This is a genomic window from Roseobacter sp. OBYS 0001 (genome assembly GCF_019654895.1).
In the GTDB taxonomy this organism is placed as follows: domain Bacteria; phylum Pseudomonadota; class Alphaproteobacteria; order Rhodobacterales; family Rhodobacteraceae; genus Roseobacter; species Roseobacter litoralis.
In genome coordinates, this window is record NZ_BPES01000003.1 from 286,812 (window position 1) to 343,570 (window position 56,759).

Genomic DNA, 56,759 nt, shown 5'->3' on the forward strand with positions numbered 1-56,759 from the left:
ACACGGATGCCGGTGGCGCGCCCACCGGTGCGCCGCATATATGCCCCGATTGTATCTTGGTGTTCGGCGATCTTGCATCACCTGCCACACTGACCCCACAAACCGAGATCATCGGCACGCAGGCTAAAATGCTGCGGCCTGATGCTGCGCGCGCCTGCGACGTTGAGACCGGGTTTCTGAGCCGCGCACCGCCTGCCGTGCTCTGACCCACATAACCCAATCTAAACGTTAAAATTTTCGAGGAGACATCCATGTTCCTTTCTCATGTCTCGCGTGCTGTTCTGGCAGCCGCGTTGATCACACTGCCTACATTCGCCTTTGCCGATATCGTCATTGACGATCCCTATGCGCGTGCGTCGCGCCCCAATGCCCCAACCGGTGCTGCGTTCATGATGATCAAGAACACAGGGGAGACGGCGGATCGTCTGGTGTCGGCGACGTCAGATATCGCCAAACGGGTCGAGTTGCACACACACATCGACCAAGGCGATGGCGTCATGAAAATGGTGGAAATCGAAGAGGGTATCGAGATACCCGCTGGCGGCATGCACATGATGGCGCGCGGTGGCGATCACGTCATGTTCATGGGGCTGACCGAGAGTCTTGAGCAGGGCGGAGAAGTCTCCGTGACCCTGACGTTTGAGCAAGCGGGTGACGTCACTGTCATGATCCCGGTGGACAATGAACGCCAGCCAAAGCACGGCGCGATGAACCACGGTGATATGAACCACGACGCAACCAACTGATCGGGGCAGGAGTTATCCCCCCAGAACTTCTGCAACCCATTCGGGCACCGTCTGGGTTGCAGGTCCGATCCGGATATCATCGAACTGACTGCCAACCGCGGAGGGCTCAAGGTTGAACTCAAGCGTTTGCGCGCCGTGGCGGCGCGCTTCGGCCACGAAACCTGCTGCCGGGTAGACATTGCCTGACGTGCCGATGCCTGCGAAGAGGTCAGCCTGCGCGAGGTGATCATAGATTTCTTCCATGTCGTAGGGCATTTCCCCGAACCAAACGATATCCGGGCGTGCCGCAGGGGCCTTGCAGTGTGGGCATGCATCGCCGGGAGCCATAACCATCGGGGCGGGCCAGCGGAGATCACAAGCGCCGCACAAGGCCCCGTTGAGTGCGCCATGCATATGCATCACCCGTTTCATCCCGGCTTTTTCATGCAGGTCGTCGACATTCTGTGTGACCAAGACAACGTCGCCATCAAATGCAGCCTCCAGATTTGCGAGGGCCAGATGAGCGGCATTCGGTGCCGCCTCTGCGGCCTGGGCACGGCGGGCATTATAAAAATCGACCACAAGCTGCGGGTCACGCGCAAACCCTTCGGGCGTTGCCACATCTTCGATCCGGTGCTCGGCCCAGAGGCCGCCTTCAGCGCGAAACGTTCCAAGACCACTTTCCGCTGAAATTCCAGCACCCGTCAGTATTACAATTTTCTTCATATCGACTTTCCCATTGGTGGGCTCGTTGTGCCCAGTCTGCCGGTTCATGTCAAAGCCTGCGGGTTTTATCGTGCCTTGCTCTTGCGAAGGGGGCGGTTTTTCGAAACGGTGCGGCGCATACTCATTGAGGGTCGCGTGATGAAAATTGCTACTTCCGCCTATCCTTTGGATTTCCTGTCGTCTTGGGCGCAGTACGAAGATAAAATTTCCAGCTGGGTGGCGCAGGCTGCTCAACAAAACGCTGATCTTGCGGTATTCCCGGAATACGGCGCGATGGAACTTGCAACCCTCGCTGGTGCGTCTGCGGCTGCAGATCTGGAACAGTCGCTGATTGCGGTATCAGAGCGGTTGGCCGATGCAGATGCTTTGCACAAGAAACTGTCGATTGAATACGGTGTGCATATCCTCGCGGCTTCTGGCCCGGCGGTCACACCGACAAGGCCGGTCAACCGCGCCCGTCTGTTCACCCCGCAAGGCGGCGTCGGCGTGCAGGACAAGCAGATCATGACGCGGTTTGAACGTGACCCTTGGGACGTCATTGGTGGTGGCCCCTTGCAGGTTTTTGATACATCCATCGGCCGGATCGGCATTCTGATCTGTTATGATTGCGAATTTCCCTTGCTTGGCCGCGCACTTGCGGCCTGTGACATACTGCTGGTGCCATCCTGTACGGAAACGCTGGCCGGGTACTGGCGGGTGCGGATTGGGGCGATGGCCCGCGCGCTTGAAATGCAATGCGTGTCCGTCATGTCTTCGGTGGTCGGTACAGCGGATTGGTCCGAGGCGGTCGATGTCTCAGTCGGCGCAGGCGGTATTTTTGCCCCCCCAGACCGCGGCTTTCCAGAAACAGGCGTGTTGAGCCTTGGTGCGCTGAATGCAGCCGGTTGGACCATGGCCGAGGTTGATCTGCGCCACATCGCAAAGGTCCGTGCAGACGGGATTGTATTGGGCCAAAAGCACTGGTCAGAGCAGTCAGGCCGCGATGACACCGCGCCAATCGTCGATTTACGCTGAATCAGGCTTGAAAATACTTGCAAATGCGCTCATTTAGGCGGCGTCCACAAATGGTGGACGCGTTTGAAGGAGAAAACATGGCCAAGGAAGATACGCTCGAATTCCCCGGTGTCGTGAAGGAACTCCTGCCGAATGCGACATTCCGGGTCGAGCTTGAAAACGGCCATGAAATAATCGCACATACGGCAGGCAAGATGCGCAAAAACCGCATCCGGGTTCTGGCTGGCGATAAAGTTCAAGTCGAAATGACACCCTATGATCTGACAAAGGGTCGGATCAACTACCGCTTCAAATAGACTTTGTTTATTTTGGGGTCAGGATCGCCGCGCCGCAAGGAATTGCTGGCGCAAATCGGCGTTGTGCCTGACGATATTCGCCCGCCCGATATTGACGAAACACCGCACAAGGGTGAATTGCCACGTCCCTATTGTGCCAGGATGGCGCGCGAAAAAGTCTGTGCCGTTGATGCGCAGCCGACAGATATCGTGCTCTGTGCGGACACGACGGTCGCCTTGGGCCGCCGTATATTGGGCAAACCCGAAGATGCATCGGAAGCCGAAGCGTTTCTGAAATCGCTGTCCGGGCGGCGGCACCGGGTCATTACGGCGGTTGCGGTGCGGGTTGCTGATCGCGTGTGGGAAAAAGATGTGCTCAGCATTGTGCGTATGAAATCACTGTCGCAAGCGGACATCCAAAGCTATATCGACAGCGAAGACTGGCGTGGCAAGGCGGGCGGATATGGCATTCAGGGCCCGGCCGCTGCATTGATTCCGTGGATCAGCGGCTCTTACACGGGCATCGTTGGTTTGCCTCTGGCCGAAACAGCAGGCCTGTTGCAGGCGGCAGGATACAGGGGGGCCTCATGAAGGGTCAGACGATCATTCTCGACCATATCGAAAACCGTGAAGCGGCGGCACTTATGGTGGATGGCGCTTTGCAGGATATGCTGGTTGATGCGGATCAACCGCGCCCCGGTACGATTTACCGCGCGATTGCCGACCGGCCTGTGAAAGGGCAGGGGGGAATGTTCCTCAAGACGCCCGATGGGTCTGCTTTTCTGCGTCAGGTCAAGGGGATGGCCCCGGGGCAGGCGGTGCTGGTGCAGGTCAGCGGCTACGCCGAAGCGGGCAAAGCCATCCCTGTGGCGCAAAAGCTCTTGTTCAAGAGCCGATATGCCATCGTGACGCCGGATGCGCCCGGTCTCAACATCAGCCGGTCGATCAAGGATGAAGCGGAACGAGATCGCCTGCTTGAGATCGCCCACGAGGGCGCGGGTGGCTCGGGCTATGGTTTGATCCTGCGGTCTTCCTGCGAGAACGCAGCGGAAGAGGACATCGCGCAGGACATAGACACGATGATGGGACTGGCGACTGATGTGCTGGAAGACAGTGGCACGGACATGGCCGTGTTGGCCACGGGCGACGGTCCGCATCTGTTGGCGTGGCGCGACTGGGTGGCACCCGGTGACGTAGTGACGGAGGCCGGCTCGTTCGAGACGCATGGTGTGCTGGATGCGCTGGATCGCGACCGTGGTATCCTGCAACCGCTTGATGGGGGTGCGAGTTTCTACATTGAACCAACGCGTGCCCTGATCGCAATCGATGTGAATACCGGCCCTGATACGTCTTTGGCGGCGGGGCTGAACGCGAACTTGGGATGTGCGCGCATGTTGCCGCGTGCGTTACGTGTCAAAGGGCTGGGGGGGCAGATTGTCCTCGATCTGGCACCGATGCCGAAAAAGGACCGACGCCGGTTTGAAACGGCCATTCGGCAGGCGTTCAAAACCTGCACCGTGGAAACCGCTCTGGTCGGCTGGACCCCTTTGGGCCATTATGAGTTGCAACGTAAACGGGCGCGTGTGCCCTTGCACGAGGTTCTTAAATGACCTGCCCGATCTGCGGCAAACCACCGATCGAGACGGCGCGGCCGTTTTGCTCAAAGAGATGCGCAGACCTTGATCTGGCGCGGTGGTTTAATGGAAGCTATGCTGTTGCCTCTGAAAACCCCGATGATGCGGACGCCTTGCAAGAGGCACTTGATGCGGAGCGGGAAGACCAAAGTCGCCCCAAGCCGCATTGACGCAGCACGCGCCGTTTATTTGTCCGACAAAGGATCGACACCCGTGGTGCCGGAGGCGTGATGGGCAAGGCTGCGGCCTGCTTCACGCATTGTCAGATATGTCTGGTTCGCTCCGGCTTCTTTCATCAGATCAATGTGTTCCTCGTGCAGGGCGTGGGTCACGATCGGCCCCGTAAACCCCTTGGCGCGCAAGGTGCGTGTTGCGATCAGCTTTGCCTCCAGATCATCCATGGCAAGAACAGCCGCCTTTATCTTGCCAAGCTCCACGCTGCTCCAGAAATTGCTGTCTTCGGCATCGGCGAATACCACATTGCGCCCGGCTTTTGCGTGGGCTGCGGCCTTATAGGTATCTGCGTCCAGCCCGATGGGTTTCGACCCGTTCTGGATCAGAACCTCGTATGTGGCCGAGCCCGTCCGCCCCATACCGAATATCAGCACATCCGCATCCCCCAGATCTGCGGGTTGCTCGTCGGGGTGACGTGTGACGCGCTCAAACCGGTGCAGGCGTTGTTCAAATCGTTCGTAAAGCGGATGGGCCAGCCGGTTGATCGGCGCCGCGATCAGGAAGGATACCGACACGGCGATGGCCAGCGGCACCACGAAGGGTTCGGCTGCCGGTATGCCGGTGGCAACGATCAGGCCAAATTCGCTGTAAACCGTAAGCGAGAGCGCCGACAGAAAGGCGGTTCTGGCCCGCAAGCGGAAGGCCAAGAGCAGGAAAAAGAACAAGATACCCTTGAGCGGCAACATCAGCCCCAGCACGACGGCAAAGATGAGCGCGTCCCAGTCCGGCAAGCCTGACATGCCAATCGACAGAAAGAACCCGACGAGGAATATCTCTTTCAGCGACCAAAGCGCGTCTGACAATTCGCTTGCGCGCGGGTGATTGGATAACAGCAAGCCCATCACAAGCGCGCCAATCTCACCCTTGAGCCCGATGATCTCGAACCCGTAGCCACCGATGACAAGCGCGAGCGCCATGCCCGCAAGCACCAGCACCTCATCATGGCCCGCCCAGTCGAGCAGCTTGTGCAAAAACGGGCGCAACAAGGGCGTGGCAAAGATCAGCAGCGCCCAAGGTCCGGGCACCTTGCCCGAAAAGATCGCCAGCACGACAAGCGCGATGATATCCTGAACGATCAAAATGCCGATGGCTGTGCGGCCATGGAAGGTGCCCATCTCGCGTTTGGATTCCAGCATTTTGGCGGCCAGCACAGTCGAGGAAAACGCCAGCGCGATGCCGACCAGTAGCGCAACCGTCCAGTCATCCGTGAAAAATGCGCGCGCCAGCGGGGTAAAGAGCGCAACCGACAGGGCAAAGTGCAGCAGGGATACACCGACCACATGCGGCTCGCCGATCTGTTTGATTTTCAGCTTGAGGCCCACTGTGAAGAGCAGAATCAAGACGCCAAGGTTCGCGATATATTCGAGAATCGGCCCGGTCGTGTCCGGCATGCCGACATGCGGCCCCGCAGCATTGATCACGAAACCGGCCGCAAGAAAGCCGACCAACGGCGGCAGGCCCAATGGTCTGGCTGCAAGGCCAAAAACAAATGCAGCGCCAATTGCGAAAACTTCAAAAACCATACTGTTCTGTCGTTCTTTTCTGTTGTGTCTTCCGGGATACGTCTTGGAGTTGCAGAAAGCATGTAGAACGACCGCAGGTCATGCAAGCCGAATAAACCGGAAGGCGCAGCTGTTTCCGACGGTTTGAGGAAATGGCTCAAGGTTCGTTCAGGGCGTCCGGCTTTTGCAGCAACGGACACACCTCAATGCCAAAAACGCATGACATCTGCCCGCAAAAACGGCTAACCTTGTGTTTTTGCCAATTGCGAATTCAGCAATGCGCCAAGGCTGTGCCGCGACTGTGTCACATCAGCCAGCGTATAGTGATCCAGCGTTGCAAAGAAAGCCTCTTGCGCCTCTGCCAAGGGCTGGCGCAAGCCACAGGCCGGGAGGATCAGGCAGGATTTGTCCGTGCCAAAGCACTCTACCACATGCTCCTTGCGCGTCATCGTGCGCACGACCTCACCGACAAGAATGCGTTCCGGTGGGCGCGCAAGGGTCAGGCCCCCGTTCCGGCCTCTTTCGGACAGGACAAAACCTTCGCGCACAAGCTGTGTCGAAACCTTCGACAGATGATTTTCCGACAGCCCGAACAACGTCGCTATTTCTGACGTGGCCACGCGGGCAGGCGCACGCACAACCAAGGTTATCAGAATGCGAAGCGCATAGTCGGTAAATTTGTCCAGTTGCATGAATTGATATTTAGCATTTACAATGCGTATTTAAAAGCGTTAGTTAATACTCATCTGAAATACCTGTTAAAGGGGCGAATTGATGTCACTGTCTGAAGCTTTTCTGTGGCCGGGAACCAAGGTCTGCGAGCGTCTGGGCGTGGACCCTGAAGGTGAGGCGGGCCTGATCCGCTGGATGATAAATACACTCGTTTATCTCGTGCTGAGCTTGATCGTCGTATGGGTTATCATGGTGTAACGCTTGACGCTGAGCCTTCACATTTGATGACGTGTGGCGGAACAAATCCGGCGTTTTCCTGACGGATAATGCGCAGTACTCAAAAGGATAAGCCCATGACGCCCTGGCTTCCCACGCTGATAACCAGCACACCGCAAGAGGGATACGATCTGGCGGTCAAACTCAGCCGTGTCGCGATCAAGATGACACAGCCAGACGCAGATATCCGCGAGAAATTGCGGCCTGAGTATGCCGAGAATTTTGCGGCCCTGATTGGCTCAAGTCAGATCGTGGCGACGCATTTCGCAACCGTTGCGGCGGCTAATGGGTATTGGCGAGAGATTTCATGACACTGGTAGAAGTCAATGCGGACGGTTTTGTAGTTGATGCGTTGGTGCTGGCCGAAGCCTTCGCGCTTGAGCCGGGCGATGTGCAAAAACTGATGCGCATCGGAGAGATCACATCCCTGAGCGAAACAGGCATTGGCGAGGATGCGGGACGCTCACGTCTGACCTTTCACTATGGCGACCGCGCTGTCCGACTTGTCGTGGATCAGTCCGGCGTCATCCTGAAAAAAACCAGTTTTACGGCCAGATCCCGCACGTCGGCTCTGGCGAAAAACTCTCCTGAATTGCAACGAAAAAATCTCTAAGGGTCTGCCATGGCGCAAACAACGTCTCAACTAAGCCGGGAATGGCAGGGACCCGGTGTATTTTCCTACGGCTTTCGCCCGTTCTTTCTGTTTGGCGCGGTTTGGGCGGCTATGGCGATGGTGCTTTGGGTTTTGATGCTTTCAGGCTATTTTGCGTTACCGACCCGGCTTGACCCTCCCTCTTGGCATGCGCACGAACTGCTGTTTGGCTATCTTGGCGCGATCATCGCAGGCTTCTTGCTGACGGCTGTGCCGAACTGGACCGGGCGCTTGCCCATAGTCGGCGGGCCTCTGGCGGGATTGTTCGGTCTTTGGGCCATCGGGCGGGCTGTGATGGCGGCTTCGGCCCTGCTGCCGCTGGGCGTGGCAGAGTTCATTGATCTGTTGTTTCCCATTGCGCTCTGCGGCGTCATTCTGCGTGAGATTATCGCGGGCAAGAACTGGCGAAATCTGGTGGTGCTTGCAATGCTGGTGGTCTTCACATTGGCAAATCTGCTTTTCCATCTCGAAGCTGCGCGGGGTGATATCGCCGCTCAGGGGGTGGGCGCACGGATTGGTGTGTCGTCCGTGATCATGATGATTGCCGTCATCGGGGGGCGGGTTATCCCGTCTTTTACCCGCAATTGGCTTGTACGACAAAAAGCGGAGCGGTTGCCCACCCCGCCGATGCAAGGTTTTGACAAGGCGGTCCTTTTGATCACGGTCCTTGGGCTTTGTTGCTGGGTTGCGGCACCAGATCACAGGGTAACCGGGGGTGCACTGCTGCTCCTGGGCGCTTTGCATCTTGTCCGGCTTGTGCGTTGGCAGGGCGCGCAAACGTTTGGCGAACCGCTGCTTTTGGTTTTGCATTTAGGGTATGTTTTCGTCCCCGTTGGCGCGTTTATCGCTGGGGTCTCAATCCTGTTTTCTGACGGGATGCTGGCCGTTGCAGCACTGCACCTGTGGATGGCAGGGGGCTTCGGATTGATGACCTTGGCGATGATGACCCGCGCGACATTGGGGCATACCGGGCAAGAACTGACGGCAGGAGCGGGCACCGTTGCGATCTATCTCGCGCTGATTGGCTCGGTCTTCGCCCGGATTGCCGGAGCGTTCTGGGTCGGTTCAGCCACGACGCTTTACGCGTTATCCGGCGTGCTGTGGATCGGTGCGTTTCTTGGCTTCGCCTTTATCTACGGGCCTGCCCTAATGAAATCTAAACCTGCGCGCTCATGAGCGGCTGGCTGACATTTGCGGGTGTGTTTGTGCTTTTCTTCGCGACACATTCCATTCCGGTGCGCCCGCCGGTCAAGAAGCACCTCGTAAAACACCTCGGTGCAAAGGGATTTACCCGTGCCTATTCGGCGCTGTCGCTGTTGATCCTGGCGTTGTTAATTTGGGCCGCACAGCAGGCTCCCTTTGTGCTGCTTTGGGCTGAGGGACCGTGGCACCGGCCGGTTATATGGTTGGGAATGCTGGTTGCTTGCCTGATCCTCACCGTTTCGATCGGACAGCCCAATCCCTTTTCCTTTGGAGGTCGAAACAATGACGCGTTCGATCCGTTGGACGCCGGTTTTATCGGGTATTTGCGCCATCCACTGCTGAACGTTCTTGCCTTGTGGGCGCTTTTGCATGTGCTTGCGAATGGCGATCTTGCGCATGTCTTGTTGTTTGCCACCTTGGCACTCTTCGCGCTGGCCGGGCCGCGTGTCATTGATGCACGAAAAAAGCGTGATCTGGGCGCTGATGCATGGCTCGCGCTCGTATCTGAGACCCGCAGTCAGCGCCGTTTCCAAGTGCCGTCACGCGGCACAATGCTGCGTCTTTGTGCGGGCGTGACCGTCTATCTGATGCTCGTGTACTTACATCCAATCGTAATCGGTGCCCCTGTTTTCCTCTGAAAATCAAGAGTGTTGATGTTCCGCTGACCTGCTTTGTGGTTCGCTGGAGCCTGCGACCCGACTGACTTCAAATCAATCTGCATCGATGATCTGGATCAAAGACAGTCCTGACTGCTTTCAAGAGACTGAGTGAAACCGGGCTTTATCCAAAGCCCTAACGACCGGAGCGGTTTGGGCGGGGTTTTCGTGGGTACGATACCACCTTTTCCAAGCCTTCAGCCAAGGTGCTGAAAGAACAGAGTGGGACTACAATGACGAACACGCTTAAAACCTACATGACCCGCAATGTACCACGCTACACCAGCTATCCAACGGCGCCGCACTTTTCCGATGCCATCGGTTCAGAGGAATATGCACGCTGGTTGTCAACGCTTCCGCCTGAGAAACCTGTTTCACTCTATCTGCACGTCCCCTATTGCCGTGAGCTTTGCTGGTATTGCGGCTGCAATATGAAACTGGCCAAAAAGGATGCACCCGTCGCGCAGTATGCGCAGACTCTCAACCGTGAGATCAGCCTTTTGGCCCAGCATTTGCCAGAGCGTATGAAAATCTCTCATTTGCATTGGGGCGGCGGGACACCCACGGCACTTGTGCCTGACGATCTTGAGCGTGCAATGGACGCCGTGCACGCCAGTTTCGATTTCACCGCGGACGCCGAACTGGCGATTGAGAGTGACCCGCGGACCCTCACCGACGAGATGATCCTGCGGATTGGGCAATTGGGATTCACCCGTGCCAGTTTCGGAGTTCAGGAATTTGACCCAAAAGTGCAAAAAGCAATCAACCGGATTCAGCCGCCCGACATGGTGCGCCATTCGGTTGACGGGCTGCGTGCGGCGGGCGTCTCAGGTATCAACTTTGACTTGATTTACGGTCTGCCCCACCAGACCGTTGACACGCTGCTTGAAACGATACGTCTTTGCGTGGAGATGCAGCCTGATCGGATTGCGCTGTTTGGATATGCGCATGTGCCGTGGATGGCCAAGAAACAAAGGCTCATTGATGAGGCCGCCTTGCCCGACGGCGATGCACGGTTGCAGCAATCACAAGCAGCAGCTGTCGCATTGGTGGAGGCCGGATATGTGGCTATCGGGCTTGACCATTTCGCGCTCCCCTCAGACCCGATGGCCAAAGCTGCCAAAGAAGGAAGCCTGCGTCGTAATTTTCAGGGCTACACAACGGATCGCGCCGAAACCATGCTCGGGGTTGGATCGACATCTATCGGACGCACACCTTCCGGATACGTTCAGAACCTCACCGAAACCGGTGCCTGGGCGCGCGCCATAGAAGCTGGTGTTCTTCCGGTCGCCAAAGGTGTTGGCTTGAGCAAGGATGACAATTTGCGCGGGCATGTTATCGAACGGCTGATGTGCAATGGGGAAGTGGACCTCGATGCTGCGGCCCTGCAGGCTGGTGCGCCGGGGGGCTGGTACCACATGCACGACGCAGAGCTGGCGATACTGGAAGCAGACGGTTTGATCACGCGACAGGGCGGGAAAATTTCGGTCACCGACCATGGCGCACCGGTTGTGCGCGTGGTTGCAGCAGTTTTTGATGCCTATTTCGCAGCCCAGAGTGCGCGCCACGCTGTCGCCGTCTAAGGCTTCTTGCCCCACTTGCGCGATGTCTGTTTGCGCGGGGGCTATGCCTGTTATCAAAACACTGTCCGTTTTCCTGTAGATGCGTTCCTGATTTCGGGACGCAGACCCGCATACGTTTCCTGCTTCCCAGTGTTCAGCGTTGACGCTGGGATGCGGTTGTTCAGTGCCGGTGATTGGACTTTGATTTATGTCAAGGTGTATTGACACACTGACTGTCAATCTAGCGTTACACAGATTGAGGAATCATCATGAAAATTCTGTTTGTACATCCAAATTACCGTTCCGGTGGCGCTGAAATTGCCGGAACATGGCCCCCGGCCTGGGTCGCTTATCTGAGCGGCCACCTGCGCGGCGTGGGCTTTGATGACATCGAGTTTATTGATGCGATGACCGACAATCTGACGGATGCTGATCTGGCACAGAAGATGGAGGCGCTGCAACCCGATGTCGTGGCTGTCACGGCCATCACACCGTCGATCTATCGCGCTGAAGATGTTCTGAAAATTGCAAAGGAACTGGTCCCCAACGCCGTGCGGGTGATGGGCGGTGTCCATGCGACATTCATGTACAAACAGGTTCTCTCCGAAGCCCCGTGGATCGATGTGATCGTGCGCGGTGAGGGCGAAGAGATCTGCTCTGAACTGATGCTGGCCATTCAGGATGGCAGTTTTCCCGGAAACCGGCACGACATCAAAGGTCTCGCCTTTTTGGACGGCGATAAGATCATTGCCACGCCTGCAGCTTCCACGGTCAAGGATCTGAGCAAGATCAAACCGGACTGGACGGTCCTTGATTGGTCAAAATACATCTACATCCCGCTTGGCACACGGGTGGCCATCCCGAACCTTGCGCGCGGGTGCCCTTTCACCTGTTCGTTCTGTAGCCAATGGAAATTCTGGCGCGATTACCGGGTGCGTGACCCCAAGGATGTGGTCGATGAGATCGAAGATCTGGTGGATAATCACGGTGTTGGCTTCTTTATTCTCGCGGATGAAGAACCGTCGATCAACAAGAAGAAATTCATCGCCTTTTGTCAGGAACTGATTGATCGGGGCCTGCCGGATCGCGTCAAATGGGGCATCAATACCCGCGTGACAGATATCTACCGCGACCGCGATTTGCTGAAATTCTACCGTGAGGCCGGATTGGTGCACGTCAGTCTTGGGACTGAGGCTGCGGCTCAGATGAAGCTCGACATCTTCAACAAAGAAACCAAGGTTGACGAAAACAAAGAAGCGATCCGCCTGCTGCGCGAAGCTGACATTCTGGTCGAAGCTCAGTTCATCGTGGGCCTTGATAATGAAACGCCCGAAACCCTCGAAGAGACGTTCCAGATGGCTTGGGACTGGCAGCCGGATTTGGCAAATTGGTCGATGTATACGCCCTGGCCCTTTACCCCGCTGTTTCAGGAGCTGAAGGACAAGGTCGAGGTTTTCGACTACAGCCGCTATAACTTCGTGACCCCGATCATGAAGCCCAAAGAGATGACGCGGGGCGAATTGCTGGACGGTGTGATGAAAAACTACCGCCGGTTCTATTCGCGCAAGGCGCTTTTCCATTATCCATGGCGCGGCAACGGCTTCCGCCGCCGATATCTGCTTGGCTGTCTTTATGCCTTCCTAAAGGCAGGTGTGGGGCGCACGTTCTATGACTTGGGCAAGGTGGGCTATACCGGCCCTCAATCGAAACACAAACTCGACTTCCATTTTGATGAAACCCGCACCATTGCCGAAGCGCAAATGGACGATTGGGAAGCCTCTGCCGACAAGGCGGCCAGAGCCGCCGAACGTCGCGAGGCGCTGCGCGAGCAAGGTAAAGAGCGCGCAGAAGAGAGAAGCCGGGCGTTCAAGATGCCCAATGGCGCAGAGGTCAAGGCCTGCGGTGGCGGCACTCAGCAAATGGAGGATGTGTAAGCGCATCCAGCCTTATACGGGGGTGATCAGGCGCTAAACGCCATCCTGCCACGCGGGCCTTGATCGGTCAGTTTGGCGAGCCGGCACAGATCAGTGAGTAATTTTCCACATCGCTTGGGGCCCATGCAGGGCCCCTTGTAGCGTGGAGCGTCGTTAGTCCTTAACAATTCTGTGCGCGCAGCGTGTCAATCCGCTCTCGTGCCAACCAAGGCGCTGTGACCGCGGCGTTATTGGATATCGACGTGGGCTTGTTTTGTGATCAGCTTGGCACCGTGCTTGCAAACCCCTCGCACACGCGTTTTGGGATTTTTGGCCGGGGAAGTGGCAGACGACCACAATACCTATAGTTTTGATGGCGTTTTTCTCATTTTTTCGATCAATGACCGGGTGTGTGCTTTTGTGACGGGCAGATACGATAACTCTCGATGAGATCGGTCTCCATTCGTCACGTGCGCAGGTGAATTTTGGTCGCGCCGCCCAATTTTTTGTGGAAAAGACTGTTCTACGCGCGACGAGGCCTGTGATGTTCAGGACAAGCACCCAAAAGCCGCAGCCTGATATGGCATCAATACTGTTGCTTGGTCTGGAGCGTAGCTGAACGAAAAAAGTCACCCCCTCCGATTTCATGATGACGCTCGAATATCGGACGCATCATCAGCTGTGCGATAACTGGGACTTGTCAAAGCAGGGGATGCGACAGATCATGCTCTCACTCGATATAAGTATCGCCATCTTGTCAGGTGGATTCCTCAGGCAGTCCGGCCGGGCGGGGTTTTTCGGGTATAATGCACGGTAAACTCTCTCGAAAGGCTTCAATATGCTGCGACCCATCGTTCTTGCTTTTGTCCTTGGCACGCCCGCACTTGCTGATCCGATCACCACAGGCCCGCGTCCGCTTTATCTGATCGATCAGATGGCACCCGGCCCATTGCGCGATAAGCTGCTGTCGTGTGCAGGAGATCCGGTGCAGCGTACCTTGTTTTCTATTGGCCACCGAGGTGCGCCCCTGCAATTCCCCGAGCATACGGTGGAAAGTAATATGGCTGCTGCGCGAATGGGGGCGGGTATACTCGAATGTGACGTGACCTTTACATCGGACAAGGAATTGGTTTGCCGCCATGCGCAGAATGACCTGCACACCACAACCAACATCCTCGCCACCGATCTCGCGGCGAACTGCACGGCTGGTTTTGTCCCGGCGGATGGTGATGCGAAGGCGAGTGCTGAATGCAGAACCTCAGACATCACACTGGCGGAGTTTCGAACCCTGACCGGCGAGATGGATGCGGCCAACACAAATGCCCGGACTGTCGAGGAATACATGGACGGCACGGCGGGCTGGCGCACCGATCTTTATGCAGCGGATGGCGGGGATTTGATGACCCACGCGGAGTCGATTGCGCTGTTCAAATCGCTGGGCGCAAAATTTACGCCTGAGTTGAAAAGCCCGGCTGTCGACATGCCGTATGACGGCTTTACTCAAGAAGATTATGCGCAGAAGCTGATTGATGAATATAAATCCGCAGACATTCCTGCATCAGATGTCTGGGCGCAGTCGTTCAACCTCGATGACGTGCTCTATTGGATCAGGGCCGAGCCAGAGTTTGGAGCACAAGCCGTCTATCTGGATGGAAGTTACAGGATTGACGGTTGGAACCCGGATGCGCCGGAAACCTGGACCCACCAGATGGATGACCTCAAGGCCATGGGCGTCAACTATATAGCGCCGCCGGCATGGGTGTTGATGACCTTGGATGGCGGCAAGATCGTGCCCTCCAGATACGCAATCGACGCCCGTGCGGCTGGAATTGACATCATCACCTGGACGATGGAACGGTCCGGCCCATTGCAAGACGGCGGCGGGTGGTATTACCAATCCATCAAGGATGTCACCAATTCCGATGGCGTCATGTACGAGGTGATTGACGTTCTTGCGCAGGAAGTTGGTGTCAAGGGAATCTTCTCGGACTGGCCTGCCACCATCAGTTACTATGCCAGTTGCATGGGTCTTGAGTGAAACGAGCGATTGCCTTGTACCTGTAGCGTCCTGCGGCATCCCTCGCGAACAGCTTTGTCTGCATCCAAGGGTCAAAGCGTCCTCTTGGACGCAGATTGTGAGGGGATGTGTGCCGCTCATGTGCATGCAGATTGCGGCAGTAGGACCAATATGAAATCTGCCCGGGCGTGTGTTGCATGCATATGGCTGGGTTAAACAGCGCTTGTCTGTGCAGTTTGCGTAAACCGAAGAGCGCTTTGAAACGGTTTAACCAACTCCATACACGCATATCCACCGCTGCGATGTCGCATATGACACGCGGCTTTTCATGACGAGTGCTGCACGCTCTCGCATTGAAGATCGCAAACTTGTTTTGGTCCCGACCCTTCCCATCTTATTTATCAGACATGACACCCAGGCCGCGCGTCACGGGTTCGATTAGGTATATGGGTCTTCAATTTTATTACGGCCTCAATACGCACCCTTTTCCCGGAAAAGGCTCAACGGGGTTTGGAACAGGATTTTGAGATCTAACCAGACCGACCAGTTTTCAATATAGAACAGGTCGTGTTCAAAGCGTGCTTCCAGTTTTGTCGCGTCGTCAATCTCGCCCCGCCAGCCGTTGATCTGTGCCCAGCCGGTGATGCCGGGCGGCAACCGGTGTCGCGCCGAGTAACCATCAACGATCTGGGTAAATCGCTCATATTGACTGGACATCGCTTCGACCGCATGTGGCCGGGGTCCAACGAGTGACAAATCCCCTCGTAATACATTGAAAAGCTGAGGAAGCTCATCGATGGAGGAGCGCCTGAGGAAACGCCCGACGCGTGTCACGCGAGGATCTCCTTTGGTCACCACCTTCTTTCCCAACGGGTCGGTCATATCCGAATACATTGATCGAAATTTCAGCACTTCGATGATCCGATTGTTATAGCCGTGACGGTGTTGGCGAAACAGCACAGGACCCGGAGATTCGAGGCGAATGGCGAGAGCGGCCAGGACCATCACAGGCCAAAAAACTGCCAATGCACATAGTGCAAAGAAGACGTCAAAAAGACGTTTGGCCAAACGACACTCGGGCGCATAGCTGCGCTTGAGGCGCTCAAGTGACGGCACTCTTCGGTGCTGATCAAAGGCGAAGTCCTTGCTATAGGTAGACAGCCCGACTTCGACCGGAAGGACGCGGAATTCATCCAACAACCATTTGATGCGTTTTTCTGCGGCGAAGGGCAATGCAATGATCACCAACTCGATGTCCGAAGCGCGCACGAAAGCGATCAGATCCTGATACCCGCCAATCTTGGGTATGCCCAAAACCTGCTTGGGAGAACGTATATCATCGCGATCGTCGAATATGCCATGCAGGCGGATGTCGTTACCCGGCCGCGCGTTCAGCCCCCGGATGAGGCGCGCTGCCTCCTCCCCGCCGCCGGCGATGACAGCGCGGCGGGCAATCAATCCTGTTTCGATCACCCATCTGATGATCATATTGCCCCCAAGCCGGGTCGGGATAATGGCAACTGTCAGACTTAGCGCTGTACTGGCAATTGCCGTGCTCATATTTGCGACTGGGGCGAGCGCAATGCCCACAATCACCGGAGCAATTGCGCACAACAAGCTATACCCGATGAACGACACGCGATTGGCCATGACCTTACTGCGATATCCACCAAGGACGACCATGGTTGTAACAACGACACCACTGCCAAGAATGGCCCAGCCCGCAGCATCAAGGGGCGCGAATTGCTCTGTGGCCGTGGCCCCGTAAAGGGCGAACCAGAAGGCAAGCGCGAACACGAAAACGTCAATGCAGACGGCGATGCAGGCGAGCCAAAGCGGTTCGAGCGCACCGCGTTGCAGCACAAGGGCAACATTCTGCGCAGCTTCATTCAATTTAATTGAATGCCTATCCATTTTACTCATGGTCCCGACCATCCTATTCTGACCGGGCAATCTCCGGCACTTCAGGCGATCAGCGTAGCACCCATCGGTTAAGACTCCGTTGGAGTTGGGTAAAATGGCCATCACAAATTGCATGATATCCAGCCCTGTCTTAACGATGCGGTTTCAAAGCATCTGAACGCTTACGCGTCGTCGCAAAACCCGCGCGGAAATTGGTCGGAACGTGCCAGTCGCACCCACGTCAGGCCCGCTTGAAACTGTTGATTTGCCCCAAGCCGTCATGACGCTGTTGACGCTCGGATGAGCCGCCAGCTTTCGGGGGTGGTGTTATAGGTGGCCTTAAAAACACGAATGAAATGAGACACATCCGAGAAACCCGTGTCCTGCGCAATCTGCGTGACAGACCGTTGTGTCTGTTGCAAAAGCCGTTCCGCCTGCGCCAGACGGATTCTCTTGCCCGCCTCGAAAGGCGTCATGTCCAGCGCGGCGTCGAAGCGGCGCTCCAGTGTTCTGGGGCTGACTTTCAGGCGCGCGGCCAAGGTCGAAAGTGTCGGCGGCGCGTCCAGTGCTTGTTGTAGCAACAGTAAGGCACGGCGCACGATGGGGTCGCTGGTTGTCAGGTCCAGCGGCAACCCCGGTTGCGGGCGGTCTGCCTCCATCGCCTCGTCGATCATCATGATCGACAGGCTTTTGCGCGCGGCGGCCTTGCTGATGTGGCGATCCACGAGAAAGGCTGCCAGATGCGCGGAACTTGTGCCGCCAGAACACGTCAGCCGATCCCGGTCGACCACGAAAATCTGATCGGACACCGGCTCAAGCCCATCAAATTGCTCAAGAAAATCGTTGTGGTGGAACCAGCTGACGCAGCAGCGATATCCATCCATGAGCCCGGCGCCGTGAAGAACGAAAGAGCCGGTGCAAACACCAATCAAGGGCACGCGCGCCACCGCAGCCCGGCGCAGGAAAGCAGTGTATTCGGGTTCGAGCTGCTCCAACTCGCCCATCAGGCCGCCAATGACCACGATATAGTCAAAGCGTCTGGGGTCGCCAAGACGCTCTTCGGGCTGCAGCGTCACGCCACTCGAGGAGGTGACCGGGGTCATGTCCGCTGAGAGCACACGCCAGTTGCAGAGAATGGCGCGAGAGCGGTCACCTTCGTCGGAGGCAAGGCGCAACACATCAACAAAATTGGCGAAAGCGCAGATCGTAAATTGCCGCGTCAGGATGAATCCAATGCGCAGGCGTGTGCGGTCTGAAGGGATGGCAGATTCGGGGTGCTTCATGACGATATAATAACGCGCATCTGGCGTAATTATACAGCAACGGTTTGTGGTAATATGTTAACGAGCGACATCTCTGCATTTTAACCGTTCGGGAAGGCCGCATCATGACCCATTTCTCCGGGATATCGCTCCTTAAGAATGCTCTGTCCGGTCATAAGAACTGGCCCGAACAATGGCCCGACTCGCCGCCCAAAGATGAATACGATGTGATCATCGTCGGTGCGGGCGGCCACGGATTGGGCGCGGCCTATTACCTCGCTAAGGAACACGGCATCACGAATGTCGCCGTTATCGAAAAAGGCTGGCTGGGTGGTGGCAATACCGGGCGGAACACGACGATTATCCGGTCGAACTATCTCTATGACGAAAGCGCGCGGCTGTTCGATCATGCCCTTGATCTGTGGGACAACCTGAGCACTGAGCTGAACTACAACGTGATGTATTCAAAGCGCGGCGTGATGATGCTCGCGCACAATGTGCACGACGTCCAAAGCTTCCAGCGGCATATTCACGCCAACCGCCTGAACGGTGTGGACAACCGCTGGCTCAACCCGAAAGAGGCGCAGGATTTCTGCCCGCCGCTCAACATCTCGCCTGATGCGCGCTATCCCGTTATGGGCGCAGCCTTGCAGCAACGCGCCGGGACCGCACGGCACGACGCGGTGGCTTGGGGCTATGCGCGGCAAGCGGCAAAGCGCGGCGTGGATATCATCCAGAACTGCCCGGTGCTGTCGATCCGGCGCGGGGCGGATGGCTCGGTCGAGGGCGTGGAAACCGGCAAAGGGTTCATCAAGGCCAAAAAGGTCGCCGTCTCCGCGGCCGGTCACACCAGTGTGGTTATGGACACAGCCGGCGTGCGTATGCCCTTGGAAAGCTATCCGCTGCAAGCGCTTGTCTCAGAACCGATCAAGCCCGTGTTCCCTTGCGTTGTGATGTCCAACACCGTGCACGCCTACATCAGCCAGTCCGACAAGGGTGAGTTGGTGATCGGGTCCGGAACCGATCAATACACCAGCTATTCGCAGCGCGGTGGCTTGCCTTTGATCGAACACACCGTCGCGGCGATCTGCGAGATTTTCCCGATCTTCAACCGCATGCGGATGCTACGCAAATGGGGGGGTATCGTCGATGTGACTCCGGACCGCTCTGCCATTCTGGGCAAAACGCCGGTTAAGGGGCTCTATGTGAACTGCGGCTGGGGCACGGGTGGATTCAAGGCCACGCCGGGGGCTGCGCACACGCTGGCATGGACCGTCGCAAAGGACGAGCCGCACCCGATCAACGCGCCCTTCACGCTAGAGCGTTTCACGACGGGTCGGCTCATTGACGAAGCCGCCGCCGCCGCCGTCGCGCATTAAGGAGAGATCTGATGCTATTGATACATTGCCCCTATTGCGATGAAACGCTGCCCGAATTGGAATTCGCTTATGCGGGCGAGGCACATATCGACCGCCCCACCGATCCATCAAAGCTGACGGATGAGGAATGGCGCGATTTCCTGTTCATCCGCACCAACGTGAAAGGCGTGCACGCCGAACGCTGGCGTCACATCAACGGCTGCGGGCGCTTTTTCAATGCCCTGCGCGACACGGTCAGTGACCGCTTTGTCACAACGTATAAGGCCGGGCAGCCCCGCCCTGATATGACAGCTGAGGAGGCCGTGAAATGAATGAATTTCGTGTAGAAGGCCGCGGGCGTGTCAACGCGGACAAGCCGGTAAAATTCACATTCGACGGCGAAATTTACAAAGGGTTTGAGGGTGACACCGTCGCATCGGCGCTGCTGGCGAATGGCGTTCACCTGATGGGGCGCAGTTTCAAATACCACCGCCCGCGCGGCGTGGTGACCGCAGGCTCCGAAGAGCCGAACGCGCTGATCGGGACGACACGTGGAAAGGGGCGGTTTGAGCCGAATACCCGTGCCACCATCCAGGAAATTTACGAAGGTCTCGGCACAGAAAGCCAGAACAAATGGCCGACCTTGCAGTTTGACCTTGGTGCGATCAATGACCGGCTTTACATGCTGTTTTCCGCCGGGTTTTACTACAAAACCTTCATGTGGCCTCGCAGTTTCTGGGACAGCGTCTATGAGCCACTGATCCGCAAGGCTGCAGGTTTAGGCAAGGCCCCGACCGAGGTCGACCCCGACCATTATGCCAGTCGCTATCTGCATTGCGATGTCCTGATCGTGGGCGCGGGCCCGTCGGGGATTGCAGCAGCGCTGACGGCGGGGCGGGCTGGTTCCAAGGTCGTTCTGGTCGATGAAAATACCGAAATGGGCGGCACATTATTGTCTGAACCTGCGGTGTCGATTGAGGGGCAAAGCGCGTGGGACTGGCTCGCCGCCGCCACGAACGAACTCGATCAGTTACCCAACGTGCGCCTGATGACGCGCACCACGGCCATGGGGTATTATCACCAGAACATGATCGGCATGGTGCAGAAACTGACCGATCACATGGCCGATATTCCTGATGGCGCGCCTCGTGAACGCATGTGGCGGGTGCGTGCGCACGAGGTCGTATTGGCACAGGGCGCGATCGAGCGGCCCATGGTTTTTGACGGAAACGACTGCCCCGGCGTGATGATGGCCGGGGCCGCGCAGACCTTTTTGAACCGCTTTGGCGTTCTGGTTGGCAGACGGCCCGTGGTGCTCACCAGCCATGACAGCGCTTGGTACAGCGCCTTTGACATGGCGGATGCGGGCGCGGAAGTCGTCGCGATTGTCGACACCCGTACTGAGGTTGCGCCGTCGCTTGTGCAGCAGGCGATGAAGCGCGGGATCGAAACACTGGTTGGACATACCGCGACCGGCACAAAGGGTCGTTTGCGGGTCAAGGGGCTGCGGGTGAACCCGATCAAGGAGGGCCGCGTGAGCTATTCGCGGATGCTGTCCTGTGACGCGGTGCTGGTCTGTGGTGGGTGGACACCGTCGCTGCATCTGTTCTCGCACACCAAAGGGTCATTGGATTGGGACGCCGACGCCAAAGCCTATCTGCCCGGCAACAAAACCGAAGACGTCCACATTGCGGGTGCCGGGCGCGGCCTTTGGGGCATCGCCGCTGCGCTTGAGGATGGCGCGAAGGCGGGCGTTGAGGCGGTGCAGGCGCTGGGGCAGACGGCGGATACGGTGACGTATCAAGTGACCGATGACCGCACCGGCACCGGTATCACGCAAAAAGAACTGCCGAGTGATCGCAGCGCGGGCAAAGCCAAAGCCTTTGTCGATTTCCAGAACGATGTGACCGCCAAGGACATCCGTCTGGCGGTGCGCGAGGGCATGAAATCCATCGAACACGTCAAACGCTACACGACAAATGGGATGGCGACGGATCAGGGCAAACTGTCGAATATGAACGGTCTGACGATTGCGTCCGATGCCTTGGGCAAAGAGGCCCCGCAAGTCGGTCTGACGACCTTCCGCCCGCCCTACACCCCAACGACATTTGGCGCATTTGCGGGCTATCATAAAGGCAAGCATTTTGAAGTGACACGCAAGACACCTATCGACAGCTGGGCCGAAGAAAACGGTGCAGCATTCGAGCCGGTCGCGCTGTGGCGCCGTGCGTGGTATTTCCCGCAAGACGGTGAAGACATGCACAAGGCTGTCTCGCGCGAATGCAAGGCGACCCGGGAAAGTGTCGGCATGTTCGACGCCTCCACCTTGGGCAAAATCGAGGTGTCCGGCCCGGATGCGGTCGAATTCATGAACCGGATGTACACCAACCCCTGGACCAAACTGGGCGTGGGGCGGTGTCGCTATGGTCTGCTGCTGGGCGAAGACGGCTTTATCCGCGACGATGGTGTCATCGGGCGGATTCGGGACGATCTATTCCATGTCACAACCACGACGGGCGGTGCCGCCAGCGTGTTGAATATGATGGAGGATTACCTCCAGACGGAATGGCCGGACCTCAAGGTCTGGCTGACCTCCACCACGGAGGAATGGGCCACCATCGCGCTGAACGGTCCGAACGCGCGCAAACTGTTGCAGCCCTTCGTTGAAGGCGCGGATATCTCCGCCGACGCGATGCCGCATATGGCGCTCGTGGAATGCACAGTCGCAGGCTTTCCCGCGCGTCTGTTCCGGGTGAGTTTTACCGGAGAGCTGGGCTTCGAGATCAACGTGCCCGCGCGTCATGGTCGTGACCTTTGGGAAAAACTGCATGAGGCGGGGCAGGAATATGATATCTGCACCTATGGCACTGAAACCATGCATGTTTTGCGCGCTGAAAAGGGCTTTATCATCGTCGGTCAGGATACGGATGGCACCGTCACACCGCAGGATGCGGGTATTGGATGGGCCATCGGCAAGATGAAGCCTGATTTCGTTGGGAAGCGATCACTGGATCGCCCTGATATCGCGGCGCCAGGGCGCAAACAGCTGGTGGGCTTGTTGACGGACGATCCCAAAACCGTGCTGGTGGAAGGCGCGCAGATCGTGGCGAACCCCAAGCAGCCCAAGCCGATGAAAATGATCGGTCATGTGACCTCGTCCTACTGGTCTGAAACGCTGGGTCGTTCGATTGCGATGGCTGTCGTTGAAGGTGGGTTTGACCGCATGGACGAGACGCTGCATATCCCGACTGAGGAGGGGGGGACGGTACCTGCGAAAGTCACCGGAACCGTTTTTTATGACCCCGCGGGCGACCGCCTGAAGGTTGAATGAGGAGGACAACAAGATGAATGCTCTCGTAAGCTCTTTTGACGCCGTATCGATCGCGGTTCTGCCGCCGGTAGCGCGTTTCAACCTGCGCGTTGCACCTGCCGATCTGGCCATGGCCAGCAAAACCTTTGGCCTGGAATTGCCAGGTAAGATCGGGCAGGGGGCGCAAAACGGCGATCGCGCCGCCTATTGTATCGGACCAGATGAATGGCTGTTGCATGCCGCAGAGGCGGATCAGTCTGCCATTGTTGCGGGTTTTGATGCAGCCCGAGCAAAGACGCCACATAGCTTGACTGTGATTTCAGATCGTGAGATCGCAATAGAGATTACGGGTCCGGCCGCGATTGAACTGTTGTCTATTGCTTGTCCGCTCGATCTGGCGCGTATGGCGGTGGGAGGTGCGAAGCGCACGGTCTTTGACTATGCGCAAGTCGTGTTGATCCGGGACGCGGATGATGCCTTCCGCCTCGAAGTCTGGCGATCTTATTTCCCCCATGTCCACGGATTGCTGGAGGTAGGTTTTAAAGAGCTTTCGGTCGGTTTGTAACGCTACTTTCAGATGAGACGCCTGTTTGGTGTTGGCTGCGATGCGCATAGTATTTTGACGTCTGAATGAGATTTTCAGGGGAGAAATTGAACTTCTCTGAAAGGTATTCAGAACCCTGCGCGACACGCGGTACGCTAGACTCAAATGGCAGGAAAAAAGTTCAGACGGACGTATGTTGGTAATTTTCAGCGCAAGTTAAACGCTGTTCTTTGAAGTTGCTTGCAGTAAATGCGCTCTGGTTTTTGTCGCACATTTCTGTCGCAAATGGCCCAGTATGGCCGAACGGTACAGTATTAATTCTCGCGCGCGCTGTGCGTTCGGGTTCTTGGCAAATTGTGGCGTGCATCAAATAATTGGATGATTTTGTCATTCGTGCAGAAGCCGACCTTCGGATCAGGGCGTTGGGTTGGGAACATGACTGGTTGACAAGCCAAGCCCCTTACTGGCCATAAGGGCGCAGGCGGCGGCGGCGAAACACGACACAGCTGTAGCAGAGGACGCATATGGAAACCCCGCCTCGGCGAGCAGTGCGACCATCGCGATTCCGCCGAGCCGTGCGAAAGTGATGTCCAGACTGGTTGAGGCCGCGCTCAACCCTTTTGGTGCAAATCTCAGGATTAATTGCGTAGACGGCGCGTTACTGCACGCCAACCCGGCGCCGACGAGCACACATGACAATACGATGAGAAACAGATTTTCGTTGTCATATGAGAGAAAAAACCCAACGACGATGAGGAGCGGCGAGGCAAACATAATTGTCCGGATTTGCGGGCCGTCCACCATGTTTCGCAACAAAGTACTCAAAGCGGAAAACGTCAGCCACATAACTGTCAATGCAAAACCTACACTGGCTGTCCTGACTTCATTGTCCGACAGCCAGACCGGGAGCCGGAACAGGTAATAGGTGATGGATCCATAGGTGCAAAACACATAGATAAAAGTAACCCAGAGATGGCGAGCTCGAAAGAGTTGAGAATAGTCTTTGGGCAAGACGGGGGTTTCTGCGCGCTCATTGGTGTCGCGCAATCCGTTGAGTAATATCAATGCAACGATCGCCAATAGTGCAATGAAGATGAACCCGATGTTCCAGCCGAACTTGCTGAAGAAACTGCCGTAAAAAAGTGGTGCGAAGGCGGAAACATAGCCCGCGATACTGCCCCACACGATCAGCATCCTTCCTGGTTTCAGCGGTGAGGCGCGGGTCAGGAGCAAGGGTAACAGTGGTGAAAAGATACCGGCGCCGAGGCCTTGTATTGCGCGACCGGCAATGAGCATTTCGAAGCTGTTGGAGGTGGCAACCAAGAGTGAGCCAGCTGCAAAGAGGGCGACCCCGTAACCAAAGACCTTCCTCGTGTCAAAGGCGTCGCCGCACCACCCACTCAAAAGAACGCCAATTGCAACTGCAATTCCATATGAATTGAAGATCCACGCCAGATCACCAATCGATAAACCGAGCTGCAATTGGATCGCTGGCAACAGCAGCGGAACCAATGTGAGTTCCATGACGAAAGCGACGTTTGCCGCGATCGGTCCGATAATCAGTCCGCGCCGGGATACAGCCACTGCGTCAGCTTTATCGATCTGTGGTGTGTGAGATGTCATTTACTCATCTCGCTGGTCAGACACTTGCTTTTGCGGCTGAATTGCTCTTCTCGTCAGCCAGAGCAACCGTTGAAGCGCCCGTCGCGCGTTGCAGACTTTGTGGCGCGCGCCTGACCATATTGGCCATGTCACTGGCGCCCATCCAGATAAGGTAGTCTTCTTCGGTGACCTGTTGGTCCGGGCCGAGCCATCGACCGGGATCACAATGGTTATAGCCGTAACGTAGGTGGGCTCCCTTTGCAGCCAGTTGTTTTGGCACGAGAGCAAAAACGAATGACGGGTTCCAAGCCGCGATCATGACCTCAAGAAGAACGCGCGACAGCAGTGAAGTTGTGCCCTGGCTCCGCGGCCCTCCAAGGCCACGGGCGCGCAGCCAAAAGTCACCTTGATAGCAAACCTGGCCCGTAATCGTGTGTAGCGCTTCGGGGCCTGAGTAAAAGGTTAGGTCCGGATCGGGGGTGCTATCGGGTGTGATATACTTGTGCCGGTGCTTGTCCAGGTGGGTTGAAAGAGAAATGCCCGACAGATCAAGCAGGCGCACGGCCTGTGTGTGTACCAACTCACCACCTGCGTTGAACCCGCAAACCCAGAACCCGTTGGTATGGTCGACATAGGAACGGGTTACATCGAACATCGGATAAAGTGGGCTGCGATCGGCTTGTTGGCTTCGATACGCACGGTATTTGGCAAAGTCATCGCCAATTTCAACGCGTATTCCAGCCTGCTCAAGATCAATGAGCGTGTTAGACAAGCTCCTTGTCAGTTCAAAAAGTCTACTCGGTGACATTAACATGCAGGCGGCCCTCTGATTTATGTCTGAAGCGCACGTTCACACCAATTGGTTAATGTTGTGTGAGTTACATCTTAATTTCGTGATATTTTGCGTTTTTCAGGCGCACTTCTGATTGCCTGTCGGTCGTGCGTAACAGCGCCTAAATCATTCTAGTTTTCATTAAAAAAGGTTTGGCGCTGGGTTTTGACTTAACCGTTCTTAATCGTCTGGATGGCACAAAGGCAGCAACGTTTAGGGTTCTACACATGATACCTGCTCAGATATTCAACCAAATTAATGACAAGTGCACCGAAGGGCTCGCACTTGCTTTGGCGTCGAATGATGACGGCGCAGTTATGGAGATTCAGTGGAGTAACAAAGCCTTCACAACGATTACCGGTTACACGGCGTCAGAGGCCTTGGGCAAACGTGGCACCATATTAATCGGTCCTGACATGGGTCAGGGCGTTCACCTTTTCATTATCGAAAAATTGATGAAATGGGAAAACTTCTCGACCAAGTCGCGCAACAACCGCAAAAATGGTGAGGTCTACTGGCAACGCATGAGTTGGGTGCACCTGTCTGACCCAGAGACGGGAAACCGCTGGTGGCTCTGCTCGATCGTCGAACTCGAGGAAGAGCAAGCAGATGCGGCGAGGCATGCGATAAACGGCCCTGCGTTATCGGATCAGGAGGGCTATGAGAAAGCGCTTGAGCAGGTTCAACGTCTGGAGAAAGAAAACACGCGTCTGCTCCAACTTGCAAAGTCTGTGGCCAAAGACGCAAACGAAGACGCTTTGACGGGCCTTTCAAACCGACGCCATTTTGAGATTGAGCTAAAGACTTGGATTGAGAACCTCAAGAAGCATGGCACGGAATTTGCCGTAATCTACATTGATCTTGACCGGTTCAAGTTTGTGAATGACACGCTTGGCCATGAAGCGGGCGACCGGTTGCTGGTTTCCGTGGCGGATATGCTGCGCGATTTGACTGGTGAATCCGACCTTGTCGCGCGTCTTGGCGGGGATGAGTTTGTCATACTGAGGCCACTGGCGCAGAGCGCGCTCAACATCAGCAGTCTGGCCGATGAAATCGTCGGAACGATGCAGGCGCCTTTTGCATGTGACGGTAAGTCGACTGCCTGCAGTGCAAGTGTCGGCGTGGCAATTGCCAACAAGTACATGGAACATGCCGAGCAGGTCGTCGCAGACGCCGACGAAGCGCTTTATCACGCGAAATCGCAAGGAAAGGGACGGTGGTCTTTCTTTACTGAAGAGATGCACGCCAAGTCTATTGCTACCAAAAAACTGGCATCGGACCTCTTGCTGGCATGCGAAAGATGTGAGTTCGTCCCGTATTTTCAGCCCTTGATTGATGCACAGACCGGCAGAATTGCATGCGCGGAAATGCTGGTCAGGTGGGCGCATCCAACGCAGGGTATTCTGGCGCCGGCGGCGTTTCTGGATACTGCCGCAAACATGGGGATCCTCAAGCAAATTGATGAAATCATCTTTGCCAGTGTGCACGGGGCGCTGTCTCGCTTTGACGAGGCGGGCGTAGATCTTCCACGCGTTGCTGTGAATGTTTCTGCGGCGCGTTTGGCGGATCCAACTTTCATCCACGACATTAAAAGCTCGGGCATCAGTCCTCAAAGACTGACGATCGAAATTCTTGAATCAGTTTATCTGGATCGGATGGGTGATGTGGTCCGCTGGACCATCGACGAGTTGGACGAGTTGGGGGTAACGATTGCCCTTGATGATTTCGGGACTGGGCATGCTTCGGTGTCGGGGCTGCTGAAAATCAGACCTTCGATCCTGAAGATTGACCGCAACTTTATCCAGCCGATTGTCGAGGAAGCAAGCACAAGGCCGCTCGTCGCATCTATCGTGGGCATCGGTAAAAGCCTTGGTATGCGGGTGGTTGCTGAAGGTGTCGAAACTGAAGAACATGCGCGTCTCGTCAGCGAGATGGGCTGCGATTACCTGCAAGGATTCTATTTCGGCAAGCCGATGTGTGAAGATGACCTGCGCAACAGGCTCCTTGAATCAGGGGGGCAGTTTTGGTCTCCTGAACAGTCGGATATCAAGAGCAGCGTCGTCCGCGGTATCGCCGGAGCGGGTTGACTGCCGTTTGGCTTGAAACCAGTCAGATGATCAGGACCTTGAACCCCTCGCGAGGGTGATTTCATTATTCTGGCGATGGAAATTCAAAACGAAAAGTGACCATATTGAGGAACACATCTAAAATTGACATGGTTTTGCACGATTTCTCAAAAATCACGTAACCAACTGGTTTTAAAAGTTAATCTTTGGTCACGCGAAGTGTCTCAGGTAAGCTGCGCCATCTGACCTTTCTGTTTTTGCACCCCATGCAATGCAAATGTGGCAGAGCGGAGGCAATGAGACAGATGCGGCCATATTCTTGACAGACCCACCCGTGATTTATCAGGCTCACAGTCGATCCTTGAAAGGAGACGCAATGAGCCTTGCCGAGCTTTTTGACACGTCCGTTCTTGTAACCAGTCCGCCGCCGGGCGCCGTAAACGTGCAGATTGGAAAAGCTGTTGAAGGCCCCGGAGGAAGGTGGGTTCCCTGCGCCTCGGCAGTTGCGGATGGAACCTATGTACCATGCGTTTTCGAGGTTGGACCGGGCCGCAGACAAGTCTGTACCGCCAACCGGCCAACGCATTTCGTAGATGAAGCGCTCTCCCGCGCGATTGAACTTGCGACAACTGCGGCAGGCTAGGTCCGAGTGTCATGTCCCGTGTCTGCGGAAAACACATCAAATCCTGACCCTTCACTCGGTGGCGACCAGGTGCCACGCGCGCGCAGTTAAAACATGATCCTGTGCTTGGCCGAGGCCGATGGCATCAAACATGGGGATCTCGGCTCTATATGCACTGAGGTTTGCGTAAACCCATAAGTGTTGATCAGGTGTCGCGTGTTTGTGGTGTTTTGATGCCCAGCACGGACCCTGCGATCTGAGTGCGCAGAACTTGCGCCGTGCCACCGCCAATGGTGAACATCCGGACATCACGGTACATGCGTTCAAGCGGTTCGCGGTCCCCATACCCGCGCGCGCCGAACATCTGCAAAGAGTCGCTCACAACTTTGATCGCCATCTCTGATGCAAACAGCTTGGCGCGCGCAGCCATCGTCATATCAGGAAATTGACTGCCACCCGGCCCGCGCGACTTTGCAGCCTCATGTAACATCAGTCGCGCGGCATGAAGTTGGGTATCCATGTCCGCAACCATCCATTGCAATCCCTGAAATTCCGCCAAAGGTCGTCCGAATTGCTTGCGCTCCAACAGATACCTTTTTGCATGTTCCAACGCGCCAGCTGCCACGCCCATTGCAATCATGCCCGCACCAACGCGCTGAGAGTTATAGGCATTCATTAATTCTGCAAACCCGCGTTTGAACCCCGATGGCGGGATCAGTGCCATGTCTGCACCAACCACGAGGTTTTCAAATCTGAGTTCTGCTTCGGGCATACCGCACAGGCCCATGGTTTTTTCACGGCCGACAACGGTAAAACCCTTCGGAAGTATGCCTGCCGACGGGTCTGAGTGGACGATAAAACCAGTAATCCCGAGGTCTGATCCGTCTTCGTCCAGAACCCGGGCAAAAATCAGGTAGAGTTTTGACACCCCGCCCCCGGTAATCCAGTGCTTTGTGCCATTGATCACATAGGTATCGCCACGCCGTCGGGCTGTGGTGCGCATCTCGGTTGCGGCACTGCCCGCATCGGGCTCCGTGATGCAGATCGCGGGCTTGTCTCCGGCCAGAACAATGGGCGCGCAGAAGCTTTTCTGCGCATCCGTGCCATAGGCCATGACGGCGCTGATACCACCCATATTGGCTTCCACCACGACCCGCGCTGTGAGCGTACATGCCTTTGCCACTTCTTCGACGACATGGATGACATCAAGGTAGCTGGCACCAAGACCGCCCAGTTCTTTGGGAATGGTCATCCCCATAATCTGCGCATCGACAAGATCCGTGATGTTGTCCCAGCAATAGGTGCGCTCGACGTCCCATTTCGGGGCGCGCGCTGCGAAAACTGGCGAGAGTTCGCGTGCCTTGGCGACTGTGGAAAGTGTCATGAGTGCCCCTTTATGTGATTTGAGACAGCATAGAAGCTGCGTACCTCAGCTCAATCGAATAACGATTGAACTGACCTTCAAAGAGATAGACGCTGCGCGAGGGTCCAAGCCCACGGACCTGTCGAAGGCTGTGCGATCAGGACCTCGTCCGAACCTCGGCAGGCCTGCGGGAAGGGGGGGCGACGATGCCTTGGATGCCTGATGTTGCAGCGCACCTGCCGTTAGGGTGCGCTGTTCACGCTTGGTTTTTGCATGCTCTCGGTGTCCAAAGGTGGATCATTATCGCCCGCGTGGTGCGAACAGTCGCACGCAACTCACGCCAAAGCACGCTCAGTCGTTACTGCCCCGTTATTTGAACCTTGCCGAGAATCTTTGCGCCGCTTTCAGTTGTCATCGTTCGCGCGCTCACGTCCGCCTCGACTTGCGCGGTGGAGGCAAATGTCAGGTCGTCGCATTTCAAGGTGCCTTTGTGTTTGCCCTGAATGGCGATCTTCTTTGCTGCGAGCGCCCCGTCGAGTGAGCCGGTTCCATGAACAAGCACAGCCTCTGCCGTGACATCCCCAATCACCTTGCCTTTTACATCGACGTTCCCGCCCTTCGACGAGATGTTGCCTTTGATGGTAAGGTCTTCTTCTATTGTTGAAACTGCCACATCTTGCTCCTCAATTTGCATTGGGGCTGATCGTAGAACGGCGAGAACCATTTGAACACCCGTTTAGAAAGCGATGCAGCACGCAAGCGGCAGAACGCTTCACAATGACAGAACACGTGTTGTCGGATCGCTTTCTATGCTGTTGTGCACTGACTGAAAGACAAGGCCGCTAAAACAAGGCGCCGGGCAGCCATGTGGCAAGGGACGGCATGCTCCAAACGAGAAAAATGCCGACCGCTTGCAAGCCGATGAAAGGCACCACGCCACGATATATCTGGCTTGTTGCAATCTCGTCAGGGGCTGCTGCGCGCAGATAAAACAGTGAAAACCCGAATGGCGGCGTCAAAAAGCTGGTTTGCAGGTTGATGGCCAAAAGGATGCCGAGCCATATGGGATCATGGCCCATCACGATCAGGGACGGGACCACCAACGGCAACACGATGACGGAGATTTCTACAAAATCGAGGAAAAAGCCCAGAACAAAAACAAAGAGCATGACAAACAGAAGCGTGCCACTGGGGCCACCCGGCAGGCTTCCCAAGATGTGCTCGACACGTTCCTCTCCGCCCAGGCCGATGAAAACCAGCGAAAAGAAACCCGCCGCAAGGATGGTTGCAAAGATCATCGCCGTCATGGTCAGGGTCGAGTTCAGCGCGTCATGAATGATCCTTTTGCGGAACGCGGCCCGCAGCGCCAATCCGACCGCCCCAAGCCCTGTCAGCGCAAGTAATGCGTAAACAGCGCCGGCAACCCATTCCAGCATGCCATTGTCGTTGCGCTGAAGGCGAATGGGAAATGACCCCGCGAGAATGGCCAGCGCAATCAAGGCACCGACGCCCAAAAGGATCAACCGCGTGTGACTGCTGGTTCTGCGCCCGGCCATCAAAAGGGCCCCGATCGCGCCGACGGAGGCGGCCTCGGTCGGGGTGGCAATGCCGCCAAGAATGGCCCCCAGCACCGCAAAGATCAGCAGGACGGGTGGCAGGATCGCCGCCAGAACCTCACGGCTGTCCGGGCGGCCCAGACCGAGTTCCGCAGGGGGCATATCGGCGGGTCTGAGCGCGCCGCGAATGAGGATATAGAGCAGGTAAAGCGTCACCAAAAGCAGGCCCGGTATAAGGGCTGCGGCAAAAAATTGCCCCACCGAGAGCGCCTCGACCGAGAATTTGCCCTGTTCGTATTGGGCTTGCTGGAAGGCGTTTGACATCACGTCAGCGAGGATGATGAGCAGAGTTGAGGGGGGGATGATCTGCCCCAGAGTGCCCGCCGTGCAGACAATACCCGAGGCGACCGCCGGGTTATAGCCTGCGCGCAACATCGTGGGCAGCGCAATCAGCCCCATCGCGATCACCGTCGCGCCCACTATGCCCGTCGAGGCCGCCAGCAGCGCGCCCACCAGAACTACGGATATGCCCAAGCCGCCCCGCAACTGCCCAAAGCAGCGCGCCATGGTGTCGAGCAGCTCTTCGGCGATTTTGCTCTTTTCCAGCACCGCGCCCATGAACACGAAAACGGGGATGGCAATCAGCACCTGATTGCTGATCAGCCCAAACGCGCGTTGCCCCAAAGCCCCCAGAAGGGAAACATTCATGATCCCCATCATCCAACCAAGATAGGCAAAGATCACCGCCACGCCTGCGATGCTAAAGGAGACCGGAAAGCCTGAAAGGATCGCGACCATGAGGGCCGCAAACATGATCAGGTCCAGGTATTCGGTCACGATTTCGCACCTTGCACAAGCAGACGAATCAAAAGGGACAGGGATTGCAGGATGATAAGACAGCAAAACGCCGGGATCAGCGATTTGAGCAGAAAGACGGCTTCGATCCCGCCGACGGACATCGGACCTTCAAGGATTTTCCAAGAATTGCGCACCGAGGGCCATGACCAATAGAGCAGCACTGTCATGGAGGGCAGCAGTAAAAACAGATGCCCGAAAATATCGATCCTGCGGCGATTACGTTCGGTGAGCTTGGCGTAAAAGACGTCAACGCGCACGTGCTTGTCGACTAGCAGCGTGTAGCCTGCGCCCAACATGAAAAGTGTCGCATGCATGTAGAGCACGCTTTCCTGTGCCGCGATGGAGTTATAGCCGAATACATAGCGGCCAATGACGATACAAAACTGTACCAGCACCATCGTCAGGGCCAGCCAACGGACCACATTTGCAACCCTTTGGTTCAGCCGATCAACCGCGTCTGCAAATGCCAGCACGCTACTCCCCCCTCGTTAACGCAGCATGGGCGCGCAGCACAGGGCCGCGCGCCCGTGGCGTCTCAATAGCCGAGTACACCGGCGCGGGCGTTCATTTGCCCGTTGTCCGCATAGGTCATGTAACCGCCCACCAGATCGCGATACGCGATAAAGCTCTCGGTGATACGACGCACCAGTTCATCGTCATCCGCGCGGTATTCTTCCATGATTTCACCGGCGGCGCTGCCCATGGCCGCGATCACGTCATCGGGCAGTTTGCGCACGTTCACGCCATGCTCGGACACCAGCGTTTTGAGGGCTTGCGCATGTTTGGTCGTGTATTCGGTCCACACGGGGTTATAGAGCCCTGTGCAAGCCTGCGTCACGACTTCTTTCAGATCGTCAGGCAAAGCGGCGAAAGCATCGGCATTGACACCGCATTCCTCGGCAGAGGAGGGTTCACCAACACCGGGCCAGTAATAGTTCTTGGCCACTTGATAATAGCCCAATGCGGAATCCGTCCACGGTCCGATAAATTCGCCGGCATCCAGCGCGCCGGTTTGCAGCGCCTGGAACATTGCGGGGCCGCTCATGGCTTCGGCGGCCATGCCCATTTTCGCCGCCATCTGCGAAGCAATCCCGGTGGTGCGGAATTTCAACCCTTTGAGGTCTTCGACCGAGTTGATTTCGTTCTTGAACCAGCCCGCCCATTGAGGGCCGGAGTTGCCGCACAGGAATGGTTTGATCCCGAAACGCCCGTACATTTCATCATAAAGGGCCTGTCCCCCGCCATGCTGCATCCAGCCGAACTGCTCATCGGCGCGCAGGCCAAAGGGTTGCGAGCCAAAAAGCAGGATGCCCTTGGATTTTGACCCCCAATAGGCGGGGACAGCGTGATAAAGCTCAGCGGTGCCCTCGGACACGGCATCAAACACGCCGCGCCCGGGCACCAACTCGCCCGCCGCAAACAGTTTGACTTCAATCCGACCGCCGGAAAGGGTTGTGATCCGGTCCGACAGCATTTGCGCGGCAACGCCGGGGCCGGGCAGGTTTTTGGGCCATGCGGTGACCATTTTCCACTGCATCACATCCTGCGCGATGGCGGGCGCGGCGAGTGTGGACGCGGCAACGCCAACGGCTCCCGTTTTCAAAAAATTACGTCTGTCCATATTTTGTCTCCTGATTGGTTTATATGCGTTTTGTTAACGGATTGATTGCGATGTCCTGATGGTTTTCTGCGCTGAGCATGACACAGCTGGCGACACGGCAGGGTCATCTGGTCATGACGCAGATTGCGCCCTGAACGCGGGCAATCTGCGTGCAGTAAGCGCCAATTCAGCGATCCATATGTCTGATAGGACGTGGGCGTCAGGCATGTATGGTCCTTGTTTTTTCCTGCCTTTAAGTTAATATGTAGCTACATAAAAATGTCAACGTCGTTTCAGTGCGGGCGTCCGCGCATGCCAGTAATTTGTGCGAAACACCTGCATTGATGGTGAGGGTGCGCTCGTATTCGCGGCATCCGGGAGGGCAGGGTGAGCGGCAGCTAAAGAGGGTCGCATTTTCGAGCCTGACGCGATAGTTGACAAAAGCAAACACGCGACACGGCAGCTGGAGGCAGCCATTTGACTGGGCAATCACGCCTTTCATGGACGGATGTACGGGACGAGATACAGGCGCGTATTCTCGATCGAACATATGCACCCGGAGACAAGCTGCCACGCGACAACGACCTCGCTTTGGGGTTGGGGTGCGCACGAACGACCGTGCATCGCGCGATGCAGGAATTGTCGCGGATCGGTCTGGTAGAGCGTAAGCGCAAGGGCGGCACGCATGTCAGGACCGATCCGGTGACGCGCGCGACCTTTGACATTCCGATCACCCGACGCGAAGTCGAGCAGCGCGGCAGCAAATACGCCTATCAACTGATCAGCAGTGCGGTTAAGCCCACGCCGGGCTCTGTCATGGCCCGGTTCGGGACACCCCACCCGGCGGAGGTTTTGCACGTCAAGGCCCTGCATCTGTCGGATAACAGGCCGTATATCTTTGAGGACCGTTGGATTGATACCACCACAACACCCGACATTCTTGAGGTTGATCTGGCTTGCAACAGTGCCAACGAATGGCTTGTGCGCAACAAACCGTATAGCAAGCTTGATGTTCGGTTTTTTGCCATCAATGCCCAAGGTGAAAACGCAGAACATCTGTCCGTTGCGGCGGGCGAGGCCTTGCTTGTGATTGAACGCACCACATGGATTGGGACGGCCCCGATCACAACCGTGCGATCTGTCACCGCACCGGGATATCAGCTGTCAGCACAGAACTGAATGGCGGTGTGCTGACGTCTGGAATGCGTCTGGTTTGATGGTCACGCAGGACCTTGCAGCGGATCGTCTCTCATTTGCCAGTTTTCGAACGCTGCCACTTGACGCCGACCTGCTCGAAGGCGCTTAAATAAAGGGCGCAGTGGGCGGGCTGCTTTGTTAGATAGGGCAACCGGTTCTAACGCTGGCAAACTGCGCCTATGTGTATACAACGTAGTGGCGTATAGTATTTTAGACATTTATTAAGGGCCGTGAGAGCTGGCATTTAAAAAGGTGGGATTGGTATCGTGGCCAAAAGAGAAACAGGCATTGAAGAATTGCGGCGCGCCCGCCGTGCGGGGTCTTGGCTGCTATGGGCGGTGTTTCTGTTCAGTGTATTCGTAAACCTGCTGATGCTGACCGGGCCTTTGTTCATGCTTCAGGTCTATGATCGTGTTCTCGGGTCGCGATCCGAAGAGACGCTGGTGGCCCTTTTTGTGCTGGTTGGTGCGCTTTACGGTTTGATGATGCTGCTGGATTATGCGCGCGGTCGTGTGCTTGCACGATTTGGCGCGCGGTTTCAGTCGATACTCGAAAACCGGGTGTTTGAGGCGGTGCTGCGGCGCGCGGTGTTGCCAAGCGAACGCTCGGTCCCGGCAAGCGGGCTCAGGGATCTGGAAACTGTCCGCACGTTTTTCGCCTCTCCGGTTATCCTTGCGCTTTTCGATGTGCCGTGGACGCCCCTGTTCCTTGGCGCAATTTTCATCTTTCATCCGATGTTGGGCTGGCTGGCACTTAGCGGCAGTGTGCTTTTGGTCATCATCACGCTGCTCAACAACTGGCTGACAAATACCAAGACACTTGAGGCGCAAAACGTCTCGCACCGCGCACATGGCTTTGCCGAACAGGCGCGTCGCGCTGCCGAAGTCGTGCGTGCACAAGGCATGAGCGCGGCTGTCACGGCCCGTTGGCAGGGCCTGAGCGAAGAAGCGACCGACACATCCGTCAAATCCAACGACTGGACGGGTGTGTTCACATCCATGTCCAAATCATTCACTCTGTTTTTGCAGTCCGCCATGCTGGCGCTCGGGGCCTATCTGGTACTTCAGGCGGAAGTGACTGCGGGGGCGATGATTGCCGGGTCGATCATGATGGGACGCGCTCTGGCCCCGGTGCAACAAGCGCTGGGACAGTGGAGCACGGTACAGCGCGCGCGCGGCGCCTGGTCGTCGTTAGGCGAATTACTGGACAAAACCCCTGTGTTGCCTGAAACGCATACACTGCCGACGCCGCATGCGAATGTGTCATTTGCGGGCGTTTCTGTCATCGCTCAGGGCGCAAAGTTCCCGACGCTCAGCGGTATCTCTTTTTACATCGGTGAGGGCGAAGCTCTTGGCGTTATCGGCAAGAGCGGGTCGGGCAAATCAACCCTTGCCAAGACGTTGCTGGGCCTGACCCGGGTGGCGGCGGGCGAGGTGCGCTTTGGCGGCGCTACCTTGGATCAATACGATCCGGATGCCTTGGGGTCCTACATCGGATACCTGCCGCAAAACGTGGTGCTTTTCTCTGGGACCATTGCTGAAAACATTGCACGAATGGCGATCAACCCTGATGATACAAAAGTGGTTGAAGCGGCAAAACGCGCTAATGCGCATGATATGATTTTGTCGCTGCCCGATGGGTATAAAACAATTGTGCAGGGGGATGATGGACAGCTTTCTGGCGGTCAGCGACAGCGCATTGCCTTGGCGCGTGCCTTTTATGGTGACCCTGTCCTGCTGATACTGGACGAGCCGAATTCGGCGTTGGACAATGATGGATCGGTCGCGCTGAATTTGGCGGTACGCGAATTCAAGGCCGCCAACCGCGCCGTTGTAATCATGACGCACCGGCCAAGCGCGTTGTCGGAATGTGACCGGCTGCTGGTGATCGACGGTGGTCGGATCAAGGCGGATGGCCCCCGCGACGAGGTGCTGAAATCCATGGTCAGCAACGTCGAGAACATCAAGAAATCACTGGCACAGGCGACATCATCATGAACGGACAATCGCAACAACCACGCGCATGGAAAGCAACCGGCCCGCTGATGGTTGGGATGACCGCGCTTTTGATACTGGTCGGGGTGATCGGCGTCTGGAGTGTTCAGGCGCGCATTGCAGGTGCTGTCATTGCCTCGGGCAATATCGAGGTGGAATCCAACCGGCAGGTTTTGCAACACCCACAGGGGGGTGTGGTTGGTGCGTTGCCCGTGAAGGATGGCGATTTTGTGAACGCCGGGGATACCGTCCTGCGCTTTGATGACACCCAGTTGCGCTCGGAACTTGCGATTGTCGAGGGGCAGCTTTTTGAGATCCTCGCGCGCAAAGCAAGATTGAAAGCAGAGCGTGATGGTCTGGATGCGTTGCCGCTTACGGAAGAACTGGCCGAACTGGCCGCAGAGGATGACGCCGTTCAGGCGTTGATTGACGGGCAAGCACAGCTGTTCGAGGCGCGGGCGACTTCCTTGCAGCAAAGTTCAGAACAGATACTGGAGCAGATCGCGCAGGCGGAAAACCAGATCGAAGGGGCGACCGCACAACTTGCTGCGCTTGAAACCCAACGCGGCCTGATTGAAGCTGAACTGACCGACAGCCAGACGCTGTTTGAAAAAGGACTTGCCCCGGCTTCGCGTGTCTCTTCGCTGCAACGCGAGCAGGCGCGGCTGTTGGGTGAAATTGGCAGTGTGACGTCCAGTATCGCCCAGCTGCGCGGTGAGATTGCATCGCTCAGCATTGAACGGATTTCGCTGACGTCGCGGTTGCGAGAAGAAGCTATTTCGACACTGCGCGATTTACAGTTTCAGGAGGTCGAGCTGGTCCAGCGCCGCCTGAGCACCACGGATACCTTATCGCGGATGGAGCTACGGGCCCCGGTCAGCGGCGTCATCTACGGATCGCGCATATTTGCTTTGCGGTCGGTTGTCTCACCGGCTGAACCGATCATGTACATTATCCCGCAAGACCAGCCTATGGTCGTCGCGGCACGGGTTGACCCCATTCATATTGATCAGGTGCATGTCGGTCAGGAAGCCACCTTGCGTTTTGCAGCCTTCGACCAGCGCATGACACCTGAAATTATCGGGCATGTGGTTCGAATGTCAGCGGATGTGTTCACCGATGAAGTCACCGGCATGTCCTATTACGAGGTCAAGCTGGTCCCGATGGATGGTGAGGCAGAGAAACTTGGCGGGCAGGTGCTGTTGCCCGGCATGCCCGTTGAAGCCTTCATCAAAACGGCGGAGCGTTCGCCGCTCAACTATCTGGCCAAACCTTTGACCGACTATTTCACGCGCGCTTTCCGCGAGGGCTGAAAAAAACGGGGGTGGCGCAGGGTGTCGCCCAAACTTGGCCATCTGCGTGGGATCGTTCAATTGCCATAGCGCAATGAAGGTGGTTGCCAGGGTACTTTCACCGGGCCGCTGTGCTTTTTAGTGTATCAGAAATGCTTGGTGTGAGAAACAGAAGAGGGGCTTGAGGCATCCAAAGAAGAGGTTTTACCGTCAAGAACCGGAAAAACCAGCGCAGCAGGCTTGGTCCGACAGCGCGTTCCTCGCGCGATCACGAAGCTGTGATTTCATGTTATGCCTGTAATGCGATGGGTGAATCGGAATTCGCTGATTGCGTGCTAGCTTAGACATTAACCGACACCGAATGGTTTTACTTTGCCCTTACAGGAGAACCCGGAATGACCCGCAGACTGCTGACCCGCCGTTCACTTTTCACCGCCAGCGCCGCTGTCGCCGCGACGGGTTTTTCCGGTCTTGTCGGTCCCGCGAGGGCCAGCGGATTGGCACCGACAGCCACCATGCGCGGCGGGGCGAATAATTACCTGCCGGGGGCGCCAATTGTGGAGCGGATCGGCAGTGGCGGTTTCTGGATGACGGGCACGGTGCGCCGGGCCGGTGATGGCGCGCCGCTCGCGGGTCAGCGTATCCAGATCTGGGCACATACGACCGAAGGGCATGAGCGTGATCCGCACAGCCATGGCGCAACCCTGACCAACGCCAACGGAGAATTTCGCCTCGAGATGCCGCAGATCGTGCCCGCATTTGGTCAACCACATGCGCATCTGGCCTATGACAGCGAAGAGTTTCAAACGGTGTTCCTCAGACCCATCATGCGCAGTGCAAAAGACACCACATTGAGCGCGGATTTTGTTCTGCAACCGGCCTGATCACCTGTTGAAACGGGCGGAGCGTTGATGCACTCGTTCTTGATATGGGCCACTTTGGCCTTTGCCGTGATCGTGTCTGTTGCCGCGGCAGCCGCCAGCCCCCTACTGGCATGGCGCGACCCCATTTATATTGCCGCCGGATTGGCTGGCGTCATCGCCTTATGCCTTTTGCTTATGCAGCCGCTGTTGGCAGGGGGGGTGTTGCCGGGACTGCCGGTTATCAAGGGCAGACGCGTACATCGCTGGGTTGGTGTGTGTTTGATTGCCGCCGTGATCATCCATGTGGCAGCCCTTTGGATTACAAGCCCCCCGGATGTTGTCGATGCTCTTCTGTTTGTCTCTCCCACGCCGTTCTCGGTCTGGGGTGTGATCGCGATGTGGGTTCTGTTCGCCTCGGCGTTACTTGCGGCGCTGCGCCATAGGATACGGCTGCGCCCACGGTTCTGGCGCGTCATTCACACGTCTTTTGCCTTGATCATTGTGATTGGCAGCGTTGTTCATGCGCTGTTGATCGAGGGCACAATGGAGGTCATCTCCAAGACGGCACTATGCACTTTGGTGATCCTCGCAACGGGCTATGTGGTCTTGAAGCTACGCGCATGGCAGGTCTTGCGGCGTCGATAAGGTTGCGGCTGTGAATGGACACACCTGACGGGAACGTGCATCGCGTTGGTGCGTCTGCAACATCCGTCTATCAACCGGCGGCACATGCTCGAATACGGGTTGGTCTGCAGCAAGCCCATGGGGGAGGGCGCGTGTAACGCACGGGCCGCAACACAAGCCGGTTAAAACCCCCTGACGTATTGCAAATGATCATCCAGATAAATCGCCCGCGCTTGGCCACCCGATGTAAACCCGCCCACCGTACCGGGATGCCGCAGCAGACGCGCGGGGTAACCCGTTACCATCGACAGGGCGAAGGCTTTGTCGCAGCCCACGCTATTGATCAAAACGTCAAGTGCGCGCGGGAACGTCAGATCGGCCCCGGCGAGTGTCCCGTCCTCCAGTATCAGGCGACCGTTTTGGCGCAGCACGCGCCGTCCATTCAGGCGAAACTCTGTTATGTCGGACCCGGCCGTGGGCATGGCATCACTCACCAGAAAAACAGAGCCATCCGCGTGCTTTGCACTCAAAGCGACACGTATGCTTGCCCGGTGCACATGGATATCATCCGCAATCAAGCCTGCATGAATGCCGCCTGTATCCAAAGCAGCCCCAACAAGGCCCGGCGCGCGGCTGCCCAATTGGCTCATCGCGTTGAACAAATGCGTAACGCAACGCGCGCCTGCCTGAAAAGCCGCCTGCGCATCCGCCATGCTGCAATCAGTATGACCCAGCGAGACGATGATGCCCGCGTTGGACAGGCGCGTGATTTGGGCGTTTGTCACGTTTTCCGGGGCGACAGTGAGCATGATGTTTGGCACACGTCGTGCTGCATCCTGCAAAAACGCTTCATCCGCGTCGGTCATCGGGCGGATCAGTGCAGGGTCATGCGCGCCCTTTTTGGCCACGCTCAGGTGCGGTCCTTCGAGGTGAATGCCAATAATCCCCGGCACCTTGTGGCGCATCGCGGCCTCAACGGCGTCGACAGCGGCCTTAGTGCGATCTGGCGTATCAGTAATCAGCGTTGGCAGCAGAGCACGCGTTCCTGTGGTTGCATGCGCTTGCGCGATTGTGCGCAGGCCTTCCACTGACGGGTCGTCGTTAAACAGTATACTCCCCCCGCCGTTGACCTGCAGATCAACAAACCCCGGCAGGATCGTTCCACCCGGCAAGGTCTCAATCTCGTAGTCGTTGGGGATGTCGCGCGTCGGGACGATTCCGTGATAGACGCCCCCATCCAACAGCAGCGCACCGTCAGGCCGGAGTGTGCTGCCATCAAATATCTCTGCCCCTGCATATGCGCGTTTCATCACAGTGTTTCCGTTACTTTCTTGAGGTGCCGCGGCACGTCGGGGTTGATCCCGCGTGCCCGGGCGACCTGTTCGACCATTGCGTAGAATGAAACGATCAAAGAGATCGGATCAAGTAACGGGTGCGATGTGCGCGCGCAGGGCAGACTGCGGGCGCATGTGGTTTTATCAGAGGTGACGTAGGCTTTGGCCCCTTTCGCGGCAAGCTGGTCGACAACATCCACCAGCGATGGTTCCGCCTGATCTCCTGCTGCCAGCGCAATTACCCGAAAGCCGCAGTCGACGACGGAAACAGGGCCGTGCAGCACTTCGGCGGAGGAGTAGGATTCGGCGTGCAATTGGCAGGTTTCCTTGAATTTCAGCGCGGCCTCATTCGATATTGCCAATGCAGGCCCGCGGCCCAGGCAAAAGAGTGATTGGGAGGATACGAGCTCGGATCCCAAAGCGGACCAATCCATTTGCGCCGCCTTGTTCAGCACATCCGGCAAATCATGCATGGCACGCAACAGCGCGTGGTCTTGCTGCCACTCAGCCAACAGCCAGACGGCGGACACGGCAGAGGTGACGAATGTCTTGGTGGCTGCCACGCTCTGTTCAACACCTGCGTGCAAATCCAGCACATGGGTGCTGACCTTGGCCAGATCGCTGTCGACATGGTTGGTCAGGGCGATGGAAAGCGCGCCTTGCTTCTTGGCCATTTCAGCCATACGGACGATGTCCGGGCTTTTCCCCGATTGCGAAATCGCAAGACATGCGCCACGCGACAGGTGCAGGCTGCGGTCATAGATGGACACAACCGACGGACCGACAGAGGCCACCGGAATGCCTGAAACTAGTTCAGTGGCGTATTTGAAATACGTCGCCGCGTGATCAGACGATCCACGCGCGACTGACATCAGGAATGCGGGATGTGCGGTTTGCAATGCTTGCGCTGCGGAACTGATCGCGGGTGCACCCTTTGTCAGCAAGGTTTCAACGGTATTCGGGATTTCAAGGATCTCGCGGCGCATATGGGTTTGAGAACTCATGCTTATTCCCTTGATAACCTGAGTTCAGCGATAAAGTTGTATGCATCCCCCCGATATGTGGACTGGGTGAATTCCGCGACACGCCCGCTGCTCAGATATGAGGTGCGCTCAATACGCAGACCGGCATCACGTGGTGATATTGCGAGCAGGTGGGCATCACGCTCAGCGAGGTTTATGGCTGAAATTTTCTGTAACGCTCTGACCGGCCGGTGACCGTCGCGTTCCAGCGTTTCGTAAAGTGAGGTATCCACTACCAGTGGGTTGGGCAAAATATCCGTGGGTAGGGATGCGCGCTCAATCGCAATCGGTTCCCCATCGGCGAGGCGCAGTCGTGTGATCCGAGCGACCTGTTCTTCTGATGTCAAACCCAGAGAGGTCATCTCATCCGGGGAGGGCATGAATAGCCCGCGTTCCAGCCAACGGGATGTTGAGACCTTACCCCGCCGCGCCATGTCTTCCGAAAACGACGTCAGCCTCGATAGTTTTTGTTCAATCTGCTCTGGCTTTGAGGCGATGAACGACCCGGATCCCTGTTTTTGCACGATCACGCCAGCCTCGGCCAATGACTGAATGGCCTTGCGCACTGTCACGCGTGAGAGGTCCGTGATGGCCGCGATTTCGCGTTCCGGCGGCAAGGGGTTGCCAGGCAGCAGCAGGCCGGTTGATACGCCCTCGCTCAGCCGTTGGCGCAGCTGGACGTATCGCGGCCCTCCATCCGGACGGAACCAGTATTCTGGCTTGAGGAACGCCGCAACACTCACGACGATCCCTCCATCCGAATTGGTTTTTGGCGCGCCAAAAGCAGGGCACCATCGAGAGCCGAGCCCTTGGGGGCTTGCAGTCGGTTTTGATGGGATTGATCAAGATAGGGCGCGTAATGGGGCCCAACCCCACCAGAAAGACATAGAACAGTCGTATTCTTAAGGCCCGCTGCTTGAATACAAGCGTCCAGATAGGCCGCACCCCGCTGCATCAGCGTCAGCGCGTTTTGATCCTTGATGCGCGCGGCATCAATAATTATCGGCGCAAAAGATGCGTAATCGCCGGGTTCGGCGGTTTTTGTAAACTGGACGACTTGGTTTAAATCGCCTTCAAAACGGTCCAGCAGCGTTTGTGTCATCGGGGAATGATCCAATAGGCCATCCTGCGCCAGAATGGCCTGCCGTAAGGCGCGGTGCCCCAGCCATCCGCCCGACGCCTGATCCGCGAGGGCCATCCCCCAGCCTCCAAAATATCTGATGGAACCCCGGAATTGCGCCGCAACGATCGTTCCTGTTCCAACCGCCATCAAGACCCCGTCCTCGGTGCCAAGCGCACCTGCCACCGAAGTTGCCCGGTCGTCTGTCACGGTGATCTGGGTGAAGGGCAAGGCGGTCGCGATCACATCCGCATCCGCGGGTTCCATAATGCCCGCAAGGCCCACATGTGCGATGCATTTTTCCGGCCAGTCGCCGGCAAGACCTGCATCAGACCCCGCCACCCGCACGGCGGCAAGGATGTTCTTGATCGTGGCGTCTGGGTCGGTCGCGAAATTTGCCGACCCGCCGGATGCGCCGCCAATGCGCTGGCCAGTCGCGTCGGAAATCGCAACCCGACAGCCGGTCCCGCCGCCATCAATGCCAACCAGAAGGAATTCAGACGCTGCTTTCATAAGATACCTATAACATACCTATTTCCAGAAATAACAGCCAATAAAATACCAAATAGTTGAATCTGAAGCTATGCGGCGCAAAAAGGCAGTTTTTGAATAATTGGTAGACAATAGGTATTGTTTGACTACTGTGATTGAAAACCTAAGGAATCGATCTTGCATTCACACGTACCGCACCAAGACAACTCTGCGTCGAAGGGTCGGCCCGTCAAGCTTGATGCGTGTTCGGTCATACGCTTGCTGAATAGCGCGACTTGGGTTTTGCAGAGGACAGTTGGATCGGCCTGTGGCGCAGTCCGAAAAGCGGTGTTGAATATAATGCCCACGCAGACCGGTATCTCGATGGGTGATCTCAAGAGCGTCCACACCAAGCTGCGTCAGTATGCTGCGCGGATCACGTCGCGCGCCGCGCCTCCGGGGCCTTTTGAGCCGACGCTGCGGTCACCTGCGCGCATGCTTGCAAGATGCCGACTTAAAAACAAAAGTAACACCTGAATACAATCCAAAGGGAGACACCAATGCACAAAAATACACTCACAGGCTTGCTGTTCGCCACTACGCTTTTGGGCGCGTCAGCAGCAACGGCACAGCAGGCGGAATTGACGATCGAAAGCTGGCGCAACGATGACCTTGCGATCTGGCAGGACAAGATCATCCCGGCATTCGAAGCGCAGTATCCCGATATCAAGGTTCGGTTCACACCATCAGCCCCGGCGGAATACAACGCTGTGCTCAACTCAAAGCTGGATGCAGGATCGGCGGGGGATATCATCACATGTCGTCCGTTTGACGCGTCGCTCGCCCTGTTCGAGGCTGGCCGCCTTGCCGATCTGAGCGATCTGGAAGGGATGTCAAACTTCTCCGATGTGGCAAAATCGGGCTGGTCCACGGATGATGGCGGCGCGACCTATTGCGTGCCCATGGCGTCGGTGATCCACGGATTTATCTATAACAAAGACGCCTTCGAAGAAGTTGGTGTGGCGGTGCCGCAGACCGAAGACGAGTTCTTTGCCGTGCTGGAGGCATTCAAGGAAGACGGAAATTACATTCCCATGGCCATGGGCACGAACGACCAGTGGGAAGCGGCCACGATGGGGTATAACAACATCGGCCCGAACTACTGGAAAGGCGAGGAGGGGCGCACTGCGCTCATCGCCGGGGATCAAAAGCTGACGGATGTGGGTTGGGTTGCGCCGTTCCGGCAGTTGGCAAAATGGGGGGGCTATCTGGGCGATGGGTTTGAGGCACAGACATATCCTGACAGTCAGAACATCTTCACGCTGGGGCGCGCTGCCATCTATCCCGCTGGCAGCTGGGAAATCTCGGGCTTTAATGCACTGGCTGATTTTGAGATGGGCGCGTTCAACCCGCCGGTCCAGAATGCGGGCGATACCTGCTATATCTCGGACCATACGGATATTGGCATAGGCATGAATGCGGCGACCGAAAACCCCGAAGCAGCCATGACGTTTCTGACCTGGGTAGCGTCGTCAGAGTTTTCGAATATCTTTGCCAATTCACTGCCGGGGTTTTTCCCGCTGTCCAAGGCCGATGTAACGCTTGAGGATCCGCTGGCGCAGGAATTCATCTCCTGGCGGGGGAAATGCGAAAGCTCCATCCGCTCAACGTATCAAATCTTGTCCCGTGGCACGCCCAACCTTGAGAACGAGACATGGAACGCGTCCGTTGCGGTCATCAAGGGTGACGAAAGCCCCAAAGATGCCGGCCAACGTCTGCAGGACGGGTTGGCCAAGTGGTACGCACCACAGCAGTAGCGCCTGTCCAAAGCACCACGGGGCGATGGAATGTCGCCCTGTGGTTTGTCCGCCCTGATGCCGTCAAGGAGATGCCGCATGCCCGCGCCCTCAAAGCCGAAAACCAGATGGCATATCGCTGTTTTCCTCGCGCCTGCAGTGCTGGTTTATACTGCAGTCATGATCTACCCGTTGTTCAACACTCTGCGTCTGGCGCTTTATTCTGAGGTTGATCAGCAGCGGATATGGGTGGGCCTGCAGAACTTTCAAACGCTGTTCGGGGATGCGATCTGGTCTGAGCAATTCTGGAATGCCTTGGGCAATAATGCGTGGTTCTTTCTGATCCACATGCTGGTGCAGAACCCGATTGGCGTGGCCTTGGCGGCGTTGTTGTCATCCCCGCGTCTGCGGTTTTCGGCGTTTTACCGATCCGCGATCTTTATTCCCACGATCCTGTCTTTTGTCATTGTTGGTTTCGCGTGGAAGCTGATCCTCTCCCCGATCTGGGGCATCGCGCCGGGTATGCTGGATGCGATTGGCCTGAAGTTCCTTTACCAGCCGTGGCTCGGCAAAGAGGAATACGCCCTGACCACGCTAAGCCTTGTGTCGGTCTGGCAATATGTGGGCATTCCCATGATGCTGATCTATGCGGCCCTGCTGTCCATTCCTGATGAAATTCTGGAAGCAGGCGAATGCGACGGCATCACGGGCATGTCCGCGTTCTGGAAGATCAAACTGCCGCTGATCCTGCCCTCTATCGGGATCATTTCGGTTCTGACTTTCGTGGCGAATTTCAACGCCTTTGATCTGATTTATGCGGCACAGGGTGCGCTTGCGGGGCCGGATTTCTCTACGGATATTCTGGGGACGTTCATGTATCGCACCTTCTTTGGTTTTCAGTTGCAACTGGGCGATCCGCATATGGGGTCCGCGATTGCCTCGGCCATGTTCGGCATCATTCTGATCGGCGTGTGCATTTACCTCTTCGGCATTCAGCGCCGCCTGCGCAATTACCAGTTCTGAGAAGGGGCAACACCATGACCACCGCGCGCCGCATCTCCGGGACGACGATTGCCGCTCATGCCGTGCTGATTACCTATACGGTAATTGCGCTTTTCCCGGTGTTTGTGATCCTGATCAACAGCTTCAAGTCGCGGCGGGCGATCTTTCGCGATCCGCTGGGTCTGCCCAACCAAGAGACTTTTTCGCTGATTGGTTACCAGACGGTTTTCAAACAGGGGGATTTCGTTCTCTACTTTCAGAACTCGATGATTGTGACGGTTGTGTCCCTGACGCTGATCCTCGTGTTTGGCGCGATGGCAGCCTTTGCGCTCGCTGAATACCGGTTCAAATGCAACACGTTGATGGGGCTTTATCTGGCCCTTGGGATCATGATCCCCATACGGATTGGTACGGTGGCGATCCTGGAAATGATGGTGTCTACGGGGCTGGTTAACACGCTGGTGGCGCTGATCCTTGTCTATACCGCGCAGGGGCTGCCGTTGGCGGTTTTCATCCTCAGTGAATTCATGCGCGGGGTGTCGGATGACCTTAAAAACGCAGGGCGGATGGACGGATTGTCCGAATACCAGATCTTCTGGCGGTTGGTTTTGCCGCTGGTGCGGCCCGCAATGGCGACTGTTGCCGTCTTTAACATGATCCCGATCTGGAACGATCTGTGGTTCCCGCTGATCCTTGCCCCCGCAGAAGAGGTGAAAACGCTGACGCTCGGCAGTCAGGTCTTTATCGGGCAGTTCGTCACGGACTGGAACGCGGTGCTCTCGGCGCTGTCGATGGCGATCCTGCCGGTGATGGTGCTCTATGTGATCTTTTCGCGCCAGTTGATCCGGGGCATTACATCAGGAGCCGTCAAATGAAAGTGCTTATTGCGGGGTTGGGCAACATGGGCAAAAGCCATGCGCTGGCCCACCACCACCATCCCGAGACAGAGATTGTCGCCCTCGTCAATCGCTCGACGGTGGATTTGCCGGACGCGCTGCAGGGCTACCCGCTCCATGATGACTTTTATGCGGCTCTGAGTGCCACGCGCCCGGAGCTTGTGGTGATCGCAACATATACCGACACCCATGCGGATTATGCCATTGCCGCGATGCAGGCGGGGGCGCATGTCTTTGTGGAAAAACCGCTCGCCATGACGGCGCAGGATGCCGCGCGCGTGGTGGACACGGCACGTCGCCTCAAGCGCAAACTTGGCGTCGGCTATATCCTGCGCCATCACCCAAGCTGGACGCGCCTGATCGAGGAGGCGCGGGGCCTTGGCGGGCCATATGTGTTCCGCCTGAACCTTAACCAGCAGTCAGACGGCCCAACCTGGGAGACGCATAAGGCGTTGATGGAAACGACGTCTCCCTTGGTGGATTGCGGTGTGCATTACGTTGATGTGATGTGTCAGATCACCGATGCGCAGCCGGTGCGGGTGCATGGGATGGGCCTGCGCCTCAGTGATGAAATCGCGCCGGATATGTATAATTACGGCCAGCTTCAGGTCGTGTTCGAGGATGGCTCCGTGGGTTGGTACGAAGCCGGGTGGGGGCCGATGATGTCAGAGACCGCGTTCTTTGTAAAAGACGTGATCAGCCCCAACGGAGCGGTTTCGATCACCGATGGCAACAAGGGGGCGTCTGATGACATTGATGGCCATACCAAAGTGGGTGGGCTGCTCGTGCACCGACCCGGAGGGGATCGCCGGATCGACCTGCCCGATGAACCCGGACACCAGCAACTCTGCGATGCCGAACAAGGCTGGATTGTGGATGCCATCCGGCGCGACGTGGATTTGAGCCGTCATATGAAGGACGCGGTGCAATCGCTGCGCATCTGCCTTGCGGCGGATGAGAGCATTCGCACCGGTCAAACGATCAACCTGAGGCCCGGCGCATGACCGCATTGAAACTCGAAGGTATCAACAAATCCTTTGGCCCCGTGCATGTTCTCAAAGACATCAACCTGACCGTCGAGGAGGGCGAGTTTGTTGTCTTTGTCGGCCCGTCGGGTTGTGGCAAATCCACCTTACTGCGCGTGATTGCAGGGCTTGAGGATGCTTCCTGCGGGACGATTGCCATCGGGGGCGATGTGGTGAATGCGATCCCGCCGGCCAAACGCGGCATTGCCATGGTTTTCCAGTCCTATGCGCTTTATCCGCATCTGTCGGTAAAGGACAACATGGGCCTTGGCCTGAAACAAGAGGGCCAGCCGAAATCGGTCGTGCAGGAACGTGTATCCAAAGCCATCACGATGCTTGACCTTGATGACTATGCCGACCGTAAACCGGCTGCGTTGAGCGGCGGGCAACGGCAAAGGGTGGCGATCGGGCGGGCCATCGTGCGTGATCCGAAACTGTTCCTGTTTGATGAGCCGCTGTCCAATCTGGACGCCGCCCTGCGGATGAACACCCGCGTCGAGATTGCAGAACTGCACCGCACGCTGTCCGCCTCGATGATCTATGTGACCCACGATCAGATCGAAGCGATGACACTGGCGGACAAGATCGTCGTTTTGCGCGATGGGAGGATCGAACAGATCGGCAGCCCGATGGAGCTTTACAACAATCCGGCAAACCGTTTTGTGGCCAGCTTTCTGGGGTCCCCGTCGATGAATTTCCTCGTGCGTTCGGTGCCGGATTTACCGCCCGGGCAGACCATGGGCATCCGCCCCGAGCATCTGCGCCTGTCCGATGCGGGGCCCATTTCGGGCAGGGTCACGCATGTCGAACGGCTGGGTGGGGATACGAACCTGCTGGTCAGGACACCTCAAGATGAAACGCTGACGGTGCGGGTTTTTGGTCAGGACCCGAGTGAGGTGGGAGATGTGGTGCATCTGACTTTCGCGCCGCAACAGGTGTTTCATTTCAACGAGGCGCAGGAACGTATATTCTGAAGCCTGCGCGTGGCTTGTCGATCAATTGGCCCTGAAGGGTTCGATGTTCTCTGCCGACAGGGCGTATCCTATTTCCGCCAGCTGCGTCGTCATGGAGGCGGTACCAAACATGCCAACCACGTTTACCGCTTCAAACAGCCCTGTGTTTTCATAGGGTTCGGCGGTGGTGACAAAGACAAGCTGATTTGCAGGCGGGGGCGGCACATGCACGCAGGCGCCAACAAACGGAACCAGAATAAAGGCCGTCACACCCGCGCCGGTATAATCAATCGGGACGATGAACCCCGGTAGCCGCACGATCTGACCATTCCAATCCGTGCGCAGCCCGCTTGAGGGCGGTTGCTGGCTCATCAGGTTGGTATCATCGTGATCAATCAGGCCCTGCAGCATGGGCGGCATGATCGTGTCGCCCTCTGGCACGAGGTCTGACCAATTCAGATCAATGTACTCCTTGGCCAAACCATGGCGGGGCAACAGGGCGCATGCACCGATCCCGGCGAGCAGGGTTCTGCGTTTCAACCGTTCTCGTCCCATTCAAAAACCTCCATCTTGTCGGCGGTCATGTTGTATCCGATTTCGGCGACTTCCGTGCTTTGCATCTCGTGGCGTATTTCGCCAGTGACCCAGACTGCCTCCCAAAGGTCGGTGCTGGCCCATGGTTTTTCTGTGGTCACGAACACCAGTTGATTGGCGGGCGGGGGTGGCACGTGGATGCAGGCCCCCACATAGGGCACGAGGATAAAGCTGGTTACCCCTTCCGATGTCATGTCCCACGGCAGGATATAGCCCGGCATCCTGATATAGGCCCCGTCGAGTGCGTCGTTGAGCTTGACCGCGTTTTCGTCGAACACCGGAAGCCATGTGTCGTTGACCTCATCCACCTGACCGGGGCCGATGATCTCTGAATAGGGGACGCCGGGAGGGATCAAATCGTCCCACGTAATCTGGTGTGCGGTACGCGCAAAAGCCGTGTGTGGCCAGAAAACGCTGGCGGTTGCGGTGGTGATAAGGCTGCGGCGGGACAAGTTCATGTGCGATACCTTTTTTCAGTCGGCCTCAGATCCGGACCATCATACCATCTGCGAGTGACATTCTGTAAGCCCTGAGTGCGGGGATTAGGCTCACAATTGCGCCAGCACAGACCACGCCCAGCAAAACCCAGACCTCGCGCAGGGTCGGTGCTTCGATGGGCAGCCAGAGGCCAAAGGCGCGATCCACCACCGGCTGTGCCACAACAAGCCCCGCATAGAGTAACAAAAGGCCCAGGACAGCCCCGAGTGCTGCCATAAGGGTCGCTTCGAGCACCAGCATGCCCAGCACGATCCGGGGGCGCGCCCCCATCGCGCGGAATATCGCCATCTCGCGGCGGCGTTCGTTGAGGCTGGAGAAAATCGTCGCCATCATGCCAATCAACGCGGTGATGATGACCATGCCGGAAACGGCAACCAGGGCGGTTTCGGCAATGCCGACGATCTGCCAAAGCTCTTGCAGGGCGACGCCGGGGAGAATGGCAAGCAGGGGTTCTTGCGGGTATTCGTTGATCGATCGTTGCAGGCTGAACACTTGCAGACGGCTTTTCACTCCGACCAGCGCCGCTGTCACTGCTTGAGGCTGCAGGTCCATCTGTCGAATAACGTCAACGGGCGTGGATTGTCCTTGGATTTTGGTCCCGCTGGCCCAGTCAACGTGGATTGCTTCAATCGCTTTCAGACTGACAATAACAGTGCGGTCTACGGGTGTTCCGGTCTTTTCCAGAATACCCGAGATGCGAAAAGGCTGGTCATCGTGGTTGGTGAAAGAGGCCAGACCATGTGCCACGACAATCGGATCGCCAACGTTATAGTTCAGCGTCACTGCGACGTCCGCGCCGATAACCGCATCAAACAAATCTGACATGATCGCCCCGTCGCCAAAAGTCAGGGAACGGCCTGAACGGTATTTGTAGCGCTCAAAGAACTCAGTGGTGGTGCCCATCACGCGAAACTGGCGATGGCTGTCGCCCAAGGAGATCGGCACGATCCAGTCGACTTCGGGGCGTGCGGCGATGTCGTTGTAGCTTTCCCACGTGAGATTGTTGGTGGCGTTACCAATGCGGAATACGGAATAGAGCAACAGTTGCACCGACCCGGAGCGTGCACCCACGATCAGATCGGTGCCGGAAATCGTATCTGCGAAACTGGCCTTGGCCCCGGTGCGTACCTTTTCGACACCCAAAAACAGCGCCACGGACAAGGCGATGGCAATCACCGTCATTGTGACAGTCAATGCGCGGGCCGCCATAGAGCCAAAAGCAAGACGTAAAATCATACAGGCTCCGCCAGTGTTGAGGCGATATCGGACATTTCTATCACGTGATCAAATTGCTTGGCCAGTCGTGCATCATGGCTGACCATCAGAATCGCGGTGCCGTTTCTTTTGGACTGGGCAAACAAAAGGCGCAGAAACGTGGCCTGTGTGGCGGCGTCCAATGCAGATGTCGGCTCGTCCGCGAGGATCAGCGGCGGTGCACCGATCAAGGCGCGCGCCGCCGCGACCCGCTGTTGCTGTCCGACGCTTAAGGTCCCGGCGCGTTTCAGCATGACTTCTTTTGGCAGGTCCAACTCAAGGCACAGTCTTTTCGCCTCATCATGCGGTGCTTTCACGCGCGCACGCCGTCGCGGCGCAAATTGCAAAGGCAGCAGGATATTGTCCCGAACACTTGCATAGGGCAGCAGGTTAAACTGCTGAAAGATCAGGCCAATATGTTCGGCGCGGAAGCGGTCCCGATGACCTTCGGACAGCGATGAAATATCGGTTCCCGCCACGCAGACGGTGCCCGACTGCGCCGTTACAATGCCGCAGATCAAGGACAAGAGCGTGGATTTCCCTGACCCGCTTGCCCCCAACAAGAGCGTCGTTTCGCCTGCGTTGAGGTGAAGTTCCGGTACAGTTAACCCGAAGGCTTCCCGTCCCGGCCAATGGTATCGTGCTTTTTGCAGGTTCAGGATCGGCGTCGGATCGGCCATCGGGTTCCTTTGTTCAAAACATACCGCGCACATCCAGTGTAGGGTTGTCGCGAGAGACTTCAAAGGCCGTGGCCCCGCTTTCCGAGATCATTTGAATTTCGAGCTCCAATGCGTTTGGGAAAATGTCGAAATATGCAAATGTAATTTCAGAGGCTGCGGCAGGATCAGCGCAGTTCAAAAGGTATTCGGCATGAAACTCGCTATGGCTCGCGGCATGCGTGTCGTGATCATGTGCGTGTTCCGTCCCGTGATCGTCGTGATCTTCACGGGCATCGTGGTCGTGATGCTCTTCTTCGCTTTCAAGTGCTGCGCTGGCCTGAACGACGCTGCATTCTGCTGCCTCTGGCAGAACAAACAGGGTCAACGGTTGCGCAAGCTTTGCAACGGCTGCGTCAATGCTGGCGCGATCTTCTGCGGTCTTGGCTTCATACTCAAATCCGACGATATCGGCACCTGGCGCATGCAATTCCAACGCAACCTGTTGTCCGTCAAAGGCAATGTCCAAATGGCCAACCCCATGTTCATGCGCGTCCAGTTGACGGACCTCTTCGGCCAGTAAGGGCGATGAAACCAGCGTGGAAATTGCGATCAAAGGCAGAATTTTCATAGGTATGTCCTATCGGTTGTTTTGGGTTTTTAAAGTCTGTGTTGGCTTTGCATCGGCCAGCATTTCAACGGGAGGCCATGGGCCGTTGGCTGACCAGCGTTACACGAATGGGCGAAACACCCAGAGACGCCAGATCACGTGCATTTTGCTTATGCAGGGTACCGGTCTGTCTGATTTCTGTCGCACATATATCGCTCCCGTTTATGTTACTTTATACCATAACAAAGTTACGCGGTGCTGTACAGTAATGAACATCCGAACTCCGGCGATTTTTATGGCGCAGACGTCGTGGTAAGAGGGGCGTTGAACGCGAAGACCTGCGTCTCAGTGGCTGTTGGAGCTGTTTCGATGGTATTTGCAATTCAACACTGTTTGCGCAGGCAGTTGGCGACGGGTGACTCAAGTGTCACAGCGTCATAAAATCCCGTTCACAAGCGTTGCCGATGAAACTGAGATGTGCGACATGTTGCGTAGAAACTTCTAAACGAAAGAGTTTAGCCAAATGGCCGACTTTTTATCACGACGCACGATGATGGTGGACACGCAAGTGCGCCCCTCTGACGTGACAAAGTTCCCGATAATCGACGCGATGCTGACGATACCGAGGGAGGAATTCGTTCCTGCCGCTCAGCGCGAGGCGGCATATATGGGGGAAAACCTGCAAATCGGTGCCGGACGTGTCATCCTCGAGCCTAGAACGCTGGCCAAGATGCTGGATGCGCTTGATGTGTCAGTGGACGAACTCGTGTTGGATGTCGGGTCAGCGTTGGGCTATTCGGCGGCCGTCATCGCGCGTATGGCCGAAGCGGTCGTGGCAGTCGAAGAAGACGAAGCGCTGGCGTCAGAGGCGCAGGAAGCGCTGAGCATGGCAGGCGTTGATAATGTCATTGTGCATGTTGCGCCGCTTGCGGAAGGTGCGGCACAGCACGGTCCGTATGATGTTGTCATCGTTCAGGGCGGCGTCGTGGAGTTTCCTCAGGCATTGGCGGATCAACTGAATGAGGGTGGGCGCGCGGCGTGCATTTTCATGAAGGGTGCTCTTGGTGAAGTGCGCATTGGTCACAAGCAAAATGGCAAGATCACCTGGCGGATGGCTTTTAACGCAGGTGCGCCGATACTTCCGGGCTTTGCAAGGGCTGCGGAATTTCAGTTTTAGACGGTTTGCGAAAGTAAACAGGGTCTTGGAGAGGCATAATAAATGGCTGTAAATAGAAAAACCAGAGGCGCTGCACGGATTGTGCGCAAAGCGGCATTCTCTATCGGCGTCGTTTTCGCCCTCGCAGGACCGGCAGCGCAGGCCGAAACACTCGCAGATGCTTTGGCGTCTGCCTATCAAAACAGTGGTTTGCTTGACCAAAACAGAGCGCTCTTGCGCGCCGCTGATGAAGACGTAGCAGGTGCTGTCGCTGCGCTGAGGCCAATTTTGAACTTCACCGCAAACGTCACGCGTAACTTTGGAACGTCGCGCTCTACCGGCAATGTGGGCGGTATAGTTTCCGGGTTGGACAGTACGCAGGCAGACATGGGACTTGTTGCAAGCCTTTTGCTATATGACGGCGGGGCGGCATCTTTGGACGTCGAGGCCGCAAAGGAAACCGTTCTGGCTACGCGTCAGCGCTTGGTGAGTGTGGAACAGCAGATACTGTTGCGGGCGGTTGTGGCCTATCTGAGTGTCTATGCGAACCGCGATGCGGTGCAATTGCGCCAGAACAACCTGCGCCTTCTTTCAGAGGAATTGCGCGCCGCACAGGACCGCTTTGAAGTCGGAGAAGTTACACGGACGGATGTCGCGCAGGCTGAGGCAAGCCTCGCGCAGGCGCGCAGTGGTCTGGCGACGGCGCAGGGGGATTTGCAGCAAGCAATCGAAGAATACCAGAATGTGATTGGCCGCCAGCCAGGGCAGATCGCGCCGCCCCCACAACTGCCGCGCCTTGAAGGCGATGTGGAAGCTGCGCGCGCGCTTGCGGTCAGAACGCATCCCGATCTGCAGGAAGCACAGCACCGTGTCGCGGCATCGGAAATTAACATCCAGCGCGCAGAATCTGCATTGAAACCGACGATTTCGGCAGTGGGCAGTTTGGGCATCACGGATGATCTGGAATCGCGAGATTACAGCAACTCGGGAACGATTGGCATCGAACTGTCCCAACCGATCTATCGGGGGGGCGCGCTGAGTTCCACCATTCGTCGTGCCATCGCAGCGCGCGACGCCGAATTGGGCAACCTTTATGAGGTGCGCAAAACGGTTTCACAGGATGTCGGGAATGCTTATGCCGCACTGGCTGCGCGTCGTGCCAGCCTGTCGGCAAGTGAAGAACGTATTCGCGCTGCCAGAATCGCCTTCCGTGGTGTGCGCGAAGAGGCAACACTGGGCGCGCGGACAACCCTTGATGTGCTGGATGCTGAGCAGGAACTGCTGGATGCAGAGACAGCACGCATTTCAGATGAGGCCAATTTGTACATCGCGGCCTATGGTGTTCTGGATGCGACGGGAAGGTTAACCGCACAGAACCTGAACCTTGGTGTTCAGCAGTATGACCCAACCGCGTATTACAACCTCGCCAAAGACGCACCGACCACAACCTCAGAACAGGGTCGGCAGTTGGACAGGGTGCTGCGTTCGCTGCAGAGAAATTAAGGCTTTTTATCAAACCATTGTGCCGCGCGGCTGCGCGCGGTAAACTGCACTTGTGTGTGGAGTGGTGAGATATGTCAGATCGTGTTACGAATGCAGAGGTTGGAGATGATGCGCGGGCAACGTTGCGCCTGATGGGCAGCAGAGCGCGCAAGACACCTTACGCACATATGGATGAACGCTTGATACTGACGCCGCAACTGCGTGTTCGCAACACAGGCGTTTTGCGTTTGACGCCAGAAGATGCTGTACCCGCCGACGATCAACGCGAACCCGATAAAGAGCCACCTTTGGCCAAGCAAAGCTCTTCTCCGTCTGCTGACCTCAACCCGTCACGAGCTGGCGACGCGAGGTCTGCAACACCCGGCGCACCAAAGGCAGACGTGCTGGTTTTGACATCGCCGATCAAGCAGCCCGCACCATCCAAGCCGACGGATGTAAAGGATCTTAAAGCGAAAATTACCGCGCTGGAAACCGCCATTGCCAAAACGGTGGATCAATGGGAGCCGGATGGGACCAGCAACGACCCCTATGCGGGGACACAGCCGCTTTCGATGACATGGCCCGAAGATGAATCTGATGGCACAAGCGGTCCGTTGGATCAACTCGTGCGCGGATCTGCCACCCGCAATGCAGTCACGGATGCTGTTCAGACGGCGGTATCAGGTCAGGTCATGGACGAAAAAGCGCTGCGCAGTATTGTCGCCGATATCGTGAAGTCGGAACTTCAAGGCGAGCTCGGTGACAGGATCACCCGCAACGTTCGTAAACTCGTGCGGCGTGAAATTCACCGGGCGTTGACAGCAAAGTCATTTCCCTGAGATGCGCTAGGCGCACTGCGCAGGTCTACGCGTGCAGCCGTTACACGCGCGTTGAAAGCGCGGGCTGCTGGTGAATACGCCCGCGCATCTGTTGATTGGCGCAGCCGTCTGGGGACGTCAACGATCGCGTGGCGTGATCATGGCA

At 56.8% G+C, this 56,759-nt stretch carries 56 protein-coding genes (2 of these 56 cut by a window edge); 35 read left to right on the forward strand and 21 right to left on the reverse strand.

What is annotated here, in order from left to right:
* Together K5Q35_RS09135 and K5Q35_RS09140 are read left to right on the forward strand one after the other, a co-directional pair.
* Nucleotides 1-206, forward strand: the 3' portion of a protein-coding gene (locus K5Q35_RS09135; protein WP_220799329.1) for a hypothetical protein. Its footprint begins 148 nt before the window's first position; the window shows 206 of its 354 coding nt (coding positions 149-354); the start codon falls outside the window, past its left edge; the stop codon is at nt 204-206.
* Between the two features lie 45 nt (nt 207-251).
* Nucleotides 252-746 carry a copper chaperone PCu(A)C gene (locus K5Q35_RS09140; RefSeq protein WP_220799330.1) on the forward strand — a complete coding sequence of 165 codons (495 nt, stop codon included), beginning with the start codon at nt 252-254 and terminating at the stop codon, nt 744-746.
* Nucleotides 747-758: 12 nt separating this feature from the next.
* Here the strand turns inward: K5Q35_RS09140 and K5Q35_RS09145 are convergent, their stop codons facing one another.
* Nucleotides 759-1,451: an NAD-dependent deacylase gene (locus K5Q35_RS09145; RefSeq protein WP_220799331.1), complete on the reverse strand. Its 693-nt coding sequence runs from the start codon at nt 1,449-1,451 to the stop codon at nt 759-761.
* A gap of 138 nt (nt 1,452-1,589) precedes the next feature.
* Between K5Q35_RS09145 and K5Q35_RS09150 the strand changes: the two genes are divergently transcribed.
* From K5Q35_RS09150 to K5Q35_RS09170, 5 genes are all read left to right on the forward strand, one after another.
* The gene (locus tag K5Q35_RS09150; RefSeq protein WP_220799332.1) at nt 1,590-2,465 is read left to right on the forward strand and encodes a carbon-nitrogen hydrolase family protein; all 876 of its coding nucleotides are present in this window, start codon (nt 1,590-1,592) and stop codon (nt 2,463-2,465) included.
* Nucleotides 2,466-2,542: 77 nt separating this feature from the next.
* Entirely contained in the window at nt 2,543-2,761 is a 219-nt protein-coding gene (gene infA / locus K5Q35_RS09155; protein ID WP_005978431.1) for a translation initiation factor IF-1, read from the forward strand.
* 3 nt (nt 2,762-2,764) lie between these two features.
* Entirely contained in the window at nt 2,765-3,331 is a 567-nt protein-coding gene (locus K5Q35_RS09160; protein ID WP_220799333.1) for a nucleoside triphosphate pyrophosphatase, read from the forward strand.
* On the forward strand, nt 3,328-4,350 hold the full coding sequence (locus K5Q35_RS09165; RefSeq protein ID WP_220799334.1) for a ribonuclease E/G: 1,023 nt from the start codon (nt 3,328-3,330) through the stop codon (nt 4,348-4,350). Before K5Q35_RS09160 ends, K5Q35_RS09165 begins: the two co-directional genes overlap by 4 nt.
* Entirely contained in the window at nt 4,347-4,544 is a 198-nt protein-coding gene (locus tag K5Q35_RS09170; protein WP_220799335.1) for a DNA gyrase inhibitor YacG, read from the forward strand. Before K5Q35_RS09165 ends, K5Q35_RS09170 begins: the two co-directional genes overlap by 4 nt.
* Before the next feature lie 15 nt (nt 4,545-4,559).
* On the opposite strand, the gene K5Q35_RS09175 is transcribed toward K5Q35_RS09170, so the two are convergent.
* Together K5Q35_RS09175 and K5Q35_RS09180 are read right to left on the reverse strand one after the other, a co-directional pair.
* Complete coding sequence (locus K5Q35_RS09175; RefSeq protein WP_220799336.1) at nt 4,560-6,131, reverse strand: cation:proton antiporter family protein; 1,572 nt, start codon at nt 6,129-6,131, stop codon at nt 4,560-4,562.
* Nucleotides 6,132-6,352: 221 nt separating this feature from the next.
* Nucleotides 6,353-6,802 carry an Rrf2 family transcriptional regulator gene (locus K5Q35_RS09180; protein WP_220799337.1) on the reverse strand — a complete coding sequence of 150 codons (450 nt, stop codon included), beginning with the start codon at nt 6,800-6,802 and terminating at the stop codon, nt 6,353-6,355.
* Nucleotides 6,803-6,884: 82 nt separating this feature from the next.
* On the opposite strand from K5Q35_RS09180, the gene K5Q35_RS09185 reads away from it, so the two are divergent.
* The 8 genes from K5Q35_RS09185 to K5Q35_RS09220 all read left to right on the forward strand — a co-directional run bounded on the left by K5Q35_RS09185 (nt 6,885) and on the right by K5Q35_RS09220 (nt 15,082).
* Nucleotides 6,885-7,040: a hypothetical protein gene (locus tag K5Q35_RS09185; protein ID WP_169315066.1), complete on the forward strand. Its 156-nt coding sequence runs from the start codon at nt 6,885-6,887 to the stop codon at nt 7,038-7,040.
* Between the two features lie 95 nt (nt 7,041-7,135).
* Nucleotides 7,136-7,369: a hexameric tyrosine-coordinated heme protein gene (locus tag K5Q35_RS09190; RefSeq protein WP_220799338.1), complete on the forward strand. Its 234-nt coding sequence runs from the start codon at nt 7,136-7,138 to the stop codon at nt 7,367-7,369.
* Nucleotides 7,366-7,671: a DUF6522 family protein gene (locus tag K5Q35_RS09195; RefSeq protein ID WP_220799339.1), complete on the forward strand. Its 306-nt coding sequence runs from the start codon at nt 7,366-7,368 to the stop codon at nt 7,669-7,671. The genes K5Q35_RS09190 and K5Q35_RS09195 overlap by 4 nt, the downstream gene beginning before the upstream one ends.
* 9 nt (nt 7,672-7,680) lie before the next feature.
* Nucleotides 7,681-8,886, forward strand: a complete 1,206-nt coding sequence (locus tag K5Q35_RS09200; RefSeq protein ID WP_220799340.1) for an NnrS family protein — start codon at nt 7,681-7,683, stop codon at nt 8,884-8,886.
* Complete coding sequence (locus K5Q35_RS09205; protein ID WP_220799341.1) at nt 8,883-9,551, forward strand: NnrU family protein; 669 nt, start codon at nt 8,883-8,885, stop codon at nt 9,549-9,551. The genes K5Q35_RS09200 and K5Q35_RS09205 overlap by 4 nt, the downstream gene beginning before the upstream one ends.
* Before the next feature lie 251 nt (nt 9,552-9,802).
* Nucleotides 9,803-11,152, forward strand: a complete 1,350-nt coding sequence (gene hemN, locus K5Q35_RS09210; protein WP_220799342.1) for an oxygen-independent coproporphyrinogen III oxidase — start codon at nt 9,803-9,805, stop codon at nt 11,150-11,152.
* 248 nt (nt 11,153-11,400) lie between these two features.
* Entirely contained in the window at nt 11,401-13,065 is a 1,665-nt protein-coding gene (gene bchE, locus K5Q35_RS09215) for a magnesium-protoporphyrin IX monomethyl ester anaerobic oxidative cyclase (RefSeq protein WP_220799343.1), read from the forward strand.
* A gap of 817 nt (nt 13,066-13,882) precedes the next feature.
* Complete coding sequence (locus K5Q35_RS09220) at nt 13,883-15,082, forward strand: glycerophosphodiester phosphodiesterase family protein (RefSeq protein WP_220799344.1); 1,200 nt, start codon at nt 13,883-13,885, stop codon at nt 15,080-15,082.
* A gap of 450 nt (nt 15,083-15,532) precedes the next feature.
* Here the strand turns inward: K5Q35_RS09220 and K5Q35_RS09225 are convergent, their stop codons facing one another.
* Together K5Q35_RS09225 and K5Q35_RS09230 are read right to left on the reverse strand one after the other, a co-directional pair.
* On the reverse strand, nt 15,533-16,984 hold the full coding sequence (locus K5Q35_RS09225; RefSeq protein ID WP_259650505.1) for an exopolysaccharide biosynthesis polyprenyl glycosylphosphotransferase: 1,452 nt from the start codon (nt 16,982-16,984) through the stop codon (nt 15,533-15,535).
* A gap of 257 nt (nt 16,985-17,241) precedes the next feature.
* Nucleotides 17,242-18,246 carry a GlxA family transcriptional regulator gene (locus K5Q35_RS09230; RefSeq protein WP_220799345.1) on the reverse strand — a complete coding sequence of 335 codons (1,005 nt, stop codon included), beginning with the start codon at nt 18,244-18,246 and terminating at the stop codon, nt 17,242-17,244.
* A gap of 104 nt (nt 18,247-18,350) precedes the next feature.
* Between K5Q35_RS09230 and K5Q35_RS09235 the strand changes: the two genes are divergently transcribed.
* From K5Q35_RS09235 to K5Q35_RS09250, 4 genes are read left to right on the forward strand one after another with little or no spacing between them, the layout of a single operon-like run.
* Complete coding sequence (locus K5Q35_RS09235; RefSeq protein WP_013962880.1) at nt 18,351-19,604, forward strand: sarcosine oxidase subunit beta family protein; 1,254 nt, start codon at nt 18,351-18,353, stop codon at nt 19,602-19,604.
* Nucleotides 19,605-19,615: 11 nt separating this feature from the next.
* A complete protein-coding gene (locus tag K5Q35_RS09240; protein ID WP_013962879.1) occupies nt 19,616-19,915 on the forward strand; it encodes a sarcosine oxidase subunit delta in 300 nt (99 codons plus the stop codon).
* The gene (locus tag K5Q35_RS09245; protein WP_220799346.1) at nt 19,912-22,914 is read left to right on the forward strand and encodes a sarcosine oxidase subunit alpha; all 3,003 of its coding nucleotides are present in this window, start codon (nt 19,912-19,914) and stop codon (nt 22,912-22,914) included. The genes K5Q35_RS09240 and K5Q35_RS09245 overlap by 4 nt, the downstream gene beginning before the upstream one ends.
* Before the next feature lie 13 nt (nt 22,915-22,927).
* Nucleotides 22,928-23,458: a sarcosine oxidase subunit gamma gene (locus tag K5Q35_RS09250; protein WP_220799347.1), complete on the forward strand. Its 531-nt coding sequence runs from the start codon at nt 22,928-22,930 to the stop codon at nt 23,456-23,458.
* Nucleotides 23,459-23,851: 393 nt separating this feature from the next.
* On the opposite strand, the gene K5Q35_RS09255 is transcribed toward K5Q35_RS09250, so the two are convergent.
* Nucleotides 23,852-25,060: an MFS transporter gene (locus tag K5Q35_RS09255; protein WP_220799348.1), complete on the reverse strand. Its 1,209-nt coding sequence runs from the start codon at nt 25,058-25,060 to the stop codon at nt 23,852-23,854.
* Nucleotides 25,061-25,076: 16 nt separating this feature from the next.
* Nucleotides 25,077-25,853: a hypothetical protein gene (locus K5Q35_RS09260; protein ID WP_259650506.1), complete on the reverse strand. Its 777-nt coding sequence runs from the start codon at nt 25,851-25,853 to the stop codon at nt 25,077-25,079.
* 245 nt (nt 25,854-26,098) lie between these two features.
* Between K5Q35_RS09260 and K5Q35_RS09265 the strand changes: the two genes are divergently transcribed.
* Both K5Q35_RS09265 and K5Q35_RS09270 read left to right on the forward strand, forming a co-directional pair.
* Nucleotides 26,099-27,958, forward strand: a complete 1,860-nt coding sequence (locus K5Q35_RS09265; RefSeq protein ID WP_220799350.1) for a bifunctional diguanylate cyclase/phosphodiesterase — start codon at nt 26,099-26,101, stop codon at nt 27,956-27,958.
* Between the two features lie 355 nt (nt 27,959-28,313).
* Nucleotides 28,314-28,580, forward strand: coding sequence for a hypothetical protein (locus tag K5Q35_RS09270; RefSeq protein ID WP_044025366.1), 267 nt, complete (start codon nt 28,314-28,316; stop codon nt 28,578-28,580).
* Between the two features lie 184 nt (nt 28,581-28,764).
* On the opposite strand, the gene acdA is transcribed toward K5Q35_RS09270, so the two are convergent.
* From acdA to K5Q35_RS09295, 5 genes are all read right to left on the reverse strand, one after another.
* On the reverse strand, nt 28,765-29,943 hold the full coding sequence (gene acdA / locus K5Q35_RS09275) for a 3-sulfinopropanoyl-CoA desulfinase (RefSeq protein ID WP_220799351.1): 1,179 nt from the start codon (nt 29,941-29,943) through the stop codon (nt 28,765-28,767).
* Nucleotides 29,944-30,280: 337 nt separating this feature from the next.
* Complete coding sequence (locus K5Q35_RS09280) at nt 30,281-30,595, reverse strand: polymer-forming cytoskeletal protein (RefSeq protein WP_013962871.1); 315 nt, start codon at nt 30,593-30,595, stop codon at nt 30,281-30,283.
* A 169-nt stretch (nt 30,596-30,764) separates the two neighbouring features.
* Nucleotides 30,765-32,315, reverse strand: a complete 1,551-nt coding sequence (locus K5Q35_RS09285) for a TRAP transporter large permease subunit (protein ID WP_220799352.1) — start codon at nt 32,313-32,315, stop codon at nt 30,765-30,767.
* On the reverse strand, nt 32,312-32,809 hold the full coding sequence (locus tag K5Q35_RS09290) for a TRAP transporter small permease subunit (RefSeq protein WP_013962869.1): 498 nt from the start codon (nt 32,807-32,809) through the stop codon (nt 32,312-32,314). Before K5Q35_RS09290 ends, K5Q35_RS09285 begins: the two co-directional genes overlap by 4 nt.
* A 62-nt stretch (nt 32,810-32,871) precedes the next feature.
* The gene (locus K5Q35_RS09295; RefSeq protein WP_013962868.1) at nt 32,872-33,957 is read right to left on the reverse strand and encodes a TRAP transporter substrate-binding protein; all 1,086 of its coding nucleotides are present in this window, start codon (nt 33,955-33,957) and stop codon (nt 32,872-32,874) included.
* A 456-nt stretch (nt 33,958-34,413) separates the two neighbouring features.
* Between K5Q35_RS09295 and K5Q35_RS09300 the strand changes: the two genes are divergently transcribed.
* The 5 genes from K5Q35_RS09300 (at nt 34,414) to K5Q35_RS09320 (ending at nt 39,927) form a co-directional block, all read left to right on the forward strand.
* Nucleotides 34,414-35,115, forward strand: coding sequence for a GntR family transcriptional regulator (locus K5Q35_RS09300; protein WP_220799353.1), 702 nt, complete (start codon nt 34,414-34,416; stop codon nt 35,113-35,115).
* A 284-nt stretch (nt 35,116-35,399) separates the two neighbouring features.
* Entirely contained in the window at nt 35,400-37,130 is a 1,731-nt protein-coding gene (locus K5Q35_RS09305) for a type I secretion system permease/ATPase (protein ID WP_013962864.1), read from the forward strand.
* The gene (locus tag K5Q35_RS09310; RefSeq protein WP_220799354.1) at nt 37,127-38,440 is read left to right on the forward strand and encodes an HlyD family type I secretion periplasmic adaptor subunit; all 1,314 of its coding nucleotides are present in this window, start codon (nt 37,127-37,129) and stop codon (nt 38,438-38,440) included. The genes K5Q35_RS09305 and K5Q35_RS09310 overlap by 4 nt, the downstream gene beginning before the upstream one ends.
* 374 nt (nt 38,441-38,814) lie before the next feature.
* Nucleotides 38,815-39,303: a twin-arginine translocation pathway signal gene (locus K5Q35_RS09315; protein WP_220799355.1), complete on the forward strand. Its 489-nt coding sequence runs from the start codon at nt 38,815-38,817 to the stop codon at nt 39,301-39,303.
* A 27-nt stretch (nt 39,304-39,330) separates the two neighbouring features.
* Nucleotides 39,331-39,927 carry a ferric reductase-like transmembrane domain-containing protein gene (locus tag K5Q35_RS09320; protein WP_220799356.1) on the forward strand — a complete coding sequence of 199 codons (597 nt, stop codon included), beginning with the start codon at nt 39,331-39,333 and terminating at the stop codon, nt 39,925-39,927.
* Nucleotides 39,928-40,088: 161 nt separating this feature from the next.
* Here the strand turns inward: K5Q35_RS09320 and nagA are convergent, their stop codons facing one another.
* Genes nagA through K5Q35_RS09340 form a run of 4 tightly spaced genes read right to left on the reverse strand, consistent with a single transcriptional unit; the run spans nt 40,089 to nt 43,895 of the window.
* On the reverse strand, nt 40,089-41,216 hold the full coding sequence (gene nagA, locus K5Q35_RS09325; protein WP_220799357.1) for an N-acetylglucosamine-6-phosphate deacetylase: 1,128 nt from the start codon (nt 41,214-41,216) through the stop codon (nt 40,089-40,091).
* A complete protein-coding gene (locus K5Q35_RS09330) occupies nt 41,216-42,244 on the reverse strand; it encodes an SIS domain-containing protein (protein WP_220799358.1) in 1,029 nt (342 codons plus the stop codon). The genes nagA and K5Q35_RS09330 overlap by 1 nt, the downstream gene beginning before the upstream one ends.
* 2 nt (nt 42,245-42,246) lie before the next feature.
* Nucleotides 42,247-43,005 (reverse strand): GntR family transcriptional regulator, encoded by a 759-nt coding sequence (locus K5Q35_RS09335; protein WP_220799359.1) that lies wholly within the window; start codon nt 43,003-43,005, stop codon nt 42,247-42,249.
* Nucleotides 43,002-43,895 (reverse strand): BadF/BadG/BcrA/BcrD ATPase family protein, encoded by an 894-nt coding sequence (locus K5Q35_RS09340; protein WP_220799360.1) that lies wholly within the window; start codon nt 43,893-43,895, stop codon nt 43,002-43,004. Before K5Q35_RS09340 ends, K5Q35_RS09335 begins: the two co-directional genes overlap by 4 nt.
* Before the next feature lie 518 nt (nt 43,896-44,413).
* Between K5Q35_RS09340 and K5Q35_RS09345 the strand changes: the two genes are divergently transcribed.
* The 5 genes from K5Q35_RS09345 to K5Q35_RS09365 all read left to right on the forward strand — a co-directional run bounded on the left by K5Q35_RS09345 (nt 44,414) and on the right by K5Q35_RS09365 (nt 49,546).
* Nucleotides 44,414-45,670: an ABC transporter substrate-binding protein gene (locus K5Q35_RS09345; RefSeq protein ID WP_220799361.1), complete on the forward strand. Its 1,257-nt coding sequence runs from the start codon at nt 44,414-44,416 to the stop codon at nt 45,668-45,670.
* Nucleotides 45,671-45,748: 78 nt separating this feature from the next.
* The gene (locus K5Q35_RS09350; protein WP_013962855.1) at nt 45,749-46,672 is read left to right on the forward strand and encodes a carbohydrate ABC transporter permease; all 924 of its coding nucleotides are present in this window, start codon (nt 45,749-45,751) and stop codon (nt 46,670-46,672) included.
* Nucleotides 46,673-46,686: 14 nt separating this feature from the next.
* Nucleotides 46,687-47,526: a carbohydrate ABC transporter permease gene (locus K5Q35_RS09355; protein WP_220799362.1), complete on the forward strand. Its 840-nt coding sequence runs from the start codon at nt 46,687-46,689 to the stop codon at nt 47,524-47,526.
* Nucleotides 47,523-48,551 carry a Gfo/Idh/MocA family protein gene (locus K5Q35_RS09360; RefSeq protein ID WP_220799363.1) on the forward strand — a complete coding sequence of 343 codons (1,029 nt, stop codon included), beginning with the start codon at nt 47,523-47,525 and terminating at the stop codon, nt 48,549-48,551. Before K5Q35_RS09355 ends, K5Q35_RS09360 begins: the two co-directional genes overlap by 4 nt.
* Entirely contained in the window at nt 48,548-49,546 is a 999-nt protein-coding gene (locus K5Q35_RS09365; protein ID WP_220799364.1) for an ABC transporter ATP-binding protein, read from the forward strand. The genes K5Q35_RS09360 and K5Q35_RS09365 overlap by 4 nt, the downstream gene beginning before the upstream one ends.
* A 21-nt stretch (nt 49,547-49,567) precedes the next feature.
* Here K5Q35_RS09365 and K5Q35_RS09370 read toward each other — a convergent pair whose 3' ends face one another.
* From K5Q35_RS09370 to K5Q35_RS09390, 5 genes are read right to left on the reverse strand one after another with little or no spacing between them, the layout of a single operon-like run.
* Nucleotides 49,568-50,080 carry a DUF3299 domain-containing protein gene (locus tag K5Q35_RS09370; RefSeq protein ID WP_220799365.1) on the reverse strand — a complete coding sequence of 171 codons (513 nt, stop codon included), beginning with the start codon at nt 50,078-50,080 and terminating at the stop codon, nt 49,568-49,570.
* The gene (locus K5Q35_RS09375) at nt 50,062-50,577 is read right to left on the reverse strand and encodes a DUF3299 domain-containing protein (protein ID WP_220799366.1); all 516 of its coding nucleotides are present in this window, start codon (nt 50,575-50,577) and stop codon (nt 50,062-50,064) included. Before K5Q35_RS09375 ends, K5Q35_RS09370 begins: the two co-directional genes overlap by 19 nt.
* 25 nt (nt 50,578-50,602) lie before the next feature.
* The gene (locus K5Q35_RS09380; RefSeq protein WP_220799367.1) at nt 50,603-51,853 is read right to left on the reverse strand and encodes an ABC transporter permease; all 1,251 of its coding nucleotides are present in this window, start codon (nt 51,851-51,853) and stop codon (nt 50,603-50,605) included.
* Nucleotides 51,850-52,551, reverse strand: a complete 702-nt coding sequence (locus tag K5Q35_RS09385; RefSeq protein ID WP_220799368.1) for an ABC transporter ATP-binding protein — start codon at nt 52,549-52,551, stop codon at nt 51,850-51,852. Before K5Q35_RS09385 ends, K5Q35_RS09380 begins: the two co-directional genes overlap by 4 nt.
* Before the next feature lie 13 nt (nt 52,552-52,564).
* Nucleotides 52,565-53,158, reverse strand: coding sequence for a DUF2796 domain-containing protein (locus tag K5Q35_RS09390; protein ID WP_220799369.1), 594 nt, complete (start codon nt 53,156-53,158; stop codon nt 52,565-52,567).
* A gap of 502 nt (nt 53,159-53,660) precedes the next feature.
* On the opposite strand from K5Q35_RS09390, the gene K5Q35_RS09395 reads away from it, so the two are divergent.
* From K5Q35_RS09395 to K5Q35_RS09410, 4 genes are all read left to right on the forward strand, one after another.
* Complete coding sequence (locus K5Q35_RS09395; RefSeq protein WP_013962846.1) at nt 53,661-54,314, forward strand: protein-L-isoaspartate O-methyltransferase; 654 nt, start codon at nt 53,661-53,663, stop codon at nt 54,312-54,314.
* 42 nt (nt 54,315-54,356) lie between these two features.
* Complete coding sequence (locus K5Q35_RS09400) at nt 54,357-55,796, forward strand: TolC family outer membrane protein (RefSeq protein ID WP_013962845.1); 1,440 nt, start codon at nt 54,357-54,359, stop codon at nt 55,794-55,796.
* Between the two features lie 71 nt (nt 55,797-55,867).
* Nucleotides 55,868-56,614 carry a hypothetical protein gene (locus K5Q35_RS09405; RefSeq protein ID WP_220799370.1) on the forward strand — a complete coding sequence of 249 codons (747 nt, stop codon included), beginning with the start codon at nt 55,868-55,870 and terminating at the stop codon, nt 56,612-56,614.
* 139 nt (nt 56,615-56,753) lie between these two features.
* Nucleotides 56,754-56,759, forward strand: partial view of a cobalamin biosynthesis protein CobQ gene (locus K5Q35_RS09410; RefSeq protein ID WP_259650507.1) — the beginning only. It continues 504 nt past the right edge of the window; 6 of the gene's 510 nt are visible here — the first part of the coding sequence; its start codon is at nt 56,754-56,756; the stop codon falls past the right edge of the window.

Coding starts and splice junctions, on each gene's coding strand:
- nagA (WP_220799357.1), bottom strand. CDS start 41,216: ATGAAACGCGCATATGCAGGGGCAGAGATATTTGATGGCAGCACACTC.
- K5Q35_RS09235 (WP_013962880.1), top strand. CDS start 18,351: ATGACCCATTTCTCCGGGATATCGCTCCTTAAGAATGCTCTGTCCGGT.
- K5Q35_RS09170 (WP_220799335.1), top strand. CDS start 4,347: ATGACCTGCCCGATCTGCGGCAAACCACCGATCGAGACGGCGCGGCCG.
- K5Q35_RS09240 (WP_013962879.1), top strand. CDS start 19,616: ATGCTATTGATACATTGCCCCTATTGCGATGAAACGCTGCCCGAATTG.
- K5Q35_RS09145 (WP_220799331.1), bottom strand. CDS start 1,451: ATGAAGAAAATTGTAATACTGACGGGTGCTGGAATTTCAGCGGAAAGT.
- K5Q35_RS09195 (WP_220799339.1), top strand. CDS start 7,366: ATGACACTGGTAGAAGTCAATGCGGACGGTTTTGTAGTTGATGCGTTG.
- K5Q35_RS09345 (WP_220799361.1), top strand. CDS start 44,414: ATGCACAAAAATACACTCACAGGCTTGCTGTTCGCCACTACGCTTTTG.
- acdA (WP_220799351.1), bottom strand. CDS start 29,943: ATGACACTTTCCACAGTCGCCAAGGCACGCGAACTCTCGCCAGTTTTC.
- infA (WP_005978431.1), top strand. CDS start 2,543: ATGGCCAAGGAAGATACGCTCGAATTCCCCGGTGTCGTGAAGGAACTC.
- K5Q35_RS09380 (WP_220799367.1), bottom strand. CDS start 51,853: ATGATTTTACGTCTTGCTTTTGGCTCTATGGCGGCCCGCGCATTGACT.
- K5Q35_RS09140 (WP_220799330.1), top strand. CDS start 252: ATGTTCCTTTCTCATGTCTCGCGTGCTGTTCTGGCAGCCGCGTTGATC.
- K5Q35_RS09260 (WP_259650506.1), bottom strand. CDS start 25,853: ATGTTAATGTCACCGAGTAGACTTTTTGAACTGACAAGGAGCTTGTCT.
- K5Q35_RS09370 (WP_220799365.1), bottom strand. CDS start 50,080: ATGGGACGAGAACGGTTGAAACGCAGAACCCTGCTCGCCGGGATCGGT.
- K5Q35_RS09315 (WP_220799355.1), top strand. CDS start 38,815: ATGACCCGCAGACTGCTGACCCGCCGTTCACTTTTCACCGCCAGCGCC.
- K5Q35_RS09330 (WP_220799358.1), bottom strand. CDS start 42,244: ATGAGTTCTCAAACCCATATGCGCCGCGAGATCCTTGAAATCCCGAAT.
- K5Q35_RS09295 (WP_013962868.1), bottom strand. CDS start 33,957: ATGGACAGACGTAATTTTTTGAAAACGGGAGCCGTTGGCGTTGCCGCG.
- hemN (WP_220799342.1), top strand. CDS start 9,803: ATGACGAACACGCTTAAAACCTACATGACCCGCAATGTACCACGCTAC.
- K5Q35_RS09265 (WP_220799350.1), top strand. CDS start 26,099: ATGATACCTGCTCAGATATTCAACCAAATTAATGACAAGTGCACCGAA.
- K5Q35_RS09320 (WP_220799356.1), top strand. CDS start 39,331: ATGCACTCGTTCTTGATATGGGCCACTTTGGCCTTTGCCGTGATCGTG.
- K5Q35_RS09250 (WP_220799347.1), top strand. CDS start 22,928: ATGAATGCTCTCGTAAGCTCTTTTGACGCCGTATCGATCGCGGTTCTG.
- K5Q35_RS09350 (WP_013962855.1), top strand. CDS start 45,749: ATGCCCGCGCCCTCAAAGCCGAAAACCAGATGGCATATCGCTGTTTTC.
- K5Q35_RS09340 (WP_220799360.1), bottom strand. CDS start 43,895: ATGAAAGCAGCGTCTGAATTCCTTCTGGTTGGCATTGATGGCGGCGGG.
- bchE (WP_220799343.1), top strand. CDS start 11,401: ATGAAAATTCTGTTTGTACATCCAAATTACCGTTCCGGTGGCGCTGAA.
- K5Q35_RS09255 (WP_220799348.1), bottom strand. CDS start 25,060: ATGACATCTCACACACCACAGATCGATAAAGCTGACGCAGTGGCTGTA.
- K5Q35_RS09375 (WP_220799366.1), bottom strand. CDS start 50,577: ATGAACTTGTCCCGCCGCAGCCTTATCACCACCGCAACCGCCAGCGTT.
- K5Q35_RS09400 (WP_013962845.1), top strand. CDS start 54,357: ATGGCTGTAAATAGAAAAACCAGAGGCGCTGCACGGATTGTGCGCAAA.
- K5Q35_RS09220 (WP_220799344.1), top strand. CDS start 13,883: ATGCTGCGACCCATCGTTCTTGCTTTTGTCCTTGGCACGCCCGCACTT.
- K5Q35_RS09175 (WP_220799336.1), bottom strand. CDS start 6,131: ATGGTTTTTGAAGTTTTCGCAATTGGCGCTGCATTTGTTTTTGGCCTT.
- K5Q35_RS09225 (WP_259650505.1), bottom strand. CDS start 16,984: ATGAGTAAAATGGATAGGCATTCAATTAAATTGAATGAAGCTGCGCAG.
- K5Q35_RS09310 (WP_220799354.1), top strand. CDS start 37,127: ATGAACGGACAATCGCAACAACCACGCGCATGGAAAGCAACCGGCCCG.
- K5Q35_RS09355 (WP_220799362.1), top strand. CDS start 46,687: ATGACCACCGCGCGCCGCATCTCCGGGACGACGATTGCCGCTCATGCC.
- K5Q35_RS09165 (WP_220799334.1), top strand. CDS start 3,328: ATGAAGGGTCAGACGATCATTCTCGACCATATCGAAAACCGTGAAGCG.
- K5Q35_RS09385 (WP_220799368.1), bottom strand. CDS start 52,551: ATGGCCGATCCGACGCCGATCCTGAACCTGCAAAAAGCACGATACCAT.
- K5Q35_RS09180 (WP_220799337.1), bottom strand. CDS start 6,802: ATGCAACTGGACAAATTTACCGACTATGCGCTTCGCATTCTGATAACC.
- K5Q35_RS09270 (WP_044025366.1), top strand. CDS start 28,314: ATGAGCCTTGCCGAGCTTTTTGACACGTCCGTTCTTGTAACCAGTCCG.
- K5Q35_RS09360 (WP_220799363.1), top strand. CDS start 47,523: ATGAAAGTGCTTATTGCGGGGTTGGGCAACATGGGCAAAAGCCATGCG.
- K5Q35_RS09150 (WP_220799332.1), top strand. CDS start 1,590: ATGAAAATTGCTACTTCCGCCTATCCTTTGGATTTCCTGTCGTCTTGG.
- K5Q35_RS09230 (WP_220799345.1), bottom strand. CDS start 18,246: ATGAAGCACCCCGAATCTGCCATCCCTTCAGACCGCACACGCCTGCGC.
- K5Q35_RS09390 (WP_220799369.1), bottom strand. CDS start 53,158: ATGAAAATTCTGCCTTTGATCGCAATTTCCACGCTGGTTTCATCGCCC.
- K5Q35_RS09395 (WP_013962846.1), top strand. CDS start 53,661: ATGGCCGACTTTTTATCACGACGCACGATGATGGTGGACACGCAAGTG.
- K5Q35_RS09205 (WP_220799341.1), top strand. CDS start 8,883: ATGAGCGGCTGGCTGACATTTGCGGGTGTGTTTGTGCTTTTCTTCGCG.
- K5Q35_RS09200 (WP_220799340.1), top strand. CDS start 7,681: ATGGCGCAAACAACGTCTCAACTAAGCCGGGAATGGCAGGGACCCGGT.
- K5Q35_RS09185 (WP_169315066.1), top strand. CDS start 6,885: ATGTCACTGTCTGAAGCTTTTCTGTGGCCGGGAACCAAGGTCTGCGAG.
- K5Q35_RS09365 (WP_220799364.1), top strand. CDS start 48,548: ATGACCGCATTGAAACTCGAAGGTATCAACAAATCCTTTGGCCCCGTG.
- K5Q35_RS09245 (WP_220799346.1), top strand. CDS start 19,912: ATGAATGAATTTCGTGTAGAAGGCCGCGGGCGTGTCAACGCGGACAAG.
- K5Q35_RS09405 (WP_220799370.1), top strand. CDS start 55,868: ATGTCAGATCGTGTTACGAATGCAGAGGTTGGAGATGATGCGCGGGCA.
- K5Q35_RS09190 (WP_220799338.1), top strand. CDS start 7,136: ATGACGCCCTGGCTTCCCACGCTGATAACCAGCACACCGCAAGAGGGA.